A 41,063-nucleotide genomic window follows, 5' to 3' on the forward strand; every position below is an offset into this window, starting at 1 on the left:
CTCGAGCGAATAAGCTTTCATTTTTTCTGCTGATGTACTGAATGTAGTGTACCACATTTACATGGAATTTGCTGTATGTTGCCAATAGATTATTTAAATCTATTGAAAAAGTAGAATTATTGTTACATAAACTTTTAAATGAACGAGTACTAATTATGAAATGGAACATAAAAAAATAAAGGTAACTTAGTTAATGCAGTTTAGATGTCGAACAGCTTATCCCCTATTTTGTTAGGTAGCCACTAACAGAGTAAAGCGGGGGTCAAAGGCAGCCTACTGGTAGCCCAACCTGGTAAATGTCGAGCAATAGTTCATGTGTAGCGAAAGCAAAGATGTGGGTGAATCATCGTTATATTGAAGTAGTCTAATGGCTGATTAACACCATGCCAAAAGACAAGGATATGGCATAGGCGATTTTAACTTCTTCCTATAAGCACTGCCCAGAAACCCAGTGGATAGCATCACACTAAAAACTCTACCAATTTGTATTTGGAACGAAGTAACTATCATGTATTCTGGAGAAGAACAGGTGGATCACCCAGTAAGTAGCTAACGAAGAGTACATGAGATAGGGAGTGTATCAGACGCTAATGCTCTATTTTAATGACAGAGATACGCAGACAGATGCCCGGTAACTTCAAAGATGGGAATTATCGTAGCAATGAATAAGTCTAAAACGCGGGACAACCAGACGCTGGAATGGAATCAAATCAATGGGCGCCAAGCCGAAAGATTGAAATTCAAGTCGCAAAAACGTATCTATCGAACAAGTGAACATGGTGATGTTAAAGCAGTTGGTAAGCTTCAAAAGAGCTTGATTAATTCATGGTATAATAAGGTTCTAGCGGTACGACGGGTTACACAAGACTATGCTGGTAAACGTACAGCCGGAGTGGATGGTATTAAATTACTAACCCCGAAGCAACGAATTAAGCTAGTAAATGAGCTCAAAACAACTGGTAAAGCACAATCTACACGTAGGGTAATGATTCCAAAACTAGGAACTAATGAGTCAAGACTATTACCCATACCCACAATGTACGACCGCGCCTTACAATCAGTTGTCAAAGCACCGCTTGAGCCAGAATGGGAGGCATCATTCGAGCCCAACTCATATGGTTTTCGACGAGGAAGGTCATGTCACGATGCGATAGGAGCAATCTTTAACAGTATCAGATATAAAGCCAAATATGTGCTACATGCTGATATTGCCAAATGCTTTGACCCCATTAATCACAAAGCGTTACTTGACAAAATAAATACTTATCCACGACTCCGATAACAAATTAAGTCGTGGCTTAAAAGTGGCGTGTTAGGCCAAAGTAAATTTTTTTATACCAAGGAAGCTAAGCCACCCGGAAGGGTTATGTCCCCGCTGCTGGCTAAAATTGCCCTACACGGAATGGAAGAAAGGATTAAGCAATATGCGGAAACGCTAACAAAAGGGTACTCACGAATCAATAAAAAAGAGAAACAATGTTCCCTAAGTTTAACCCGATACGACGATGATTTTGTGATAATGTACAAAGACATTGACGTAATACTCACCTGTCAGAAGATAATTGCCTACTGGTGGAGTGATATTGCCTTAGAGTAGAAACCAAATCCCACAAAATTAACCCACCTTCTCAACAAATATAATGGAAAGGTTGTGTTTTAGTTTTTAGGATTCCATATACAACAGTATCCCCTAGGTAACTATAGAGATGCCAAAACTACAAATGGAAAGCCACTAGGTTTCAAGACAATAATCACCCCGTCCCAACCAAAAATCCAGGCTCATCTCGTAAAAAAAGCTGAAGTAATAGATTGCTATAAACACTCCCATCAATCTGTCTTAATTAAGAGGTAAAATGCAATCATCCGGGGATTGTCAGACTATTACTCAGCATTAGTAAGTAAGAAAATCTTCCAAAAATTAGATAATCTTGCTGAACACACGCTAAGAGGATGGGCAAAACGACGAGAAAAAGGTAACATCAACACAGACAAATACTGGCGAACAGTAGGCGAACTAAATTGGTGGGTCAGCACAGAAATAGGTTTTGAGTGAGTCCAATATGCAACAACGAATATCGTAAGGCACGTAAACGTAAAAGGCAATTCAACACCCTATAATAGTCAGTAGATTTACTGAAGTAAACGACTTGGAGAATACCATGACACACCAACAATAGTAGGAATACTCATTAAGAAATAAAAAGGTAAATGTAGCCACTGTGGTTTGTACTTTACACCTACAGACATTGTAGAAGTTGACCATATCTAACCCACCTCCCTAGGTGGCAAAGATAAATTTAAAAACCTCCAACTTCTACATAAACACTGTCACGACACAAAAACGGAAAAAGACGGTTCCTTCCACAAGAACCATGATTAAAACCCGTTTTGAATTGTACCCATAACAAGGGTGAAGATATCAAGGATCCGGATGAGGCGAAAGTTTCAGGTCGGGTTCTGAAGTAGAGGTAGGTGGAGAAATGCCCCTATCGAATCTAACAGCTAGCATAAATTTTGCCGCTAACCGTCCCTGGGTGCAATTAATCGAATTAGAAGATGATCATTCTGTGGGCACTTTCCTAGCGGAAAGGTGGGAAGCGATTCAAAATTTTTGCCAATTCAAAAATTAAAACCTGAGCAACTTTCAAGTCTTAACAATCAAATGACTGAACAAGATAGATCGACTCGCACCTTAGCCGTTGACATTGGCGGAAGTGGTATCAAAGTTATGGTTTTGGACAATGAAGGTGAGCCCCAAACGGAACGCAGCCGTTTAGAAACGCCTCAACCGCCGAAACCGGAACCCGTACTAGAGGCGATCGCCTCTTTAGCAAGCGGACAAGGGGAATTTGACCGAGTATCCGTCGGCTTCCCAGGCGTCGTGCGTCTAGGCGTCATCAAAACCGCAGTGAATTTAGATCCATCTTGGATAGATTTTGACTTACAAACTACCCTCAAAGATCGCTTGGGAAAACCTGTGCGAGTGGCGAACGATGCGGATATTCAAGGATTGGGAGCAATTGCTGGGACGGGGGTAGAATTAGTAATTACTCTTGGCACCGGTTTCGGTTCTGCCTTATTTGTCGATGGTATCTTGGTGCCAAATCTAGAGTTAGGACATCACCCTTTTCGTAAAGGGGAAAGTTACGAACAGCAATTAGGGCGCTCGGCATTAGATACAGTCGGTTCCAAAAGATGGAATCGCCGTCTAGAAAAAGCGCTCACCTCTGTGCAAAATCTCTTTAACTGCGATCGCATTTACATCGGCGGTGGCAATACTAAAAAGATTGCTTTTGAGTTACCGCCACAGGTTAAAATAGTACCAAATGTGAGCGGTTTATTGGGCGGGATTGCTTTGTGGCGTGATTGAGTAAACTTGGTGGCAAAAATTCCCATCAATATCAAAGAAACCGGATTTTTTGCTCGGATTAAACGCAATAATCCACTCTTTAGGTAAAAAAACCGGTTTCTGAATCCACGACGGTTGATTTGGTTTTTGGCTTGTGCGATGGTCGTTTAAAAAATTATTCGCCCATCGGATCGCGGTAGCGTTTAGGTTCATCCTTGCGAAACAGATTAGCCAAACCGAGTATGCCCAACAAACCCAAAGCACCCCAATGATTGTTGTCGTTTTTGCTTTCTTGAAAGGGAGTTCTGTCGAGAACGACTCCATTAGAATCAGTATTGTTTTGGGTCGGAGCTGACTCGGTTTGAGCTGAGGCAGGCATAGCTGAAGGGAGAATAGCCAAACTCAAAGCTATGAGGGTAGCGGCGGCATTTTTAGAGATATCGGAGGGCTTGACTTTCATACTTGGTTTCCACATATTAGCAGTTACTTTCTAAGAATAATCAATTGGGCGCGCCCCCGGCATCAATCGAGCGACAGAAACTAAATCCCCCTCTCCTCTTGCTTTCGAGATAGAACACGCTCTATGCTAAGTTCAGATGCTTCTAAGCAGATTATCTAAAATAAAAAGTCGTAAACTATACCATGCTTCCCTTTATCCGAAAAGATTTAGCCGAACTTACCGCATACACTCCCCATCCGGGCGGCACATCAGGAGAACCAGCGCATTCGGAAAGTGTGATCGATCGCCTTGATACCAACGAATGCCCCTACGACTTGCCAGAGGAATTAAAAAAAAAGCTAGCTTGGACTTACCAGCAGTTAATTGAGACTAATCGCTATCCCGACGGAGGCCACGCAGCCCTCAAAGAGGATCTCGCCGAATACGTCAATGAATCCCTAAATGTCCCCGCCCTTAACAAGGGGGGGCTAGGGGGGGTTACACTGCCGAAAACCGCCATTACAGCCGACAATATTTCTGTGGGCAACGGTTCCGATGAACTAATTAGATCCATCTTAATAGCTACTTGTTTAGGCGGTACCGGCTCTATTTTGGTGGCGAATCCTACCTTTTCGATGTATGGAATAATCGCCCAAACCCTCGGTATTCCCGTTGTGAGTGTTCAGCGAAAAGAGGAGAATTTTGAAATCGATATCGAGGCGGCTAAAAAGGCGATCGCCCAAAATCAAAATCCCCCCGTGCGCGCCGTCTTTGTCGTTCATCCCAATTCTCCCACAGCCAATGCTTTGACACCAGATGAAATAGAATGGTTGTCAAATTTACCCGAAGAGATATTAGTAGTAATTGACGAAGCCTATTTTGAATTCAGCCAAAATACTTTAGCAGACCAATTGCACCATCACCAGAATTGGATAATTTTACGCACATTTTCCAAAGCATTTCGGTTAGCGTCAATGAGAGTCGGATATGCGATCGCCCATCCCGAACTCGCAGCCGCCTTAGAAAAAATCCGTCTCCCCTACAACCTCCCCAGTTTCTCGCAAACCTCAGCCGAGTTTGCCCTAGCGCAGCGGCAGTTATTGCTGGCAGTAATTCCCGAAATTATAGCAGAGAGATCGCAATTAATTGCAGCGCTAACTCAGCATCGAAAATTGCAAGTTTGGCCGAGTGCGGCTAACTTCGTTTACCTGCGGGTGAAAGCTGGCGATCATAATTTAGCAGAAACTGAACACAAACAAATCATGCAGCAGCTAAAACAGCGAGGTACTTTAATTCGCCATACTGGGGGAGGTTTGCGAATTACGGTGGGTAGCCCGGAGGAAAATCAGCGAACAGTCGATCGAATAGGAGAAATTTTTGACAACTCATAATATTCTGTCTCCAGTTTCTGCTTAACACAAAAATAACTTTGGAGAAGGTATATATGCTTCAAGGAAAGGTTTTACGGGTTGCTCGTCCAACGGATTGCCTCGATCGAGTTGTTCATTTCTACACAGAGGGTTTAGGGCTGCAAATCCTCGATCGTTTTGAAAACCATGAAGGTTTTGATGGAGTAATGATTGGGATGCCAGGAGAAAGCCACCACTTTGAATTCATCCATCAACGGGGACATATTGTAGGTGGCGCTCCAACTCAAGACAATCTTATCGTCTTTTACCTTCCTAACCAACAAGAATGGCAGCAGGCTGTTGAGCGAATGAAAGCAATGGGATTTGAGCCTGTAAACTCCTACAATCCTTACTGGGACAAAGATGGAGTGACCTTTGAAGACCCAGATGGCTATCGAGTCGTTTTGCAGAATGCCGAGTGGAACTTGTAGCAGCGCGATCGCAGCCTAAGGTATCTACACCAATTTATAACTGATCATTTCCTTGCCGTGCCGCGCGAATGGTTTGGGGAAATACGCCTACTAAAAGTGCCAAAGCTTCATCGGGAATTTGTGCCACTATTTCCGAATCCAAATATTGTTCAAACTGAGTTAAAACCATTTGTGCGCGTTCCAAAGCTGTAGGCTTTGCCGTTAACTGTTCCATTAACCGCACCCACTGCCGCCGAATTCCAAAAGCTTTCTGTATTTCTTCGGGAGATTGAGGGCAAACCAAACAAAAATCGCCCACGGGAATCGCCTGCTGAGAGTCAACATCAAAAACGCCCCCAACGGCAGCCCCAGGTCCGGCAAACTCCGCGTGGAAGCGTTTAATCAAAATTAGGCCGTTCCGGCGACGGCTATCTACCATCAAAAGCTTACCGCTGTTGATTTCTGCGAGAATGTCAGAGGAGTGGGGGTGTTCTGTCAAATCTGTGCCAAGGTTTCGATGTCGCAAGTCCGGGCCAGCAGAAAGGCCGGCGCGGACAATATAATTAGAGGTAAGATTAGAGCTGGATGAAGTATCAATTTTTTGCTCCTCCCGCTGCCTATCGAGATTATTCATTTAAAGTTATAAATTAATACTGTCACAAGGTGGTAGTTTGAGCGCGATCGAATATCAAATGCAGGTAGAAAAAGCAGTAGACACCCTGAAAGCGGATCTCCCGACGCTGTTTGAGAAAGACATCTCCTACGACATCTACACAAAAGATGTTTATTTTCAAGACCCTGTTAACAAATTTAAAGGAAAAATCAACTATCGCATTATCTTTTGGACTCTGCGATTTCACGGGCAGCTATTCTTTAACGAGATTTACTTCGACCTGCACGACGTAGGTCAGACAGCCCCTGATACTATTGTGGCAAATTGGACTGTTCGCGGGACACTGCGGGTTCCCTGGAAAGCTCGGATTTTTTTTAACGGCTACTCTAGTTATAAACTGGATAAAGACGGGTTAATTTACGAACATATCGACACCTGGGACAGAGAGCCCGGAGAGATTTTAAAGCAGTTTTTCCGCAAGGGGGAGGAGGCGACCCAAGTATAAGCCAAAAAGGTCGATCGCGCCGAGATCAGGGCCAGCCACCCAATTAACTTATAATGGCTAAAATAATCATCATCCCTCCGATTCATTTTCTGCTATTTGTAAATTGCTAAAATGATTGTCGCCTCTGATTCATTTTCTGCTATTTGCACTCCTGAAAAACATCATGGCTGATATTGTCCAGACTGCCACCAATGCCAGCTCTTTCAAAACCCTCGTGACTGTTATTGAAGCGGCTGGTTTGTTAGATTTATTGCAAAGTCCGGGACCTTATACCGTCTTAGCACCAACTGATGAGGCATTTGCCAAAATTCGTACGAACACTATTACCTCTTGGCTGGAAGACATACCCAAGCTCAAGAAAATTCTGACTTATCACATTCTGTTTGGCGAGGTACTAAGTGAGAATTTGCGTGAGTTAAGTTCTGCTGAAACAGTGGAAGGTTCTGTAGTGGGAATTGATACTTCTGACGGCATTAAAGTGAATGATGCTAAAGTTCTCACTTCAGATATTCTTGCCGACAATGGCGTCATTCATATCATTGATGCGGTGCTAATACCAACATTGCTTGCAGCATAACCAAACTTGTGGCATCTCTAAATTTAGTACGGTGCTTATGGGCGCACCTGACATTTTAAACTAGAGAACTTACGCAAGTGTTACAATTAGTAAGGTGCGTCAGAACCCAAACCATAGCTCATCCGTCCATAACTCGGTCGGACGCACCCTACAAGTCGATTTGCTCGTGACACTTGCGTAATTGCTGAACTAATTATCCGAACCTAAAATCAATCCTGAGCGCGCCGGCAGCATCAATTCTAAAAGCCGATTTTCCCCATCACCTTTCCAAACAAACTCGCCTTTCCCAAACAGCAATTTCTCGTGAGGAGATTTCAAATTAGCTGCCTCAAAGCTAATATTAGCTTCTTCGGTCGCGACATTAATCGCAACAACTATTTCCTCATCCCCCAAAATTCTGGCAAAAACGTAAACCGTTCCTTCAGCAAACAGAACTTGGTACGATCCAGTGCGGAGGGCCGCGTATTTGTGCCGCAAAGCTATCAACTGCTTATGATAATCTAAAACATCAAGTTCCCAGCGAGATTGTAAGGGAAAACCGCGGCGAGAATCGGGGTCTAGAGCACCGGGTAAACCAACTTCATCGCCGTAGTAAATGCTAGGAGCTCCCGGAAAAGTTAACAGCAGCAAAGTAGCGAGTTCGACGCTAGCTTTATCGCCCCCAGCAATTGACAGCAACCTAGCTGTATCGTGACTAGCCAACAAATTAAGTTGAGTTAGCTGTATCGGCCACGGGTAGAGTTCCAAAATATGCTGAATTTTGTCGCCGTACTCTTTAGCAAAAAGCGGCGGATAGGGATGGTAAGAACGACCTTCAATTTGAGCTAAATCAACTCTATCGCCCGCTGTAAAAGCAATAGTCGGCGCCGCAAAAAGATAATTCATTACTCCGTCAAATTGACTGCCGTCGAGCCATTCTCTCGCATCTTCCCAAACTTCGCCAACAATGTAAGCTTCGGGATTAATGGCTTTAACTCGGTCTCTAAATTCTTGCCAAAATCCAGGGGTTTTAATTTCAAAAGGAACGTCCAGCCGCCAGCCATCAATGCCGAATTTTATCCAATATTCGGCGATTTCCATGATGTATTCTCGCACTTCTGGATTATCGTGATTGAATTCAGGAAGTGCTCGATTCCCATCCCAACCGGCATAATTAGCAGGAGAATTGCCGTCGTAGGCAGATAGCGGCCAGCCTTCAATTTTAAACCAATCTACCCAAGGAGAATGGGGGCCGTTTTCGAGGATGTCGTGAAAGAAGAAAAAGCCGCGGCTAGCGTGGTTGAATACGCCGTCGAGGACGATTTTGATGTTGCGATCGTGAGCGGCGTCTAGAAGCTCTTTAAAAGCCGGATTGCCACCCAACATCGGATCGACTTGATAGTAGTCGTGGGTGTGGTAGCGGTGATTGCTGGCCGACTGAAATATGGGGGTGAAATAAATTGCGTTAATGCCTAAGTCTTGCAAGTAGTCTAGCTGTTCCATCACGCCCCACAAGTCGCCGCCTTTGTAGCCTTGCAGGGTGGGGATTTCGTGCCATTCTTCCCACACGAAGTTTTGCAGCAGGCGTTTGCGAGGCTGTTTGCTTTTGGCGAAGCGATCGGGGAATATTTGGTAGAATACCGCGTGTTTAACCCAGTCTGGCGTTTGAATTTGCATACACTTTTTTTAGCTTTTAGGGGTTAGGCTACAGTAGCAGATGTTTGTTGCGGATCTAGCTTTTGGTAGAGAATAGACATTTTATGCCATTTGGTCGATCGACAAATTGTAAAATATTACACAAATTGGCGGTCAATCTAAGATAGAAAACTGACTCTACCTAGAAGAAATTTATCGTCCCGACGGGGGGCGCTTCCTGAGTGCTGTGGAGTCGGACAAACTCAAATAACAGAAACGCCCGCAAAAAAAACCGGCTCAAACTCAAGCAGAACCAGAGCGCGAAGAAGGGCCCATACAGAGCGTCAGCGCCCGTGGTGGCGCGATCGACCTGCCTTGAAAAAGAACAACAGCGCCATGAGCCTCGATTGATAAATTGTGAAAACGGGGAATTTACCCAAAAGACTTATTATTAACAGCCCAAACCCCGAACCTTATTCTTTCCTTAAACTGCCTTTATTTATTGAAGGGTATTTTAAGTCACAACTCAAAACTTTTTTAAATATCCACTCTGGATAGATGGGTATTTTAACTCACAACTCAAAACTCCTAACTCCAGTCCCGGACGCACTCCAACTCTTCTAAACCGGGTTTTTTAACTGTTATTGAGGATTTGAAGAAGTATTTGGATTAAACAACCCGGTTTCTGTGTAGGCGACTCAACTGATAACTCAAAACTCAAAACTTCCTTGCTCCCCCCCCTTGTCAAGAAGCCCTCACCATCCGACACTGTACTTGGAGAGTTAATCGACCCTAGGGAGAAAGTTCCTTGAAAAAAGTCTTAGCCATCATCCTCGGTGGCGGTGTAGGCACCCGCCTTTACCCCCTAACCAAACTGCGAGCCAAACCCGCAGTTCCCCTCGCAGGCAAATATCGCCTCATCGATATTCCTGTCAGCAACTGCATAAACTCGGAAATAGTCAAAATCTACGTCCTCACCCAATTCAACTCGGCATCCCTCAACCGTCACATCTCTCGCACCTACCAGTTTTCGGGTTTCACCGAGGGATTTGTTGAGGTGCTCGCCGCCCAGCAAACTCAGGAAAACCCCAACTGGTTTCAAGGGACAGCCGACGCAGTTCGCCAATATCTCTCGCTGCTAGAACAGTGGGACGTTGATGAATACTTGATTCTCTCTGGCGACCACCTCTATCGCATGGACTACCAGAAGTTTGTGCAGAGACACCGCGAAACCAATGCGGATATCACCCTCTCGGTTTTGCCAATGGACGAGAAGCGGGCCTCGGATTTTGGTTTGATGAAAATCGACGACACCGGCCGTATTGTTTCTTTCAGCGAAAAGCCAAAAGGCGATGCGCTCAAACAAATGCAGGTTGATACTACTACACTGGGACTAACAGCGCAGCAGGCTCAGGAAAGTCCTTACATTGCTTCGATGGGGATTTACGTCTTCAAAAGAGAAGTTCTGATTAAACTCCTGAAAGAATCTCCAAATCAAACTGATTTTGGTAAAGAGATAATTCCGAATTCTGCAAAAGACCACAACGTTCAAGCTTATTTGTTTGACGATTACTGGGAAGATATCGGAACCATTGAGGCTTTTTACGAGGCTAACTTGGCTCTGACAAAACAGCCTAAGCCGCCTTTCAGTTTCTACGATGAAAAGGCGCCGATTTATACTCGCCCGCGTTTCTTGCCGCCGACTAAGCTTTTAAATACTCACGTGACTGAATCGATTATTGCTGAAGGCTGCATTCTCAAAGAGTGCCGGATCGACCATTCTGTGTTGGGAGTTCGATCGCGCATTGAAGCTGGATGTACGATTCAAGACACCCTGGTCCTGGGTGCTGACTTCTACGAACCCGACGCCGAACGGCATTCGAGTTTGGACAGCGGCGGCGTCGCCCTCGGTATCGGTGCAGATACTACAATTCGCCGCGCGATTGTGGATAAAAATGCCCGCATTGGCCGCAATGTTCAAATAATTAATAAAGACCGAGTGGAAGAAGCAAACCGCGAAAACCAAGGTTTTTACATCCGCAGCGGCATTATCGTAGTCCTGAAAAATGCCACGATTCCTGATGGAACTATCATTTAGTTATTAGTCATTAGTCATTAGTCGTCAGTCATTAGTTTTTTAAGTTAAAATCTGTTACCTGCTTTTCAAGTGACTGATTATAAATAATGAAATTAGTGACAGATCACCAATGACCGATGACTGATGACTGATGACAAAATTCATTCTTTTTTTTGTTGATTATTAATTTCCACCCCTGATGCGAGGTTGTCGAAATACTTGGCTTTATTCAAAGGCTCGCGGATTATTAATAAGCCACCTTCTCTGTTACTGTCTGCCGTGATACAGATATGTCCGCTCGCCTGCGTCTGGCGAATAGCTTCTGATTCTTGTATTTGCGCTGGTAGCACGACTGGCAAATGCGCTGCCCGTTTCTGAGTAAAACAGAACTCTCGGAACTATCTTTCCAATCGTCGCAGCAGCCACAAGGCCAACTTAGCAAATAATTCATAATGTTAGCACCCTAGTAGCGTTAAAAGCTTATCGCTCTACTATCCTATCTTAATGTTTTATACAAGTGTGTGATGTAGCTAACAGACAGCGGAGAAATTATGTTATATTACTTGGATTTAAATCTCTTCAAAGGTTGTAAAAATAAAATTTTATAGGAAGGGTCTGGGGTTAATAAAAAATATCTAGAAATTTTGTGGGATAACGGCGCAATTTAGGGTATTATATAGTCACAATTTAGACATCAGATTGGATCGAACTTGCTGATGAAAACCTGCTAAGATTTGGATTGGGTGATAAAGCTCAGATCGAGAAGTTCGTAGGCGTAAGCCGGGGCGTAGCCATCGCACCGCGCCCCGAAAAGAAAGACCAAAAAAAGATCGATCGTCCGCGCCAGTCAACCCTCCTAGACTCGCGCCCGCAACAGCAGCAGCTTTCCCCGCCTCATCTCAACCGGGCTGCTGCCTCCCGACAGCCCTAAGCCTCATAACTCCCCACAAAGTTTAAAGTGTTCGTCGCAGGAGTTTCCCCGTCTCACAGCTCACAGGTATAGCAACGGCATCTAGGGTAAGGACGTTCTTAATTGATGAAAGCATTGTTTTTGCTGTCGAATGCCAAAAGCATTTCTAGAGGCGGCTGCTCTGGCTCCCTTCAGCACCAGAGATCCGAATGCTATAAAATCTTAAACAGCAGCGGAGTGCGGAAATTGCGATCGAACGCCAAGCAACAACCGAACTCGATCAAGTCCAAACCTTTGATAACCTATAATTTGAATGAGATGCCGCAGGCACTTCGGCTCCTGGCATTATACTAATGCGCCATCCTGCGGCTAATTTGGGATTTATTCTTTCTAACAACTAACAACTAACAAATAACAACTAATAAAGAGGGGATTGCTTAATGGCTGCAACAGATTTTAAAGACTATTACGCTATTTTGGGGCTCAACAAAACTGCCAGTTCTGACGAAATTAAAAAAACTTTCCGCAAACTAGCCCGCAAATATCACCCGGACATGAACCCCGGCAACAAAGAAGCCGAAGCTCGTTTTAAAGAAGTAAACGAAGCTTACGAAGTACTCTCAGACCCTGAAAAACGCAAAAAATACGACCAATACGGTCAATACTGGAAGCAAGCTGCCACAACTCCAGGCGGATGGCCGGGGGGGGGCAGTACGAATGTAGACTTTGGCGGGGTTGACTTCAGCGAGTACGGCAGTTTTGACGAATTTATCAATGCCTTGCTAGGCCGCGCAGGTAGTAGTCCCGGTAGTGCCCGCAATGCCAAGTGGAATTACAGCAACTACCGCAGCACCAGCGGCGGGCCCACAGGTTTTGGCGGCTTTGAAGATTTCGGGGGGTACGAAAACCGCACCGCAGGAAGCTCTCTCGACACCGAGGTCGCCATTTCCCTGACTCTGGGGGAAGCATTTCGGGGAACTTCCAAGCGAGTCGGCACGGGGGAAGTTTCGATTCCAGCCGGAGTGAAAACCGGCAGCAAAATTCGGATAAAAGGCAAAGGTCAAGTTGACCCCTACACGAAGCAGCAGGGAGATTTATACCTAAAATTAGAAGTTTTGCCTCACGCTTTCTTCCAGTTTGAGGGAGAAAATTTGGTCTGCGAAGTGCCGATAACTCCCGATGAAGCGGTGTTGGGAGCTTCCATTGAAGTGCCGGCGCCTGAAGGTATGATCACTGTGAAATTTCCAGCCGGGATTCGTTCGGGTCAGTCTTTGCGGTTGCGGGGCAAAGGATGGCCGAAACCCAAGAAAGACGAGCGGACTGATTTGTTAGTAAAAATTGCGATCGTGCCACCGAAAGAACTCACCACTGTCGAACGCGAGTCCTACGAGAAAATCCAAGCAAACCGTACTTTTAATCCTCGCAGTAATCTCAATCAGATGGTGCTTTGAAAAAGCGTGCATTTCTCGGGCGCAAATAAGATTCTTTCTTCACTATTTCCTCGGGACACAGCATTGTTGTGTCCCTACTGTATGCAAGCGCGCTCTCATTTGAAAAATACCCTGTTAATAAGTCAACTTTTCTTCGCCCGTAATTTGCACTTTCCAACCTTCTCAAGACTCTTCGCTAGCTCTTAGCTGAGTAGGTTGACTACCTTGTTTGAGGTTGATGGTAATTTTTTTAGCTCCTTTGTTCTCCAGATCTCGGATGTAGCCGGTCGATCTGTCAGAAGCTTCCTGTCTGCTTTCATAGGGCCCAAAGTAATAGGTACCCTTTGGCGAATCGGTATCCACTTCTACCCACCATTCGTCGCGTCGAGTGCTGCTAGCAGGTTGAGCTAGCACCCAAAAAGCCGTGAAAAACATACCCAACATAGAGATTTCAAACATATTTACCTCGGGGAATACTTAAGTAGTTTTTACTATTCTCAATTTATCAAGGCAACGGGAGCGATCGGCTCGTCCTCAGTGCTGATTTGATCCCGATAATTTTGGGCAGTTAATGCTGGCTAAACTCTGCATTTTGGTGGAGAAGATGCCGACTTTGAAGCCACCACTACAAATACAAAGTCCGCCCGGTAAGGACTAGGACAAGACGATGCTTAATATTATTGTTGAGGCTTCAGTTAATTAAAAATTCAAACAGAACTTACACACTTTTGACGCTCAGAAACCGCGTTGCTTAACCCATACCCCTCGCTATAGACGGAGTATTTTCGTCAAAAAACCCGGTTTCTGCCCCCTGGAGTATCAAAATTCTTAAGCCGCGATACCCTCTGAAAATTCACTATCGCAAATCGTGAGTTCCGAAGGCTGACAGCGTTTGATGCGGATACTAACCCTTTTAGCTCCCTCGCTTTCCAAGTCTTCGATGTAGCCTGGAGTATTGCTGGAGGCTTCTTTGTCGGTGTCGAATGGGCCAAAATAGTAGGTACAGTGGGGCAAATCGGTGACAATTTCTACCCACCATTTCTCAGATCGGCGGTGGCTTGGCCCGGCAAACACGGACAAGACTGCGACGTAGATACAAAATAAATAAAATCCGAGCATCTTTATTCTTGAGGGAGGTTTAATTTATTATTTAAATCTATCAAAATAATTTGTGCGATCGAATCAACCTCAGTGCTGATTTTGCCTCGATCGACTTTAGATGCGAGATTTTAGATATTAGATTTTTCTTCCCATCTAAAACCTAAAGCAAAACCCGCCGGTGCGGGTTGTTTGCTAACTGAAAAATGCTCTTTTTCCGAACTAGATGGCTGGGCAAACCTCAGCCTGCTGAGGTTTAGCGCTTGCCTTTGGGGAACTGTTCGATACCAGCCCAACCGTAGAAAACCAGCTCGTCGTTCTGAACTCGGCAGCGGTCTACTCGCAGTTGAGTGCCTTCTAAGGCAAATTTGTCTAAGTCTAGCAAGTTATTTACGTGGGCAATTATAGCTTTGCCCAAGTCTACTGCTTGCTCGTCACCGCCGTAAGTAACGCTGACAAATTGGATTTTGCGTCTGTCTTCTACTTGCAATTGAGCAGTAATATCTATTTTGACCGGTTCGCTGGCATCGCCTACGGTAATTTCGGACTGAAGCCGAATTGATTTGTCAGTTCCGAAGCTGACTTCAGTGTTTTGAAAGTGCAGAGATTGCTCTTGGTACTTCAGCTTCTGGAGTTTTTCAACTACAAAAGGTGTATTGAATGAGGTGGTTAAATCCGATCGACTTAAGACTACTCGCATATTTGCCTGGGTAGGCTGCCGTAATTTCACTTGACCTGCAAAAATCGCTCCAAAATCAATGGAGAGTGCTTGCAGGTAGAGTTCCATCACTTCTATGCGAAGGCCGTTGTACATCAACATACCTTTGCCAACGAAGTCGAAACCGTCGATGCTTCCCTGCAAGAGTTTGGCTACTGGTTCGACTCGGATGTTGGCCTCGGCCTTTTCAGAACGCTTGAATAAGGCTGCGATCGCAGCTCCTGCTACTTTACTAACAAGGCGATCGCCACTTTGACCTTGAAAGGATGTACCGCTAAACAAAGCTGCTACCATTTATTCGTTTGCTCATCTACAGTCGCCATTATAACCTCATATTAAGAAATGTAAAAATCGCTTGTGCTTATTCACCTCATAAGCAGATCTTGTTTTTTGTCTGTCTTCAAAACAACATTGTTGAAATTTAAACGCTCAGGGGGGTACCTTGGAGACAGGCGCGATCGAGCAATGCCCCATCCCAAACGGTTTCTTCGATCAACGCGCAAAGCAAATTAGCCCCCGTCAGGTTAGCGCCGCGCAGTACGGCTCCATTCAGGATCGCTTCTTCCAAGTCAGCTCCCGACAAATCAGCGCCTGACAAATTGGCATTGCTCAAATCGGCACCAAGCAAAATTGCCCGAGCCAAAGCAGCGCCCCGCAAATCGGCGCCACGAAAATCGACACCGCTCAAATCCAAATTGCCGATGGATGCCCCCGTCAAAAAAGCACCCCCAAAACTTGCGTCGCGGACTAAAGCGTTAGCGAAGGAAGCTCCGCGCAAATCGGCATTGCGAAAATCTGCGCCTCGCAAGTCAGCGCCGCTCAAGTCAGCACCTCTGAGGTTGGCTCGCAATACGGCCCGCTGCAAGTTAGCGCCGGCGAGATTAGCTCCACTCAAATTGGCTTGAGACAAGTTAGCACCGGCGAGATCAGCTCCGGCTAAGTCTTTTCCGGCTAAATTAGTGCCGGCCAACATCAAAATTTTGCCTTTTCGTATGGCTTCGAGGTCATTAGTCATTCGTTTTTAGTCATTAGTCATTAGTCATTAGCGCACAGACCGGCTGCTGCTACAACTCCCAGTGTTAGGGTGCGCTTAGCAAGCACAGGCTGATTTTTTGTAGTGTTGGAAAAGATTTTGTGCTGAGTTTTAAATGCCCAATAATTCGGCTAGGCACTTCGGCTGCGCTCAGCACAAGCTCTGTACAAGTTCCCCATTACCAATTACCGATCGCCCATTACCCATCCAGTTATTTTATAATGCCGGAGCGGTCGCGGTCGTTCGATCGCCCAAATCCTCCAACCACACGTTAGGCAGTTGGCTCGGGCGGTTCGGTAACTGCATCAAACCCATTTCTGCCAGCCTGACGACATTGCTGAGAGTTTCCACCAAAGCCGGATCGAAGCGAGTGCCAGACAGTTCGCGGCACTGTTCCAAAGCTTCGCTCAAACTCAAAGCCGGACGATCACCACGCGGTTGAGTCAATTCTTGAAAATCAGCGACCAACCCCAAAATCCGCGAAGCAACGGGTATTGTTTCGCCTCGCAAACCCTCTGGCCTGCCGCTGCCGTCCCAATATTCGAGTTGGTGCTTGACAATTTCCGCCACAGGTGCTAGTTCCGGCATTGCTTGCAGCAGTTGGGAACCAATGAAACTGCGATCGCGCCAAAAAGAGAAAGTTGCTGGGTCGAATTGATCGGGGGTGCGATCGAACACCTCATTCGGGGCCGAAATTAAGCCGACTCGAAATAGCAATCCAGCCAGCCGCAGCCTCCGCAACTGCAAAGCCGGCAAATCCAGCAGTTGACCCAAAGTTTCCGACAAAGCCGCCACCTGCAAAGACGCTGTAGGATTTGAGGTATCGCGTTCGTCCACACGCTGGGCCATCCGCAGAAAAGCTTGAAGTTTGTTAGCGTTCAAATTGCGGCTGACGCGCAAAGCCTGACCTTCCAATTCCCACAACTCGCGGGTTTGGCGGTTAATTGCCACCATTTGCTGCTGAGAACTTTGCAGGTAAGTGACGATCCGCGATACTACGCCACTAATGTCGGCCAAGGGCGGACCTTTAGTTGCCAGGATTTCGTGGTGCATTTCCCGCAAACTGTCTGCCAGAGGAGAGTTGTAATGTCGCGTCTGTTCTATAAAAATTTCCGCAGCAGCCGACACCAAAGACTGGTCGAACGACCACAAACCGTAGAACTTTCGTTCTGTATCTACTTCAGGCTTGCCCTCGGGCAAGTATTCCTGGTCTGAAAGTTCGCGACAAAGCACCATTGCTTTGTATGTCGGGGCGAGGATGATTAAATTCCATTCTTGGATTATTGGGTCGTTCTCATCGAGATTTATTAAAGATACATTTTCTAATTGCCCGGTTTTGTGGGTAGCGAAACCGCTGTCGGCTACTGCACCTATGACAACGCGCCGAGAGGCATTAGCAATATCTAGGTAGCGATCGGCTTCCTGTAAATACCATTTACCCTGCTGAAACGTCACCAAAACTAAGGGTTGGAGTTCGCTCTTGTCCCCGCCACTGGTTTGCAAAATGTGGTCTTCTAGGGCGTGACATAGGGCTACTAGGGTGTTTTTGAAGTATACCCCGTAGCTAGAAGGCAGTTTTCCGTCGGGAAGTGTAGCTTGTAGTCTAGCGAGAGTTGATTCTGAATTCATTGCAAAAAGCGGTGCCGGCTCTTACTTATTGTAGCGGGCGATCGAACTTCTCGAAAAGACTTTTGGCAAAAATCCGAGTTTTTGATTTTTCACCGCTTCGCAACCGAGTCAATGTAGAGTGCGCCGAAGAGTACCTGATTAATTTTAGTAATTTTCTGAAAACCCTCTGTCTTTGGCTGAGTTTTTTTTCAGACGATAAACCTGCCGGGAGGAAGACGGTAAATGACTTAGGTATTAACTACTATTTTTTAAACAAGATTATTAGGAATTCTGAGCGTGCTTCAACAAAATAGAAGTTTAGGGGAACAGGCGATCGACAAAGTGGCCGAGATTGCTATTGCTAGCAAATTAGACGAATCCGAAACTTTGTCTGTGACAGTTAACACCGATCCGATTCAGCTCGCGCAGGGTTCAGTAGAGGCCGTTGCCGTTGAGGGCAAAGGATTGGTAATGCAACAAGATTTGCGCGTGGAAGAATTGCAAATCCACGTCAAGGATATTGCTGTCAATCCCCTCACCGCTATGTTTGGCAAAATTGAACTGAACGGGCCTGCCTTCGGTGGGGCGCGCGCAGTTTTAACAGAAAGCGATATCAACCGCGCTTTTAATTCCGAATACATCAGCAGGAAACTGAAAAACTTAAAAGTTACTGTTGAGGGGCAACAGCAGACAATAGACGTTAAAACTATTGAGTGCCAATTGCTAGCCGGAAAAATAGCTTTAAATGCTGAGGTATTGGTGCGGGAAACTGCCTCAACTGAAAAAATTTATTTTACAGCAAAACCTCAGATCGCAGCGGACGGTTGGGCAATTTCTCTTCAGGATGTCGAGTATCCTGAAAACAAGGAATTTTCGCCGGAGTTAACTGAAGCTTTGGCGGACAAAGCTGGTGAAGTTTTAAACTTGCGAAATTTTGAAATTGAGGGAATGTCCCTGCGGGTTCAGCAGCTAAATGTGGAAGCTGGTTTGCTGACTTTGCAAGCTGAAGCGAAAGTAGAACAATTCCCTAATTAGGAGGTTCTAGGGTGTGTCAGAAACAAAAAAGCTCTTCAATTCCAGCAACTATTGGAACTGAGGCACCCTACCATTATGCTTTGCTTTGGAAAAAACTCCGCCGTTTATGAAATCCCTCTAAAGTTATAAAAGAGTCGATAGCAAACCGCACCAAAATATCACCGCCGTTAGAGGCAGGCATGGGGAGTTTACTTTTACTCTTAACAAGTGGTAGTAAAAAATCGGAAAAATTTTGTGAACACTGTAACTGCGTTTTTTAAAAGACTGCGTATCGGTCAATTTTTGACTGTATTTATGGCAGGTGTGCTGCTGTTTACCAGCACCGCTTGCAATTCGGGCGATGTTCGAGGTGCTCGGCCTGACAATCCTCCCGTTCAAGCTGGAGGAATGAATAATCCTCACAAGGGTGGCGGTGATGGATACACGAATTATAAAACATCCACCGATCCTAAAGTAAATCAGTCGCCTGCTCAAGCAGAAAAGAATCGGGCTGATTTGTCGCTCGTGGGCGATCGTCTCCTGGCCTCGACTACTGCTGAATCTAATTCCTCAAAACTGCTTTATCCTGGTTCTGCACCGATGGAAACTGACAAGTTCGACCTCGAACTCGGCGGAGATAAAACTCTGTTAGAAGCGCCAGACGGACAGCCGGCTAAGGCTCAACCCGTATTCGACCGCAGCGATCCCGATGCCAATATTTTAGAGAGAGTAGGCGCAGCGTTTAAGGATGCTTCTGGTTTCCTCAAAGATAGCGCTGAAGATGCCAAGGAAAGTTCCGTTACGAAACTCAATCCGCTGCAAAAATAAGCTAGCAGAACCAAAATTTATGTAGGGGCTGTATGAAACTAGCCCCTCCATAAATAATATAATTTATTGAAACCAGATAAACGCTTGTAGAGCTGCTACCTGCTCTACAAAATTTACGCTTTGTATGCTTTTTTGATATGATGCAGAGCAATATATTTTACATTTTCGGGGATTTCGGCGGCGAATTCCCAACAGTATTTCTGGTAAATTTCAATCAGGTTGAATAAATCTCAAACATATTGAGCAACATGAACTATTTTATGATAAATTAAACTGACTGGGTTGTTAATTTCGTGAGCGACTGCAGCGACTAACTGTGCCAAACTCGACATTTGTTCGGAGTGAATTAGCTGACGATGCCAACGAAAGTTCCGTTACAAAACTTAAATTTTAAAATTATTTTACAGTTCCATAAAAAACCCCAAACACTTTTAGGCGTAAAGAAAGAAGGATTGTAATCATGGATAAAATACCCGATAGCTCCCACATGATTGGAAAGCTTTTTATAAAATGACCTAGTTTTTATTACAATAGCGAGAGTTCATTGGCATCAGGGTGGTATTGAATCTTTCTATATCAGAAGTTTTGCCCTGATCTCTCCCGACAAATTGGTGTCGCTTGCGAGGGAAAACTTTTTCCTATCGCCCTCCATGATGAGATTGCTGAGTTCATCAGCCACATTTCAATTGAGCTACAGCTAGGAGATGGTATCGTACTATATACCGATGGTATTTCCGAAGCAAAAGACATTCACAAAAAACAATATGGCGTTGAGCCGATGTGTGAAGTCCTGAGCAAAAACTGGCATTTATCGGCACAAGTAATCAAGCAAGCGGTGATTGACGATGTGCGGCGACATATCGGCCATCAAAAAGTGTTTGATGACATCACATTTTTGGTTTTGAAGCGGAGGGAATTAGGTCTAGAAAAAAAGTAAAGTCACAGCATCCAGTCACCGCATTGCTTTAGAGCCATCGCCAATACCTCGAAAAAATAAAATTAAAATTATGACATGAAACGGGAAAATGGTCGGCGGGGCGATCGCCTTAGCAATCAAATTTACGTACGAAAAAGTGGTGAAATATCTCAAACGCCGCCCCCCAAAAGAGGCTGAATCTCAAGAGAAATTCTAAGCGATAGTCACAGTCTTAATTTTTAGGAGACTAATCTGTTAATGGTAGTTAAATACGAGTTGTTCTCGTCATTTTTTTCATCATTATTGCCCTTCTTGCCTCCTATACTACCTTATAATCAATCGAGATAATGACTCGATTAAATGGTAAAATATTCGCTTAGATTGGTTAATTTGTGCTTCTTTGACAATGGGAACGGGCATCTGGGCAATGCACTTGATAGGAAAGGTGGCTTATCACCTGGCAGTAGCGATCGCCTACGATTTACCCATTGTTATTTTCTCGCAGTCATTGCATCTGGTATCGCCTTCTATAGCTTGCATCCAAATTTTGCACACAGATTCTCATTGTTAATCCCCGGTATTTTCATCGGTTCTGGCATTGGAAGTATGCTTTATATTGGCATGGCGACGATGCGAGTACCTGCCGAAATGCACCATAATTACTGGATTGTGGCACTGTCTTTCTTAGTTGCCGTTATTTCCAAATCTATAAGGAAGTCCGATGTACGACTTGACGAGATTCACTTTAAGGGACATGGCCGAATGCGGGTGGGCTCTACGCCAGTTCGGCTTGGGGGTGGAAAGTATGGAAGAGGCGAGTAACAGAATTGTTAGGTATCTTTACGAAAATTTCTGTACTAAGCCAACTGGTGAGAAATCCTGCGCCCTCGTCCGTTTGTTCAAAACTCACCCTTATGAAGACTTAGAAGTTGAACTTGCCGAGTATGCCCGTAGTATGTTGAACCACTCTCCCGCTTTGCCTGCGATGAAGTGCATGACTCTACTGGCAACGGTAGGAGAACAAACGGAATGGAACTCAAGACACACATCCGTTGGACACAAAGCTATTCCACTGGCAAGCGAATCTGTAGTCGCTCAGATGCCGATGATCTCACAACTCATCAGACAGCTCGGCTTAGATATAAAAACAGTTATCAACCCTGACCCGAATCTTTTAGTAGAAATCGAGCAGAGGAAATACAACGTCTTCTATGTACCTGAAGCGATTGGCAGCCCATATATTCCCGCTCAAGACTCCTTTGTGATTCCCTTCGGAATCAAATCTGTGTTGGGGTTTGGTGGTCTATTACCTTCAGGCAATATGTTTGCAATTATCATGTTCTTGAAAGTCCAGATTCCCCATAGCACGGCTCAGATGTTCAGCACTCTGGCGCTGAACGTCAAGACAGCACTGCTGCCCTTCTATCGAGGAGCTGTCTTCGCTCAAAAAGATGAATCTGCTACAGCCTCTAGGCAAATATTCACAAGAAACACTGAGCAGGAGCTAGCGCACCTTAAATCCAAAGTAGCGACTTTGACGCAGTTGCTTGATGTTTTTGACCAATCGATCTTTGTACAATCCGATCGACTCGAACAAGCCATAGAGCAACTGGCGGACTCCGCGCAAAAGTTAGATACCCTCAACGAGAGACTCAAGGAAGAAAATCTCCGCATGGGTGCTGAATTGGATATCGTGCGTCAGATGCAGCAGATGATTCTGCCCAATGCTGAGGAACTGGAAATTGAAGGACTCGATATTGCTGCATATATGGAGGCTGCCGATGAAGTCGGCGGCGACTACTATGATGTTTTAAACACCGATGGCGTTGTCACTCTGGGCATCGGCGATGTCACTGGACATGGGCTCGAAAGTGGCATCTTGATGCTGATGGCGCAAACCGCCGTTCGCACCCTCAAGGAAATCCCCGAAGTAGACCCGGTTCGGTTCCTAGATGCGCTCAACCGCACCCTCTACAAAAACGTGCAGCGCATGAAGTCCGAAAAAAGTCTCACCCTAGCAATTTTAAATTACTCCGAAGGACGGGTCAGCATTAGCGGTCAGCATGAAGAAACCATTATTGTGCGCCTTGGTGGACAGGTAGAACGTATCGACACGATGGATTTGGGCTTTCCTATTGCTCTTGACGATGACATTGTTAAGTTCATCAGTCATATTTCAATGGAGCTACACCCAGGAGATGGTATCGTGCTATATACCGATGGTATTCCCGAAGCAAAAGACATTAAGAAAAAACAATATGGCATGGAGGCGATGTGTGAAGTCATTAGCCAAAATTGGCATTTGTCGGCACAAGAAATTAAGCAAGCGGTGATTGACGATTTACGGCGACATATCGGCAATCAAAAAGTATTTGATGATATTACGCTGCTGGTTTTGAAGCGGACGGAATTAGGCGTAGCAACAGAGTCACCGCCTCAAGCAGCCCCATTGGTTTAGAGCGATCGCAAATACGTCACAACAATAAACTGATGACAGGAAACGGGAAAATGGTTGGCGGGGCGATCGCCTTAGCAGTCAAATTTACGAAGAGGTGGTGAGATATCTCAAACGCAGCCCCCCAAAAGAGGTTTAATTTTAAGAGAACTCCAAAGCTGTAGTCAACTTCTAAATTTTTATGATTAAATCTATCTAATGATATATTGCATCAATGTAAAGAAAGCGATCGATCGTGGGATGAGCGCTCCCTTTATTGACATTAGTGCTTTCGGTCAATTAAAACTATTCACTCAAAGCCTTTCTACATAGCGTAAGGCGCGCCAAGGCGCACCCTACCGAATCGATTTGCCAGGGTAATTCCTATTCCTATCAAAGCTTTTTCCGAGCTAAAACAGCTTTATTCTATTTTTTCTTTGACTCAGAAACATCAGCAATCAAATCGTCTTTATCAACTTTGGGTACAAAATCAGGGCGTTCTTTGGATTCCCAACCGGGGGGGCGCTTGGAGTTATACCAGGCGATCGAGCCGATCGTAGCTGCGGCAATAAAGCCAGCAACAAGAACTAATATTGGAGTGCTCAAGCTGACACTTGATTCCGGCACTGGCTGCTGCATGAGCAGCTCAATCATTACTCGCTTGATGGGTGCAACAACAACTGCTATGGGAGTGGTCAAGCTGATATCTATCATTAGGCTAAATCCTTATCTACTCTACTTTTACATTATTTTAAGTGCTAAGGACGTTTGGTTGATATATCTGAAGGCTGAAAAATTGGCAGAATTGCGGTCATAATGTTTAGAGCTTGAAAATAGGAGAGCTGATTTTATGCCGTTGGGGACAATAGCATTGCTGTTGGCTGCTAGTTTCAGCCTGGGTGCTTTACCGCTAACGGGATGGGCGGTGCGAGTGTTTAGCCGCCGAGATTTGAGGGCCCTGGGTACGGGGAATGTGGGCGTGTCTGCTGCTTTCATTCACGGGGGGAAATTAGCGGGAATTGCTGCGGTGTTGGCGGAAATAGCCAGGGGTATTTTGCCGGTTTTGGCGGGGCGATTTTGCTTCCCGGATGCACCTGCGATCGCGATCGCCCTGTTAATTCCTCTAGTTGCGGGCAGATATGCGATCGCCCGAGGTGGAGGCGTGACCAACGCTGTTTGGGGTCTTTTGGTATTTTCGCCGCCGATGGCTGTATCATCGGGCCTTTGGGGGCTGCTGGTGTGGGGTTTGGCACAGCGGTGGTGGGGTGAGGGCGATCGGGCGAGACTATTTGCTTCCCGTTGCGGGTGTCTGTGTACCCCAATCTGGGTTTGGGTGTGGCGACAATCAATGCCCGAATTTTTAGCAGCAGCAGGATTAGCTTTGTTGTTAGCAGCAATTAATTTCAGTCAGGGTGATGATATGGCTTTATCTAAATCTGATCAATTGTTTTCTCTTGATGACTCGTTAGATGCTGCAATCTGCGGCGATAAAGCCGCTAAATTGTCTCAACTGAAACGAGCCGGGTTTAATGTACCCTCTGGTTGGATATTATCACAAGAAGCGCGCATCGGGCATCGGGCATCGGGCATCGGGCATCGAGGAAATAGTGATGAATTGTCAATTCCGAATGCTTTCATTCACAATCTAAAATCCCACATCCCAAATCGAATGATTGTGCGTTCTTCTGCCGCGGGAGAAGATGGCGATACGAGTTCTGCCGCCGGACAATATCAAACTATTGGCCCTGTTTTCACTGAAGCAGAATTGCTCGATGCAATTAATCGCTGTCGCCAGTCTTATTGGACTTCCGAAGCTGTGGCTTACCGCCGACAGCGACAATTGCCCGACACCCAAATTGCTGTATTAATTCAGCCTTATATTGACAGCGAATTTGCGGGAGTCATGTTCAGTCGCAATCCTTTAGATGGTGGTTCCCAGGTAATTATAGAAGCTTTACCGGGAGGAGCAGAAGCGGTTGTCGGCGGACAATATACTCCGGTTCACTTAGAAATTGATTTTAGTAAACCGGAATTATTAGAAAAACAATTAAATGAACTTCAAAGTAATTCAATTATTGCTCAATCGATTATAGTAGAATTGGCGAAACAAGCGCAAGCAATTGAAGCATTTTTTCACGGAATTCCGCAGGATATTGAGTGGAGTTGGGACGGGGAAAAAGTTTGGATTTTGCAAAGCCGCCCGATTACTAATTTGCAGCCTTTTTGGACGCGCACTATTGCAGCGGAAGTGATTCCCGGTGCAATTCGCCCGCTAACTTGGTCGATTAACAGGCCCCTGACTTGCGGGGTTTGGGGAGAGATTTTTCAGGTGGTTTTGGGCGATCGCGCGATCGGCTTAAACTTTAATGAAACGGCAACTTTGCTGGGTTCTCACGCCTATTTTAATGCGACTTTGTTGGGCGAAATTTTTCGGATGATGGGATTGCCGGAGCAGGGTTTGGAATTTTTGCTCAGAGGGCAAAAGATGGGCAAGCCGCCTTTGGGGAAGATTTTGCCGAATTTGCCTGGTTTGTGGCGTCTGGTGCAGCGAGAGAGGGCGCTCAATGCAGAATTTAAGGGCGATCGTACTTCTATTTTCCTCCCCGCACTCCAAAGTCTGGAGAAAAAAGAGGGAAGTTCGGCAACGGATTTAACGGAATTGTTGGAGAGAGCGGAGCAAATTCAGGAGTGGCTGAAACCGATTACTTACTACAATATATTAGGGCCGATCGGGCTTGCTATTCGCAAGGCAATTTTTCGCGTTTCAGATGAATGGCTCGACAATGACAGCGCTCCTGAAATTGCTTCTGTGCGAGCTTTGCAGCAGTTGGCTCATAAATTGCGGCAAGCTGCTGTTTCGCAGCATGACGAAACTGTTTCAGTCGCAAATTTAGCACAGACATTTGCGGAAACTCCGGCTTTACAAGCAGACTTTGAAAAGTGGCTTGATGTTTACGGATATTTGAGCGAGGTGGGAACGGATATTGCTGTTCCTACTTGGCGAGAACAGCCGGAAATTTACCAAAAACTGCTAATAACTATGGATCAAAAAGCGGAAACTAATTTAGTCGAAAAGCGGAAATTAGGCTTGACTTTTGGGCAGAAGTGGCGACTAGATAAATGTCAGGCAAGAGCGATCGTCAAAAACGAAATTAGCGAAATTTACGCGCGGTTGTTGGCTCACCTGCGCTGGACTTTTTTGGAGATTGAAGCTTGCGGATTGGCAATGCAGGTGTTTCAGGAAAGCGGGGATATTTTTTATCTGGAATTTGGCGAAATTCAGCAGTGGATTCGCAGCGGCGCGAGTCTTTCTTTTCAGGAGACAATTAGGGAAAGGCGCGATCGCCTGGTAGCCGATCGCGATCGCCAGATTCCCCCTGTTGTCTACGGCAATTTGCTGCCAAATTCTCAGACAAGGGCGATCGAACTGGCAACATCGGAAACTAATATCATCCAGGGAATTCCAGCAAGTATTGGTCGTGTCGAAGGGTTTGTCAAGATTTGCCGCACCGCCAGCACGGATTTAGGAGAAAATGCGATCGCAGTAGTTCCTTACACCGATGCAGGTTGGGCACCGCTGCTATTAGGAGCAACAGCAATTATCGCCGAAGTTGGCGGCCAACTATCTCACGGAGCAATAATCGCTCGCGAGTACAAAATTCCTGCAGTTATGAATATTTCTGAAGCTACAACTCGCTTGCGAGACGGTCAAAAAGTCCGAGTAGATGGGTATCTCGGCACTGTAGAACTGCTCGAATAAACGGAAAGAAAAAGGTAAAAACTTGTTTTCAGGTAGGGACACGGCACTGCCGTCTCCCTACAGCTTCATAAACGTGGAATCTGCTGTATCTCCAAGTCCTAGTTTCTTAGACTAAGAAATTCTCGACAACATAGTTCCCCACATTTCTACCCACACTTAAACCATTTACGTTAGCACTCATGAAATGAATGCCTCCGTAAAGGCGACTCATGCCCGATTCGTCGGCCGCTTCGCTGAAGTTTTGAAAGGTTCGCAAAGTGTTGACAGTCCTGTCTCCCCTATCTGCAAAGCCAAAATCTGAACCCAATACAGAGGTCATAACTGCATCTGCTGCACCGCTAAAGGTACTGTGGCCCGACGTGTACTCAGGGAACGGCGGAGTAGTGATCAGCGGAGTCCATAGGGGGTCGGCTGTCGTGTTCGGATTGTTGTCTGTGTCTGCTTGGCGAATAGCTGTCACCGGCCGCCACAAGTTGTACTCATACTTGGCATCCCAGCAGCTAATAGCTGCATCGGCAAGGGCAAAATTTAGCAGGGCGAACAAGCGGGCGCTATCTTCTAAGGATTGGCCGGTGAGAGTCGCGGTTTCTTCGGCGATTTGGTTCCAGTGGCCCGGAGGCGTAAACGTCCCAGCGCCGTTGGCCCAGAATTTGGCGATGGCTGTTTGGTCTAGGGTGCGCGTGAGGCTGTCACTTTTGCCGATTTCTTTGACGTAGTTAACTTCCTCTGCGTACTTGGCGCTGTCAAGGGCGGGCGGGCCGGCCGGGCGGAACTGAGAACCGCTAGTCATGGCAAAGGGAGTAACTTCTGCCCACTGTGGTGCCAGCGCGGCGGCAAGGGCGGGGGGAGTCGGTACCCAACTGCCAAGGTCGGTTTTGGGGGTGTACTGCACTACTTTCGTGATGCCGTCTGTACTCCGCGAACTGATAATTTGGTCGGCAACTTGCTGTCCGAGGGCAATCCCGTCTTGTTTGGCTTTGCCGTCGGTAATTTTGGCTAGAGACGATGCGTATGCTTCGTCAAATGTGGCTGCTTGCGCTGGGTAGAGGTTGACTAAGACGCGGTGGGCGGCCGCGGCGGTGGCTGCTTCTGCTGATGTACCTGCGGGTGGGTCTATTTCCACGAGGTAAGGGGTGTATTTTTTGCTGATTGAGTTAACAGCATCGTAAATGGCTGCGTGAACCATTGCCATGTTGCGGGAGGCGAGGGGAGGCGCAGTGTTGCCTGTCCGCACTGCATTCAGCATGACTCCGTTCCACTCGATGACAGGGTTTGCCGATAGCTGATTTGTGAATTGGTCGCGACTGATTGTACTGCTGTTGACTCCCGGCAAGACTGCTAAATATTCGCCCGTGAGTTTGTCTTGAATTACGGTGCTGTTGCTGTTGACTCCGGTGCCTTGCTGGATGTTTAAAGCTTCAAAGGTGAGGCCGTCTAGCAATCGAATTTTGTCATTGCCGTTGCCGAAGTCGGCGATGTAGTCGGCGGCAGCTACAGTTGGGCCGCCGCTGCCTTTAGCAATGGCAAAGATATCATCGCCTGTGCCGCCGCTCACGGTATCGCTACCTGCGCCCGCATAGATGAGATCGTTGCCGGAATCGCCACTAATTAGATCGCTGCCTTTGCCCCCCCAGAGGATGTCGTCGTCTGCACCACCAACAATCGTATCGTTGCCTTGGTCGCCGCAGATTTTGTCTTTACCTACATCGCCTTCGAGATAGTCGTCTCCGCTGTTGGCATAAATTATGTCGTTGCCCTCCAAGGCGTTAAATCTGTCTGGTTGGGTGGTTCCTTCAAGATAGTCAAATTTAGGACTAGGGGTGAGGGATGCCATGTTTATTTATTGGATATTTTGATTAAAGCGCAAAGGTTCGTAACATCTGTAGATGCTTAGGTGTGTTTACCCCTTATTTAATAATATTAAACTTTCTGGTTGAGACGTAAACGCCACAACCAAGCTTTATTTAATATTTAACGGGCTTTTTATGAATTTTTGCGCTTTGAATATGCGTAAATATACAGACATTAAAACTGACTCAGATACTGCAAGGTTGCTAATTTTTCCCAAAAAAACAGTTTTTTTTTATATTTAGAGCAAGATACTTTTTACCAGCATAAAAGGCGCGGATTGTGTAACGGAGTAAGTATATATTTATTAAGCACTCCTCAAAGCTGCGATCGGGTCGAGTTTGGCGGCTTGGCGGGCGGGGACGACGCCGAAGAAGAGGCCTACTGCACCGGATACGCTGACAGCAAGGGCGATCGCCACGGGTGATATTCCAGCTTGCAAGGGCGTGAAATTACCTACAAGCAAGATACCACCGACACCTACGCAAGTACCGACTATCCCTCCGGCAGCGGATAAAATCACAGCTTCGACAATAAATTGAAATAAGATATCTTGTTGAGATGCGCCGATCGCCTTTCTGAGTCCAATTTCCTGAGTGCGTTCGCTAACGGATACCAGCATAATGTTCATAATGCCAATGCCACCGACTAATAGGGAAATGCTGGCAACAGCAGTTAACATCAGAGTCAAAGCGCCGGAAATAGCCCCCATTCTTGCCATTAAATCCTTCTGATTTCTGACAGTAAAATCATCTTCGGTAGTAATTTTGTGCCGCAGTCTCAGCAGGTTTTCCACCTGAAATTGCGCCGCATCCATTTGCGATTCATCTTTAATCGAAATAAATATTGACGTGACAGCCAAACCGTAGGGAGATTTGCGCCCGACTATGCGATTGGCCATTGTGGCGATCGGCACAGCGGCGGAATTGTCAAAATTCGTACCAAAAGATGTGCCTTTGGGCGCCAATACTCCAATTACTTTGAGGCTGACATTTTGGATTCGCACCTGTTCGCCCAAGGGATTTGTATTGCCAAAAAGTTTCTCCGCTAATTCTGAACCGAGAACCACAACTTGGTTATTTTGCTTAACATCAAGTTCGGTCAGAAACCGCCCTTTTGCCATTTCAAAGCTTCTGACTTCTAGAAATTCTGGAATCGTACCAAAAATTAGAGCCGAAACATTTTTGTTGCTGTAGCGAACAATCTCTGAACTGTTAAGTTCTGCTGACACGCCTTGAACGGATGGGACTTGAGTTGCGATCGCCTTTGCGTCTGGCAGTACGAGAGTTTGAGGCGCACTTGAGATGGTACTTCGCCTAGCGTTCGGTACTCCCGGCCTCACGATTAATACGTTTGTACCCAGGGATTGAACTTGTCCTGCTACAAATTTTTGAGCTCCTTCTCCAATTCCAATCATGGCAATTACTGAGGCGTTGCCGACAATCATGCCAATCATTGTTAAACTGCTGCGAGTTTTGTTTGCTAGCAGTGTTTGACCTGCCATTTTGACGCTTTCAATAAAATTCATATTTTCTTTAAATGAACAAGAAGGAAAAAGAAAAACAGGCCAATGTCATGGTTTACTGTGCGTCGCAATCGCAATCCCCTGGGATTTGGACGCACAGCAAACCATGACACACTTAATAATGAATTACTACAGTCAACAGTCAACAGTCAACCGTCAACAAACTGATTAAGCACTTCTCAAAGCCACAATCGGGTCTAATTTAGCAGCTTGTTTTGCAGGTACGATGCCGAAAAATAAGCCGATGCTGCCGGAAACACCGACTGCAAGTGCGATCGCCACTGGGGAAACGCTAGCTTGCAGGGGAGTAAAAGCAGCTACTAAAAGCACGCCGCCGATACCAAATCCAGTGCCGATCGCCCCGCCTGCCGCCGACAAAATCACAGACTCGATCATAAACTGAATTAAGATATCTTGCTGAGAAGCTCCGATCGCCTTTCTCAATCCAATTTCCTTCGTGCGTTCCGTAACAGAAACCAGCATGATATTCATAATCCCGATGCCGCCGACAAACAGCGAAATTGCCGCCACGAAAGCCAACATCAACGTCAAAGCACCAGTAATACTGCCCAAAGTATTCATCAAATCTTTCTGATTTCGGACTGTAAAATCATCTTCCTTAGTAATTTTATGCCGCAATCTCAGCAAATTTTCTATTTGAAATTGGGCTGCTTGCATCATAGTTTCATCCTTGATAGCAACCGAAATAAATGTTACTTTTGTACCGTAGGGAGACGAGCGACCCACGATTCGATTTGCCATTGTTGTCAGCGGCAAATAAACATTCATATCTTGATTGTCGCCAAAACTTGAGCCTTTCGCCTGCATGACACCAATCACTTGAAAAGTCGAGTTTTTGATGCGAATGTATTGACCAACTGGCTGTGTATTGCCAAACAATTGTTCGGCTGCTTCCGATCCTAAAGCAACCACATTTTCTTGTCTTTCTAAATCTAATTTGCTTAAAAATCGACCTTGACCGACATCAAAGCTTCTAACTGTCAGAAATTCTGGGGTAGTTCCGACAATGGAAGATGAGACATTTTTATTGCGGTAAGTAACGAGTTGACTGTCATTTAGGGTTGGTGCGACTTCTTGGACAGAAGGAACTTGAGATGCGATCGCCTCTGCATCTTCCACTACTAAAGTCTGTGGCGGTATCACCGGCCGGCTTTGCGCTTCAGGACTGCCGGGAATAATAAATAGCAAGTTTGAACCCAGAGAGTTAACTTGTCCCTCGATAAATGTTTGAGCTCCTTCTCCGATACCGATCATCGAAATGACAGAAGCATTGCCTATGATAATTCCTAACATCGTCAAGGTGCTACGAAGCTTGTTTGCCATCAAAGTTGTGACGGCCATTTTGACGCTTTCAACAATATCCATAATTCGATTTTAGATTTGGGATTTTAGATTTTAGATTAGGAATTGGAATTATTGGTGCCAACTTAATATTTAAACCCATAATAAATCTCGCTTGTAGTCGAGTCTCGATCCCCCTAAATCCCCCTTAATAAGGGGGACTTTGAATAGTCTTGTCCCCCCCTTGTTAAGAGGGACTTTGACTGCTCTTTTCCCCCCTCTTCTTAAGGGGAATTAGGGTTGGAAAACACCCTAGAGCGATCGAGATAAATAATCCCCCATGCCCTATGTCCCATGCCCTATGCCCCATGCCCTATGCCCCATGCCCCATGCCCTATTTCTGATTCTTGATAATATCCTCCAGCTTTTTACCTTGAGGAAGTTCGGTAAAAACGCGATCGCCCGCTTTTGCACCCTCTAAAATCTGAATCTTGTTGCCAATAGTCGAGCCAACGGTAACAGGTTTAAACTTCGGCTGTTGTTTCTCATCAGGAACTAGCACACCCGTTTGACCTTTATTAGTGACAATTGCCACCGTCGGCACAACTAAAGCATTGCTCAGCTTTTGACCGACAAATCTCAAATCTACATTCATCCCCGATTGCAGCGACTCTTTGCCCGTATCAATGGCAACTCGCACTTGAAATAGCGTCACATCCCGTTCCTTAACAGCTTCCGGCGCAATTAATTTAACGCGGCCTTTAAACACTTTGTCTGGATAAGCATCGGCGACTATTTCAACTTCTTGACCCGGTTTAATTTGACTGATATCAGCCTCCGGGACTTTCGCCAAAACTTCCACATCTCTAGCTAAAGCGACAATCGATGTCGAAGTTGCCGAAGTAGCTTCCGAGGCAGAAGTTGCCGGAGTTACAAAAGCTCCTTGGATGGCGTATCTTTGGGTAATAATTCCAGCAAAAGGAGCGCGAACTTTCGTATCTTCTAACTGCACTTCTTGAAAGCGGACTTGAGCTTGAGCTTCGGCTAATTCAGCTTGAGCTTGAGCTATTTCTTCCGGGCGAGAACCATTTTCTTGTGCTGCCAATTGGCTTTTTGCTTCAGCAACTGCTGCTTCGGCTTTGGCGATTTCTTCTGGACGGTTGCCGTTTTCTACTTGCGCTAATTTGCTTTTAGCTTCGGCAACTTCTGCTTCGGCTTTGGCAATTTCTTCGGATCGCGTGCCGTTTTGCAATTGGTTCAATGCTTGCTGCTCGACTTGCACAGCAGCTTGCAGTTGCTGAATTTGCGACAGCCGATTTTCTTGCAGTTGTTGCAGGCGTCTTTGAGATTCTATTAATTTAGCTTGGGCTGTACGATTTTCTTTAATTAACTCATCCAGTTTATCTTTAGCCAGAGCACCTTCTTCCACTAGCGGCCGATTGCGTTCCACCCGTTGAGCGGTTAGTTCGGCTTGGGCTTTACTCGAGTCAATTTGCGTTTGTGCTTGGGCAATTTCTTGTTTGACACTGCCGGTTTGAGCGTCTGCTAAACGAGCTTGAGCTTGGGCTAAACGAGCTCGCGCTTGGCTGACTTCTTCAACGCGGCTGCCGGCTCGCAGTCGCTGCAAGCCAGCTTGAGTTTGCTGCAAGCGGGCTCTGGCTCCTGCAACTTCTTCAACGCGGCTGCCGGCTTGGGCTTGCGCGAGACTGGCCTGGGCTTGATCTAAGCGCGCTCGGGCGCTGGCGATGTCTTCCGATCGATTCCCGGCTTCGATTTTGGCGAGTTTGGCTCGCACGCTGGCTTCGCGGGCTTTAGCTTGAGCTAGTTGAGCTTCTACATCGCGGCTTTCCATGCGGGCAACGATTTGTCCTGCTTCGACTTTATCGCCCTGTTCTACAAACAATTCTGCTATGCGCCCCGAGCCTTTGGGGCTGAGATTCACGCGCTGTACCGGCTGCACCGTCCCGCTGGACGTGATCCGCACCGTGAGGTTTTGCGCTTCCACCGGCACTGTCATAGTGGCGATCGCATCTACTTTGGGCTGCGATCGACTTTTTGCTACATATATAGTGGTCGGTACAGCTAGCAACCCGGCTGCAACCAACCCAATCGCCCACCGCTGCGGTTTGCGCGCGGGTTTCTTCGGAGACTGCTTTTGGGCGGTTTTTTTATCTGCAATTTTGGTTTCTGTGGCCTTGGTGTCTACAGTCTGAGTATCTTCCACCTTGACCTGAGCAGTTTCCTTTTTGGGGCTAACGATCATACCGACTCACCTAATTTAATCTCAGGATTACCTTTAAAGGTAAAATTTTTTCTGATGCTCGGCATCGTCTTTCAGACTCATCCGATCGGGTGATTTTTAAAAAGTTCCCCAACCAGCACCTGTAAGCAATTATAGCTAATTGTTGCAAATTATTAAATAATGTTAAGTTTTTTCAGCCTAAAGAGGTGGGCCCAAACTGAATCGCTGCCGGCTGCTGGCAAATAAAAATATATTTTAGCAGATAATATTATTTTTGGGAGCTAGGCGCGCGCTTCTCACCAGCAAGCAAGGCGGATTTGACAGCGGGCGATCGACTACACTAGGTCATTGCGGACTCGTGTTAGCCATCGCAGCGGGATCTGCTAGTGCGAATTTCGCAACGAGACAGTATGGACACACTTATTCTCATAAACCCAGTTTCACGGCTAGCGGTGCGTAAGTCCTGAATACATATCCGCCCGGTGTCCACAACAGGTTAAAATATTTTTCAAATTAGTTAAAAATGGAAAATCCCAATAATGAATCGTCCTCAAAGCGTTACAGTTCTGGCAATTTTGCAGCTCATTAGCGGCATCTTCAGTCTGCTTGACGGCTTGTTCATCTTACTTTTTGCAGGCATTTTTGGCGGTCTCGGTGCGGCTTTCGGCGGGGCAAAAGTTGGCGCTGTAATCGGCGGCTTCATTGGAATTTTTGCTGCGATTAGTTTCATCTTAGGCCTCCTCTCCTTACTTTTAACTTGGGGCTTGTTTCAACTCAAAAATTGGGCTTGGACGGGAACGTTAATTGTCCATATCCTTGCCACCCTCACGCAAATTACCAAAATGTTGGGCAGCGGCGGTACAGCAGTCAATTTTTTAACTCTGGGTTTTGCAGTGGCTAGCATTTACTACCTGCTGCGACCGGATGTTAAACAAGCATTTCGGGTCTGATTTCCTTTTCATTAACGGTACTGAATTCTCGGATCGAAAAAAGCATAGGAAATATCAACCACCAGATTAATCAGTACAAAAGTTACAGCCACAAAAATTACTCCTCCTTGGACAATTGGGTAATCCCGCGTCAGAATACCCGTATAAATCCAAGAACCAATTCCCGGCCACGAGAAAATCGTTTCAGTCAGAATAGCGCCACCTAAAAGAGTGCCGAACTGCAAACCGATAGTTGTGACGATCGGTAAAAACGCATTTTTCAAAGCGTGTTTCAAAATCACCCAATATTCCGGCAATCCCTTAGCCCTTGCAGTGCGAATGTAATCTTGAGAAAGCACTTCCAGCATCGCAGAACGAGTGATACGAGCTATAATAGCCAGAGGAATAGTTCCTAAAGTCAAAGCTGGAAGGATTAAATGGGCGATCGCATCCCGCAAAGCCGCTAAATTCCACCTCAGCAAAGAATCCAAAATATAAACACCCGTAATCGACTTAAAACCAAACCCCAAATCTACACTAATCCGCCCGCTAGGAGGCAGCCATTTCAGATAAACAGCAAACAAATAAATCAATATCAATCCCAACCAATACACTGGCAAAGATACGCCAATTAACGAACCACTCATCGCGAGATTGTCCAGCCAGCTATTTTTCCGAACAGCAGCCAAAATTCCCGCCGGAATTCCGATAACAAGTGCCACCAACATCGCCACCACAGACAGTTCAAAAGTAGCAGGCCAGCGAATTATAATTTCATCAATTATCGGAATACCGCTAATAATGCTATTTCCCAAATCAAAGCGGATCAAACTCCATAAAAAAGCAAAATATTGCAAAGGCAAAGGCTGATTCAAACCTAATCTAGCTCTCAATATTTCCACCTGTTCGGGAGTTCCCCGTTCTCCCAAAAGGACTGTAGCTGGATCTCCCGGTATCAAATGCAAAAATATAAATACTAGCAGAGTGATTCCGAAAAGGACTGGCAATAGTCCCAGCAAACGTTTAACAATATATTGAAACATCAGTTGATCTCATTCACTTTGCAAATTTGCCAAAATCCGATCGACCGTTTCTTCTACCGTTAGATTGGTTGAATCCAGCCAGTAGCCAAGGCGAGGAGTTTCGGTACGGAGAATGCGATCGAAGGCATAAACCATTGTTTCGTTGGCATATCCGGTCTTCGATCTTGCTGCATCCCGTGCCGCTACAACTTCTGCCTTCGGACACAGAACGATCGCGGACAACGGCACATCGTGGAAAGTGGCAAGTACCTCAGCCAGTGCCGAACCAATGATGATGTCTTGATAAACGACCGTAAAACCAGCGTGGAGATAGTGTCGCGCTGCCATTGCTGCCAGGTGATACCGCAGTTGAAGCTGCTGATATGCCTCGGCTGACAAATTTAACGCCATTTGGGCCTGTCCATTCACAATCATGCGACGAAAGATATCGCCGCGAAGGTGGACACTTTTGGGCAAGCGTTCGGCAAGTGATTGGGCCACACTTGATTTCCCGGCAGCCATGTTCCCGGTAATCAAAATAATTTGTGGCTGATGATTTGCAGGTTGCGGATTGCTGTCCATACTGTTTGTTAAGGTAAATTCAAGTTAAGTATGAGAACCGAGGAGAGGTGTCTCGATCTAAACTATCAATTTTTGCTCACTTCCTCAAAAGACTCAGACCCCAAAGGACTCGGAATCCAAGATTGAATATTCTGGCGTTTCCCTAAAAGCGGCTGCGAATGTACGATGGGCAAACGCACAGCTTCCATGCAAAATCTCGCTAACTTCCTCATTAGATGTGAGATTTGAGATGTGAGAAGAAGAATAAAAATTGAAAAGTAAATTTATGTAAAGTATGAGGAACCAAAGAGAAGATATTTTGAGCGACAGTGACATACTTACGCACATACTTACGCAGACATAGGCTGTTGTAAAATAGATTTTATTTGAGCTGAATCTTGCAGGCGATCGCACTAGCACTAGATAAAAACGAGCGATCGCACTTTTAAGCGGAATATACGCATTTTGTGACATAAATGAATTTGTGAGGTGTATTATGCCTTCCTCAACAATATCAGCAAGCGCGATCGCAGATGCCGTTGCAGGTACAATCCCTGAAACCACACTGGCTATTGGAAAACTAGCGCCTAGCTTTGAATGGCTCAAGCAATTCGGCACACCCAATGACGATCGCTTCCAGAGCGCAGCACTTGACAGTGCAGGCAATGTCTATCTGACAGGAAGCACCTTTGACCCTTTGAGTGGCACCAATCCAAGTACAAATGCCTGGGTAGCCAAATATGACAGCAGTGGCAGTCAGTTGTGGCTCAAGCAGTTAGGGGGCAGTAATAACTATCCCAGTGAAGTGACTGTTAATAGTGGTGGCAATATCTACCTGACAGGAAGCACTGCTGCCGCTTCACCACTGGGATCTTTTGACAAATACGACGCTTGGGTAGCTAAGTATGACGGCACAGGCAGCCAGTTATGGCTCAAGCAGTTCGCTTTAGGAAACTTTGATGACTTTCCCTCAGATCTAGCTGTGGATACTGCTGGCAATGTCTACCTGACAGGAACAAGTGGCTATACAACTTCAGGTGCAGGTGGAGGCCCCAAAAGCGCCTGGGTAGCCAAGTATGACGACAGTGGCAACCAGTTGTGGTTGAAGAATGTCAATTCTGACACCCACGACATCTCCGATGGCATAAAAGTGGACAGCAGTGGCAATGTCTATCTGACGGGCACAAACTATAACTTTTCAAAAGGCTATCCACCGGATGTTGACACCTGGGCAGCCAAGTATGACAGCAATGGCAATCAGTTGTGGTTGAAGGAATTCGGGACTGCTGACTCTGACTACGGAGAAATCACAGCCCCCTCAGATTTAGCAGTGGATAGCGCTGGCAATCTCTACCTGACTGGAGAAACCAACGGCTCTTTGGGAGGTCCCAATGCAGGCAGTGAAGATATTTGGGCAACTAAGTACGACAGCAATGGCAATCAGTTGTGGCTCAAGCAATTCGGGAGTCCTGAAGATGATTTCCGCCCAAACTTAGCACTTGATAGCGCTGGCAATCTCTACCTGACGGGAGAAACCAACGGCTCTTTGGAAGGCCCCAATGCAGGCAGTGAAAATATTTGGGCAACTAAATACGACAGCAATGGCAATCAGTTGTGGCTCAAGCAATTTGGGACTGCAAAATCTGACTCCCCCTCAGACTTAGCAGTCGATACCGCTGGCAATGTCTACCTCACAGGAGAAACCGACGGCGCTTTGGGAGGCACCAATGCAGGCGGTCAAGATATTTGGGCAACTAAGTACGACAGCAATGGCAACCAGTTGTGGCTGAAGCAATTCGGGACTGCTGAATCTGACTCCTCCTCAGAATTAGCACTCGATAGCACTGGCCATCTCTATCTCACGGGATCAACCGACGGCGCTTTGGGATCTCCCAATGCAGGCGGTCAAGATATTTGGATTGCTAAACTCGGCACAATTACAGAGGTAGTCACACCAACACCAGTACCAACACCGATACTAATATCGACGCCTACTCCCACAACAACGCCGACGCCTACTTTCACACCAACTCCTACGGCAACACCAACGCCCTCAATCACGCCAACGCCCAGTCCCACATCAACACCAACGCCCTCAATCACGCCAACGCCCAGTCCGACATCAACACCAACGCCATCTGTCACACCGGCACCAACGCAGAACTCTTCTCCAATTATGGGTACTGATGGCGACGATATCCTTCTAGGCGATCGCAGCAACGATACCATTAGCGGTAAACAGGGAAACGATACCCTCAGCGGTATTGATGGCAATGATTGGATGCAGGGTCATCAAGGAAATGATTTTCTCGAAGGTAGCAACGGGGATGATACGCTTTACGGTGGCAAGGGCAATGATACTTTGCTTGCGGGGAACGGTGAGAATGTTTTATTTGGCGATGGCGCTTCTGACAGTCTCATTGGAGGTGAAGGGAATGATACTCTCTACGGCGGTCAGGGAAATGATACCCTATTTGGCAGCTTGGGAAATGATTGTTTAATTGGAGGTTTGGGGAGCGATCTATTCCTCTTAGGACTTGATGTCGGAACGGATACCATTTTAGATTTTGAAGACGAGAAAGATTTGCTCACACTTGCTAGCGGTATCACCTTCTCTCAATTAGCAATCACTCAAAGTAACAGTGCAACTTTAATCCGGTTTGTGCCAACAGGACAAATCTTGGGATCTCTGATCACGATATCGGCGAGTCAAATTAATGCTGCCGACTTCACTTTCCTCTAAAACATCACTTACGCATAAACTCTATCTGTAGGGTACATCTCGCTCTAACTTCTCAATTTTTGCTCACTTCCTCAAAAGACTCAGAACCCAAAGGACTCGGAATCCAACCTTGAATATTCTTGCGTTTCCCTAAAAGCGGCTGCGAATGTACGATCGGCAAACGCACAGCTTCCTCGTGCAAAATCTCGCTAACTTGCGCATAAATTTTCGCCCTAGCTGCTTTATCGCCACTCGCCCTCCCCTGTTCCAAAAGTTCCAGAACTTTAGGATTTTTCCAATTTCCCAAATCCCCCGTGGAACCAGGCCCGAAGTGAGGATAATAAAAATTGTCTGGATCGCCGTAATCTCCAGTCCAACCCATCATAAAAGCTTGAAATCCGGGAGGTTTGAGGCGATCGGCTAAATAAGCAGACCAATCCTTTGTTAGCAATTTTACCCGAATCCCGATCGCGCTCAAATCCGCCGCCAAAGCCTCAGCAATCGGCTTCGGCGTGGGAAAATAGGGACGGCTGACGGGCATATACCACAAATCCAAATCAAAACCGTTCGGATAACCGGCTTTCGCCAGCATTGCTTTAGCTTGCTGCGGGTTAAATTCATAATCTTTAACTTTATCAGACGCAGCCCAATTCAGCGCAGGCGGGATAAATTGCGAGTCGTATTTTCCCAGTTCTCCCCAGAAAGCTTTGACTATTGCTGGCTTGTTAATTGTTTGGGCGATCGCCCGCCTGACTTCCGGTTTTGACAACGGTTCGTAACTCAGATTTAACCCTAAATAACCGACATTAAAAGAAGGTCGCACAACAGCTTCTAAATTAGCATCTCCCTGAACTTCTTTCAATTGATCTGGCGTTAAATCCACAGTAAAATCAAGTTGTCCTGCTCGCAACTGAGCCAGTCTCGCCGCCGGATCGTCAACAAAACGAACTACCAATTGATTGACTTTTGGTGTACCCGTTTTCCAATAATTAGGATTTTTTTCTAAAACAATGCGATCGCCCGATCGCCATTCCTGAAACACAAAAGGCCCCGTACCCACCGCCAGCGACCCCGGAGTGCCGTATTTAGCACCCGCTTTTTTCACTGCCGCCGGACTCGCCATCCCGAAATAACCAGACCCTATCGCCGAGGGGAAAGCAGCAAAAGGTTGATTTAAAACAAACTTAATTGTAAACTTATCAACAACTGCCACATCTTTTACCAGGGAATTTTTATCTCCCTTAAAACCACCAAAAAAATTCTTCCAAATTGGATAAGTTTTGCCAGATTCTCGATAACCGTTAGGATTGTTGGCATCCCACCAGCGATCCACATTAAACTTTACAGCTTGCGCATCAAAATCCGTACCGTCGTGAAACTTTACCCGCGAACGCAACTTAAAAGTCCAAGTTTTACCATCTTTAGAACTTGACCATTCAGTAGCCAGACTCGGTTCAAGTTCCACAGTTCCCGGTTTGAAATCAGTCAAGCGATTGTAAATTTGGTCGATAACAATCACCGAATTGCCATCAGTAATATTTCCCGGTTCCAGATTGACCGGCGGCCCGCCCGCACCGTAAACTAAAGCCCCCGCCGGAACCGCAGCAGGAGTTGTTGGAGTTGGAGAATTATTGCTAACCGTGTTTGAGGGCGTGCCGCAATTGGATAAAATTACAGCCATCCCAAAAACTAGACTTAATAAAACTAAACGCCAGGGTTTTAACAATCTCATTTCAATCGCTCCGGTTTAATAGAAAATTGTACTCATATCAATAAATTTCTAATTTGCTCTTTCTCTCACCTCTGTAGTTTCTGCCTTATCGGCACTTCATTTAGTAAATTCTCTATTAAAATCTAATCTCAACTAACAAACCAAATATAGCAGCCTGATGATATCATGCCGGAGGGGAAAATCTCAACCCACACCTTTACATTAGGCGACGCAACCAGCATGAAAGCTAACGTTGGCGCCCCAGCTAGAAGGGTCATTCGATTTGAGGTTTTAGATTTTAGATTTTAGATTTTAGATTTACTCCATGAATCTGGGGGGAACATCTCATATTTGTAAAAACACTTCTTATGGCTCCTTTCTTCGGGTGCATCTCACTGTTGCAAATATATGAAAAAAGGGCGAAAATGAAAAAGCTAGTAAAACTGTGAAAAAAGATGA

35 protein-coding genes and 2 pseudogenes are annotated in these 41,063 nt (G+C 45.9%); 20 read left to right on the forward strand and 17 right to left on the reverse strand.

The features are described from left to right. Window positions 1-661: 661 nt before the first annotated feature. The 4 genes and pseudogenes from QUA57_RS21050 (at window position 662) to QUA57_RS21065 (ending at window position 3,370) form a co-directional block, all read left to right on the forward strand. A pseudogene (locus QUA57_RS21050) lies at window positions 662-1,597 on the forward strand (reverse transcriptase domain-containing protein). A 273-nt stretch (window positions 1,598-1,870) separates the two neighbouring features. After that, window positions 1,871-2,053, forward strand: coding sequence for a group II intron maturase-specific domain-containing protein (locus QUA57_RS21055; RefSeq protein ID WP_333063415.1), 183 nt, complete (start codon window positions 1,871-1,873; stop codon window positions 2,051-2,053). Between the two features lie 252 nt (window positions 2,054-2,305). Further along, window positions 2,306-2,380: pseudogene (locus tag QUA57_RS21060) on the forward strand (hypothetical protein); the annotation flags it as partial. Between the two features lie 282 nt (window positions 2,381-2,662). Next, window positions 2,663-3,370, forward strand: a complete 708-nt coding sequence (locus tag QUA57_RS21065; RefSeq protein ID WP_333063416.1) for an ROK family protein — start codon at window positions 2,663-2,665, stop codon at window positions 3,368-3,370. A 154-nt stretch (window positions 3,371-3,524) separates the two neighbouring features. Here QUA57_RS21065 and QUA57_RS21070 read toward each other — a convergent pair whose 3' ends face one another. Further along, a complete protein-coding gene (locus tag QUA57_RS21070) occupies window positions 3,525-3,809 on the reverse strand; it encodes a WGxxGxxG family protein (protein WP_333063417.1) in 285 nt (94 codons plus the stop codon). A 182-nt stretch (window positions 3,810-3,991) separates the two neighbouring features. Here QUA57_RS21070 and QUA57_RS21075 point away from each other — a divergent pair, with 182 nt between their 5' ends. Further along, the gene (locus QUA57_RS21075) at window positions 3,992-5,179 is read left to right on the forward strand and encodes a histidinol-phosphate transaminase (protein WP_333063419.1); all 1,188 of its coding nucleotides are present in this window, start codon (window positions 3,992-3,994) and stop codon (window positions 5,177-5,179) included. Between the two features lie 53 nt (window positions 5,180-5,232). After that, the gene (locus tag QUA57_RS21080) at window positions 5,233-5,628 is read left to right on the forward strand and encodes a VOC family protein (RefSeq protein ID WP_333063420.1); all 396 of its coding nucleotides are present in this window, start codon (window positions 5,233-5,235) and stop codon (window positions 5,626-5,628) included. Window positions 5,629-5,662: 34 nt separating this feature from the next. Here QUA57_RS21080 and QUA57_RS21085 read toward each other — a convergent pair whose 3' ends face one another. Next, the gene (locus tag QUA57_RS21085; protein ID WP_333063422.1) at window positions 5,663-6,241 is read right to left on the reverse strand and encodes a hypothetical protein; all 579 of its coding nucleotides are present in this window, start codon (window positions 6,239-6,241) and stop codon (window positions 5,663-5,665) included. Window positions 6,242-6,299: 58 nt separating this feature from the next. Between QUA57_RS21085 and QUA57_RS21090 the strand changes: the two genes are divergently transcribed. Further along, the gene (locus QUA57_RS21090; protein ID WP_333063445.1) at window positions 6,300-6,725 is read left to right on the forward strand and encodes a DUF2358 domain-containing protein; all 426 of its coding nucleotides are present in this window, start codon (window positions 6,300-6,302) and stop codon (window positions 6,723-6,725) included. A gap of 163 nt (window positions 6,726-6,888) precedes the next feature. Beyond that, a complete protein-coding gene (locus QUA57_RS21095; protein WP_333063423.1) occupies window positions 6,889-7,302 on the forward strand; it encodes a fasciclin domain-containing protein in 414 nt (137 codons plus the stop codon). Window positions 7,303-7,491: 189 nt separating this feature from the next. Here the strand turns inward: QUA57_RS21095 and QUA57_RS21100 are convergent, their stop codons facing one another. After that, entirely contained in the window at window positions 7,492-8,958 is a 1,467-nt protein-coding gene (locus QUA57_RS21100) for a glycoside hydrolase family 13 protein (RefSeq protein WP_333063424.1), read from the reverse strand. Between the two features lie 766 nt (window positions 8,959-9,724). Between QUA57_RS21100 and QUA57_RS21105 the strand changes: the two genes are divergently transcribed. The 3 genes from QUA57_RS21105 (at window position 9,725) to QUA57_RS21115 (ending at window position 13,354) form a co-directional block, all read left to right on the forward strand. Further along, window positions 9,725-11,014, forward strand: a complete 1,290-nt coding sequence (locus tag QUA57_RS21105; RefSeq protein ID WP_333035737.1) for a glucose-1-phosphate adenylyltransferase — start codon at window positions 9,725-9,727, stop codon at window positions 11,012-11,014. Between the two features lie 718 nt (window positions 11,015-11,732). After that, window positions 11,733-11,924 (forward strand): hypothetical protein, encoded by a 192-nt coding sequence (locus QUA57_RS21110; protein ID WP_333063425.1) that lies wholly within the window; start codon window positions 11,733-11,735, stop codon window positions 11,922-11,924. Window positions 11,925-12,343: 419 nt separating this feature from the next. Next, the gene (locus QUA57_RS21115; protein WP_333063426.1) at window positions 12,344-13,354 is read left to right on the forward strand and encodes a J domain-containing protein; all 1,011 of its coding nucleotides are present in this window, start codon (window positions 12,344-12,346) and stop codon (window positions 13,352-13,354) included. A 162-nt stretch (window positions 13,355-13,516) separates the two neighbouring features. Here QUA57_RS21115 and QUA57_RS21120 read toward each other — a convergent pair whose 3' ends face one another. The 5 genes from QUA57_RS21120 to QUA57_RS21140 all read right to left on the reverse strand — a co-directional run bounded on the left by QUA57_RS21120 (window position 13,517) and on the right by QUA57_RS21140 (window position 17,811). Next, window positions 13,517-13,792 (reverse strand): DUF1816 domain-containing protein, encoded by a 276-nt coding sequence (locus QUA57_RS21120; protein WP_333063427.1) that lies wholly within the window; start codon window positions 13,790-13,792, stop codon window positions 13,517-13,519. Between the two features lie 369 nt (window positions 13,793-14,161). After that, a complete protein-coding gene (locus QUA57_RS21125) occupies window positions 14,162-14,452 on the reverse strand; it encodes a DUF1816 domain-containing protein (protein WP_333035732.1) in 291 nt (96 codons plus the stop codon). 235 nt (window positions 14,453-14,687) lie between these two features. Continuing rightward, the gene (locus QUA57_RS21130; RefSeq protein WP_333063428.1) at window positions 14,688-15,443 is read right to left on the reverse strand and encodes a DUF2993 domain-containing protein; all 756 of its coding nucleotides are present in this window, start codon (window positions 15,441-15,443) and stop codon (window positions 14,688-14,690) included. Between the two features lie 127 nt (window positions 15,444-15,570). Beyond that, window positions 15,571-16,164, reverse strand: coding sequence for a pentapeptide repeat-containing protein (locus tag QUA57_RS21135; protein ID WP_333063429.1), 594 nt, complete (start codon window positions 16,162-16,164; stop codon window positions 15,571-15,573). A 234-nt stretch (window positions 16,165-16,398) separates the two neighbouring features. Beyond that, window positions 16,399-17,811 (reverse strand): HD domain-containing phosphohydrolase, encoded by a 1,413-nt coding sequence (locus tag QUA57_RS21140; RefSeq protein WP_333063430.1) that lies wholly within the window; start codon window positions 17,809-17,811, stop codon window positions 16,399-16,401. A 276-nt stretch (window positions 17,812-18,087) separates the two neighbouring features. On the opposite strand from QUA57_RS21140, the gene QUA57_RS21145 reads away from it, so the two are divergent. The 6 genes from QUA57_RS21145 (at window position 18,088) to QUA57_RS21160 (ending at window position 23,006) form a co-directional block, all read left to right on the forward strand. Further along, window positions 18,088-18,825 carry a DUF2993 domain-containing protein gene (locus tag QUA57_RS21145; protein ID WP_333063431.1) on the forward strand — a complete coding sequence of 246 codons (738 nt, stop codon included), beginning with the start codon at window positions 18,088-18,090 and terminating at the stop codon, window positions 18,823-18,825. 234 nt (window positions 18,826-19,059) lie between these two features. Further along, the gene (locus QUA57_RS21150) at window positions 19,060-19,632 is read left to right on the forward strand and encodes a DUF6658 family protein (protein ID WP_333063432.1); all 573 of its coding nucleotides are present in this window, start codon (window positions 19,060-19,062) and stop codon (window positions 19,630-19,632) included. Between the two features lie 685 nt (window positions 19,633-20,317). Then, window positions 20,318-20,569: a SpoIIE family protein phosphatase gene (locus tag QUA57_RS21155; protein WP_333063446.1), complete on the forward strand. Its 252-nt coding sequence runs from the start codon at window positions 20,318-20,320 to the stop codon at window positions 20,567-20,569. A gap of 385 nt (window positions 20,570-20,954) precedes the next feature. After that, window positions 20,955-21,119, forward strand: a complete 165-nt coding sequence (locus QUA57_RS28765) for an MHYT domain-containing protein (RefSeq protein WP_445251927.1) — start codon at window positions 20,955-20,957, stop codon at window positions 21,117-21,119. Further along, window positions 21,113-21,370 (forward strand): MHYT domain-containing protein, encoded by a 258-nt coding sequence (locus tag QUA57_RS28770; RefSeq protein WP_445251928.1) that lies wholly within the window; start codon window positions 21,113-21,115, stop codon window positions 21,368-21,370. Before QUA57_RS28765 ends, QUA57_RS28770 begins: the two co-directional genes overlap by 7 nt. After that, window positions 21,270-23,006, forward strand: a complete 1,737-nt coding sequence (locus QUA57_RS21160; protein WP_333063433.1) for a PP2C family protein-serine/threonine phosphatase — start codon at window positions 21,270-21,272, stop codon at window positions 23,004-23,006. Before QUA57_RS28770 ends, QUA57_RS21160 begins: the two co-directional genes overlap by 101 nt. 402 nt (window positions 23,007-23,408) lie before the next feature. Here QUA57_RS21160 and psb35 read toward each other — a convergent pair whose 3' ends face one another. After that, window positions 23,409-23,621, reverse strand: a complete 213-nt coding sequence (gene psb35 / locus QUA57_RS21165; RefSeq protein ID WP_190745419.1) for a photosystem II assembly protein Psb35 — start codon at window positions 23,619-23,621, stop codon at window positions 23,409-23,411. 211 nt (window positions 23,622-23,832) lie between these two features. Between psb35 and QUA57_RS21170 the strand changes: the two genes are divergently transcribed. Then, window positions 23,833-26,742, forward strand: coding sequence for a glycerol-3-phosphate acyltransferase (locus tag QUA57_RS21170; protein ID WP_333063434.1), 2,910 nt, complete (start codon window positions 23,833-23,835; stop codon window positions 26,740-26,742). Window positions 26,743-26,848: 106 nt separating this feature from the next. On the opposite strand, the gene QUA57_RS21175 is transcribed toward QUA57_RS21170, so the two are convergent. The 4 genes from QUA57_RS21175 to QUA57_RS21190 form a co-directional block, all read right to left on the reverse strand. After that, window positions 26,849-28,576, reverse strand: a complete 1,728-nt coding sequence (locus QUA57_RS21175; RefSeq protein WP_333063435.1) for a phosphatase PAP2 family protein — start codon at window positions 28,574-28,576, stop codon at window positions 26,849-26,851. A gap of 321 nt (window positions 28,577-28,897) precedes the next feature. Next, window positions 28,898-30,118 carry an ABC transporter permease gene (locus QUA57_RS21180; RefSeq protein ID WP_333063436.1) on the reverse strand — a complete coding sequence of 407 codons (1,221 nt, stop codon included), beginning with the start codon at window positions 30,116-30,118 and terminating at the stop codon, window positions 28,898-28,900. Between the two features lie 165 nt (window positions 30,119-30,283). Further along, window positions 30,284-31,501 carry an ABC transporter permease gene (locus QUA57_RS21185; RefSeq protein WP_333063437.1) on the reverse strand — a complete coding sequence of 406 codons (1,218 nt, stop codon included), beginning with the start codon at window positions 31,499-31,501 and terminating at the stop codon, window positions 30,284-30,286. 310 nt (window positions 31,502-31,811) lie between these two features. Then, on the reverse strand, window positions 31,812-33,680 hold the full coding sequence (locus QUA57_RS21190; protein ID WP_333063438.1) for an efflux RND transporter periplasmic adaptor subunit: 1,869 nt from the start codon (window positions 33,678-33,680) through the stop codon (window positions 31,812-31,814). Between the two features lie 518 nt (window positions 33,681-34,198). Here QUA57_RS21190 and QUA57_RS21195 point away from each other — a divergent pair. After that, window positions 34,199-34,609, forward strand: coding sequence for a hypothetical protein (locus QUA57_RS21195; RefSeq protein ID WP_333063439.1), 411 nt, complete (start codon window positions 34,199-34,201; stop codon window positions 34,607-34,609). 11 nt (window positions 34,610-34,620) lie between these two features. On the opposite strand, the gene QUA57_RS21200 is transcribed toward QUA57_RS21195, so the two are convergent. The 3 genes from QUA57_RS21200 to QUA57_RS21210 form a co-directional block, all read right to left on the reverse strand. Next, window positions 34,621-35,631 carry an ABC transporter permease gene (locus QUA57_RS21200; RefSeq protein WP_333063440.1) on the reverse strand — a complete coding sequence of 337 codons (1,011 nt, stop codon included), beginning with the start codon at window positions 35,629-35,631 and terminating at the stop codon, window positions 34,621-34,623. Between the two features lie 9 nt (window positions 35,632-35,640). Next, the gene (locus QUA57_RS21205) at window positions 35,641-36,192 is read right to left on the reverse strand and encodes an AAA family ATPase (RefSeq protein ID WP_333063441.1); all 552 of its coding nucleotides are present in this window, start codon (window positions 36,190-36,192) and stop codon (window positions 35,641-35,643) included. A 65-nt stretch (window positions 36,193-36,257) separates the two neighbouring features. Next, window positions 36,258-36,404 carry a hypothetical protein gene (locus QUA57_RS21210; RefSeq protein WP_333063442.1) on the reverse strand — a complete coding sequence of 49 codons (147 nt, stop codon included), beginning with the start codon at window positions 36,402-36,404 and terminating at the stop codon, window positions 36,258-36,260. A gap of 263 nt (window positions 36,405-36,667) precedes the next feature. Here QUA57_RS21210 and QUA57_RS21215 point away from each other — a divergent pair, with 263 nt between their 5' ends. Continuing rightward, entirely contained in the window at window positions 36,668-38,914 is a 2,247-nt protein-coding gene (locus QUA57_RS21215) for an SBBP repeat-containing protein (RefSeq protein ID WP_333063443.1), read from the forward strand. Window positions 38,915-38,966: 52 nt separating this feature from the next. On the opposite strand, the gene QUA57_RS21220 is transcribed toward QUA57_RS21215, so the two are convergent. Further along, on the reverse strand, window positions 38,967-40,625 hold the full coding sequence (locus QUA57_RS21220) for an ABC transporter substrate-binding protein (RefSeq protein ID WP_333063444.1): 1,659 nt from the start codon (window positions 40,623-40,625) through the stop codon (window positions 38,967-38,969). Window positions 40,626-41,063: the final 438 nt, after the last annotated feature.

This window comes from Microcoleus sp. Pol7_B2 (assembly GCF_036701035.1).
In the GTDB taxonomy this organism is placed as follows: domain Bacteria; phylum Cyanobacteriota; class Cyanobacteriia; order Cyanobacteriales; family Microcoleaceae; genus Microcoleus.

Bases quoted from the DNA above. Each gene is read 5' to 3' on its own strand.
- QUA57_RS21065 (WP_333063416.1), top strand. From the start codon at position 2,663: ATGACTGAACAAGATAGATCGACTCGCACCTTAGCCGTTGACATTGGC.
- QUA57_RS21070 (WP_333063417.1), bottom strand. From the start codon at position 3,809: ATGAAAGTCAAGCCCTCCGATATCTCTAAAAATGCCGCCGCTACCCTC.
- QUA57_RS21075 (WP_333063419.1), top strand. From the start codon at position 3,992: ATGCTTCCCTTTATCCGAAAAGATTTAGCCGAACTTACCGCATACACT.
- QUA57_RS21080 (WP_333063420.1), top strand. From the start codon at position 5,233: ATGCTTCAAGGAAAGGTTTTACGGGTTGCTCGTCCAACGGATTGCCTC.
- QUA57_RS21085 (WP_333063422.1), bottom strand. From the start codon at position 6,241: ATGAATAATCTCGATAGGCAGCGGGAGGAGCAAAAAATTGATACTTCA.
- QUA57_RS21090 (WP_333063445.1), top strand. From the start codon at position 6,300: ATGCAGGTAGAAAAAGCAGTAGACACCCTGAAAGCGGATCTCCCGACG.
- QUA57_RS21095 (WP_333063423.1), top strand. From the start codon at position 6,889: ATGGCTGATATTGTCCAGACTGCCACCAATGCCAGCTCTTTCAAAACC.
- QUA57_RS21100 (WP_333063424.1), bottom strand. From the start codon at position 8,958: ATGCAAATTCAAACGCCAGACTGGGTTAAACACGCGGTATTCTACCAA.
- QUA57_RS21115 (WP_333063426.1), top strand. From the start codon at position 12,344: ATGGCTGCAACAGATTTTAAAGACTATTACGCTATTTTGGGGCTCAAC.
- QUA57_RS21120 (WP_333063427.1), bottom strand. From the start codon at position 13,792: ATGTTTGAAATCTCTATGTTGGGTATGTTTTTCACGGCTTTTTGGGTG.
- QUA57_RS21125 (WP_333035732.1), bottom strand. From the start codon at position 14,452: ATGCTCGGATTTTATTTATTTTGTATCTACGTCGCAGTCTTGTCCGTG.
- QUA57_RS21130 (WP_333063428.1), bottom strand. From the start codon at position 15,443: ATGGTAGCAGCTTTGTTTAGCGGTACATCCTTTCAAGGTCAAAGTGGC.
- QUA57_RS21135 (WP_333063429.1), bottom strand. From the start codon at position 16,164: ATGACTAATGACCTCGAAGCCATACGAAAAGGCAAAATTTTGATGTTG.
- QUA57_RS21140 (WP_333063430.1), bottom strand. From the start codon at position 17,811: ATGAATTCAGAATCAACTCTCGCTAGACTACAAGCTACACTTCCCGAC.
- QUA57_RS28765 (WP_445251927.1), top strand. From the start codon at position 20,955: ATGGGAACGGGCATCTGGGCAATGCACTTGATAGGAAAGGTGGCTTAT.
- QUA57_RS21160 (WP_333063433.1), top strand. From the start codon at position 21,270: ATGTACGACTTGACGAGATTCACTTTAAGGGACATGGCCGAATGCGGG.
- psb35 (WP_190745419.1), bottom strand. From the start codon at position 23,621: ATGCAGCAGCCAGTGCCGGAATCAAGTGTCAGCTTGAGCACTCCAATA.
- QUA57_RS21170 (WP_333063434.1), top strand. From the start codon at position 23,833: ATGCCGTTGGGGACAATAGCATTGCTGTTGGCTGCTAGTTTCAGCCTG.
- QUA57_RS21175 (WP_333063435.1), bottom strand. From the start codon at position 28,576: ATGGCATCCCTCACCCCTAGTCCTAAATTTGACTATCTTGAAGGAACC.
- QUA57_RS21180 (WP_333063436.1), bottom strand. From the start codon at position 30,118: ATGAATTTTATTGAAAGCGTCAAAATGGCAGGTCAAACACTGCTAGCA.
- QUA57_RS21185 (WP_333063437.1), bottom strand. From the start codon at position 31,501: ATGGATATTGTTGAAAGCGTCAAAATGGCCGTCACAACTTTGATGGCA.
- QUA57_RS21190 (WP_333063438.1), bottom strand. From the start codon at position 33,680: ATGATCGTTAGCCCCAAAAAGGAAACTGCTCAGGTCAAGGTGGAAGAT.
- QUA57_RS21195 (WP_333063439.1), top strand. From the start codon at position 34,199: ATGAATCGTCCTCAAAGCGTTACAGTTCTGGCAATTTTGCAGCTCATT.
- QUA57_RS21200 (WP_333063440.1), bottom strand. From the start codon at position 35,631: ATGTTTCAATATATTGTTAAACGTTTGCTGGGACTATTGCCAGTCCTT.
- QUA57_RS21205 (WP_333063441.1), bottom strand. From the start codon at position 36,192: ATGGACAGCAATCCGCAACCTGCAAATCATCAGCCACAAATTATTTTG.
- QUA57_RS21210 (WP_333063442.1), bottom strand. From the start codon at position 36,404: ATGAGGAAGTTAGCGAGATTTTGCATGGAAGCTGTGCGTTTGCCCATC.
- QUA57_RS21215 (WP_333063443.1), top strand. From the start codon at position 36,668: ATGCCTTCCTCAACAATATCAGCAAGCGCGATCGCAGATGCCGTTGCA.
- QUA57_RS21220 (WP_333063444.1), bottom strand. From the start codon at position 40,625: ATGAGATTGTTAAAACCCTGGCGTTTAGTTTTATTAAGTCTAGTTTTT.